44 protein-coding genes and 1 tRNA gene (2 of these 45 running past the window's edge) are annotated in these 57,671 nt (G+C 67.4%); 27 read left to right on the top strand and 18 right to left on the bottom strand.

The features are described from left to right. The 7 genes from GDJ08_RS14135 to cydB all read left to right on the top strand — a co-directional run. Positions 1 to 650, top strand: partial view of a T6SS effector BTH_I2691 family protein gene (locus tag GDJ08_RS14135; RefSeq protein ID WP_153165111.1) — the 3' end only. It extends 2,107 nt beyond the left edge of the window; only the last 650 of its 2,757 coding nucleotides appear in the window; the start codon falls outside the window, past its left edge; its stop codon occupies positions 648 to 650. 5 nt (positions 651 to 655) lie between these two features. After that, positions 656 to 1,738, top strand: a complete 1,083-nt coding sequence (locus tag GDJ08_RS14130) for a DUF6708 domain-containing protein (protein WP_153165110.1) — start codon at positions 656 to 658, stop codon at positions 1,736 to 1,738. After that, on the top strand, positions 1,731 to 2,465 hold the full coding sequence (locus GDJ08_RS14125; RefSeq protein WP_206147361.1) for a putative type VI secretion system effector: 735 nt from the start codon (positions 1,731 to 1,733) through the stop codon (positions 2,463 to 2,465). The genes GDJ08_RS14130 and GDJ08_RS14125 overlap by 8 nt, the downstream gene beginning before the upstream one ends. After that, positions 2,425 to 3,753 (top strand): hypothetical protein, encoded by a 1,329-nt coding sequence (locus tag GDJ08_RS14120; protein ID WP_153165109.1) that lies wholly within the window; start codon positions 2,425 to 2,427, stop codon positions 3,751 to 3,753. Before GDJ08_RS14125 ends, GDJ08_RS14120 begins: the two co-directional genes overlap by 41 nt. A 5-nt stretch (positions 3,754 to 3,758) precedes the next feature. Beyond that, entirely contained in the window at positions 3,759 to 4,820 is a 1,062-nt protein-coding gene (locus tag GDJ08_RS14115; protein ID WP_153165108.1) for a DUF6708 domain-containing protein, read from the top strand. Positions 4,821 to 4,949: 129 nt separating this feature from the next. Then, complete coding sequence (locus tag GDJ08_RS14110) at positions 4,950 to 6,347, top strand: cytochrome ubiquinol oxidase subunit I (RefSeq protein WP_153165107.1); 1,398 nt, start codon at positions 4,950 to 4,952, stop codon at positions 6,345 to 6,347. Between the two features lies 1 nt (position 6,348). Then, positions 6,349 to 7,362, top strand: coding sequence for a cytochrome d ubiquinol oxidase subunit II (gene cydB, locus GDJ08_RS14105; protein WP_017356965.1), 1,014 nt, complete (start codon positions 6,349 to 6,351; stop codon positions 7,360 to 7,362). A gap of 27 nt (positions 7,363 to 7,389) precedes the next feature. Here cydB and GDJ08_RS14100 read toward each other — a convergent pair whose 3' ends face one another. Then, positions 7,390 to 8,412, bottom strand: a complete 1,023-nt coding sequence (locus GDJ08_RS14100) for a chorismate transformation FkbO/Hyg5 family protein (RefSeq protein ID WP_017356964.1) — start codon at positions 8,410 to 8,412, stop codon at positions 7,390 to 7,392. 242 nt (positions 8,413 to 8,654) lie between these two features. Between GDJ08_RS14100 and GDJ08_RS14095 the strand changes: the two genes are divergently transcribed. Both GDJ08_RS14095 and GDJ08_RS14090 read left to right on the top strand, forming a co-directional pair. Further along, positions 8,655 to 8,927 (top strand): YcgL domain-containing protein, encoded by a 273-nt coding sequence (locus GDJ08_RS14095; protein ID WP_136006085.1) that lies wholly within the window; start codon positions 8,655 to 8,657, stop codon positions 8,925 to 8,927. Continuing rightward, positions 8,924 to 12,262: an ankyrin repeat domain-containing protein gene (locus GDJ08_RS14090; RefSeq protein WP_153165106.1), complete on the top strand. Its 3,339-nt coding sequence runs from the start codon at positions 8,924 to 8,926 to the stop codon at positions 12,260 to 12,262. The genes GDJ08_RS14095 and GDJ08_RS14090 overlap by 4 nt, the downstream gene beginning before the upstream one ends. A 15-nt stretch (positions 12,263 to 12,277) precedes the next feature. On the opposite strand, the gene GDJ08_RS14085 is transcribed toward GDJ08_RS14090, so the two are convergent. Continuing rightward, positions 12,278 to 14,080: a monovalent cation:proton antiporter-2 (CPA2) family protein gene (locus GDJ08_RS14085; RefSeq protein ID WP_136006081.1), complete on the bottom strand. Its 1,803-nt coding sequence runs from the start codon at positions 14,078 to 14,080 to the stop codon at positions 12,278 to 12,280. A 370-nt stretch (positions 14,081 to 14,450) separates the two neighbouring features. Here GDJ08_RS14085 and mgtE point away from each other — a divergent pair, with 370 nt between their 5' ends. Then, entirely contained in the window at positions 14,451 to 15,821 is a 1,371-nt protein-coding gene (mgtE, locus tag GDJ08_RS14080; protein WP_017354769.1) for a magnesium transporter, read from the top strand. Positions 15,822 to 15,938: 117 nt separating this feature from the next. Beyond that, the gene (locus GDJ08_RS14075) at positions 15,939 to 18,656 is read left to right on the top strand and encodes a bifunctional acetate--CoA ligase family protein/GNAT family N-acetyltransferase (protein ID WP_153165105.1); all 2,718 of its coding nucleotides are present in this window, start codon (positions 15,939 to 15,941) and stop codon (positions 18,654 to 18,656) included. 31 nt (positions 18,657 to 18,687) lie between these two features. Here the strand turns inward: GDJ08_RS14075 and GDJ08_RS14070 are convergent, their stop codons facing one another. The 3 genes from GDJ08_RS14070 to GDJ08_RS14060 are packed head-to-tail and all read right to left on the bottom strand — an operon-like array spanning position 18,688 to position 24,842. Then, positions 18,688 to 19,047, bottom strand: coding sequence for a hypothetical protein (locus GDJ08_RS14070; RefSeq protein WP_136006075.1), 360 nt, complete (start codon positions 19,045 to 19,047; stop codon positions 18,688 to 18,690). Then, positions 19,047 to 22,517: an RHS repeat domain-containing protein gene (locus GDJ08_RS14065; RefSeq protein ID WP_165699814.1), complete on the bottom strand. Its 3,471-nt coding sequence runs from the start codon at positions 22,515 to 22,517 to the stop codon at positions 19,047 to 19,049. The genes GDJ08_RS14070 and GDJ08_RS14065 overlap by 1 nt, the downstream gene beginning before the upstream one ends. Before the next feature lie 15 nt (positions 22,518 to 22,532). Then, complete coding sequence (locus GDJ08_RS14060) at positions 22,533 to 24,842, bottom strand: hypothetical protein (RefSeq protein WP_153165103.1); 2,310 nt, start codon at positions 24,840 to 24,842, stop codon at positions 22,533 to 22,535. Positions 24,843 to 25,068: 226 nt separating this feature from the next. Here GDJ08_RS14060 and GDJ08_RS14055 point away from each other — a divergent pair, with 226 nt between their 5' ends. After that, complete coding sequence (locus tag GDJ08_RS14055) at positions 25,069 to 25,767, top strand: alpha/beta fold hydrolase (RefSeq protein WP_153165102.1); 699 nt, start codon at positions 25,069 to 25,071, stop codon at positions 25,765 to 25,767. Between the two features lie 10 nt (positions 25,768 to 25,777). Here the strand turns inward: GDJ08_RS14055 and dkgB are convergent, their stop codons facing one another. Both dkgB and GDJ08_RS14045 read right to left on the bottom strand, forming a co-directional pair. Beyond that, entirely contained in the window at positions 25,778 to 26,581 is an 804-nt protein-coding gene (gene dkgB, locus GDJ08_RS14050; RefSeq protein ID WP_136006068.1) for a 2,5-didehydrogluconate reductase DkgB, read from the bottom strand. Positions 26,582 to 26,668: 87 nt separating this feature from the next. Further along, a complete protein-coding gene (locus tag GDJ08_RS14045; protein ID WP_017354764.1) occupies positions 26,669 to 27,883 on the bottom strand; it encodes an MFS transporter in 1,215 nt (404 codons plus the stop codon). A 128-nt stretch (positions 27,884 to 28,011) separates the two neighbouring features. Here GDJ08_RS14045 and GDJ08_RS14040 point away from each other — a divergent pair, with 128 nt between their 5' ends. Next, entirely contained in the window at positions 28,012 to 28,911 is a 900-nt protein-coding gene (locus GDJ08_RS14040; RefSeq protein WP_017354763.1) for a LysR substrate-binding domain-containing protein, read from the top strand. A gap of 30 nt (positions 28,912 to 28,941) precedes the next feature. Here GDJ08_RS14040 and GDJ08_RS14035 read toward each other — a convergent pair whose 3' ends face one another. Then, complete coding sequence (locus GDJ08_RS14035; protein WP_153165101.1) at positions 28,942 to 31,074, bottom strand: methyl-accepting chemotaxis protein; 2,133 nt, start codon at positions 31,072 to 31,074, stop codon at positions 28,942 to 28,944. A gap of 181 nt (positions 31,075 to 31,255) precedes the next feature. Between GDJ08_RS14035 and GDJ08_RS14030 the strand changes: the two genes are divergently transcribed. Continuing rightward, positions 31,256 to 31,708, top strand: coding sequence for an Rrf2 family transcriptional regulator (locus GDJ08_RS14030; protein WP_153165100.1), 453 nt, complete (start codon positions 31,256 to 31,258; stop codon positions 31,706 to 31,708). Beyond that, positions 31,698 to 32,606, top strand: coding sequence for an NAD(P)/FAD-dependent oxidoreductase (locus tag GDJ08_RS14025; protein ID WP_017354760.1), 909 nt, complete (start codon positions 31,698 to 31,700; stop codon positions 32,604 to 32,606). Before GDJ08_RS14030 ends, GDJ08_RS14025 begins: the two co-directional genes overlap by 11 nt. Here GDJ08_RS14025 and GDJ08_RS14020 read toward each other — a convergent pair. The 4 genes from GDJ08_RS14020 to GDJ08_RS14005 all read right to left on the bottom strand — a co-directional run bounded on the left by GDJ08_RS14020 (position 32,596) and on the right by GDJ08_RS14005 (position 37,022). After that, complete coding sequence (locus GDJ08_RS14020) at positions 32,596 to 33,819, bottom strand: RtcB family protein (RefSeq protein ID WP_017354759.1); 1,224 nt, start codon at positions 33,817 to 33,819, stop codon at positions 32,596 to 32,598. The two genes, GDJ08_RS14025 and GDJ08_RS14020, sit on opposite strands and share 11 nt — an antisense overlap. Before the next feature lie 3 nt (positions 33,820 to 33,822). Next, positions 33,823 to 34,953 carry a slipin family protein gene (locus tag GDJ08_RS14015; RefSeq protein WP_153165099.1) on the bottom strand — a complete coding sequence of 377 codons (1,131 nt, stop codon included), beginning with the start codon at positions 34,951 to 34,953 and terminating at the stop codon, positions 33,823 to 33,825. A 317-nt stretch (positions 34,954 to 35,270) separates the two neighbouring features. Further along, positions 35,271 to 35,342 (bottom strand) — tRNA-Arg (locus tag GDJ08_RS14010). A gap of 723 nt (positions 35,343 to 36,065) precedes the next feature. Further along, positions 36,066 to 37,022: an aldo/keto reductase gene (locus GDJ08_RS14005; RefSeq protein WP_136006060.1), complete on the bottom strand. Its 957-nt coding sequence runs from the start codon at positions 37,020 to 37,022 to the stop codon at positions 36,066 to 36,068. Positions 37,023 to 37,197: 175 nt separating this feature from the next. On the opposite strand from GDJ08_RS14005, the gene GDJ08_RS14000 reads away from it, so the two are divergent. Next, the gene (locus GDJ08_RS14000) at positions 37,198 to 38,058 is read left to right on the top strand and encodes a class I SAM-dependent methyltransferase (protein ID WP_017354755.1); all 861 of its coding nucleotides are present in this window, start codon (positions 37,198 to 37,200) and stop codon (positions 38,056 to 38,058) included. Between the two features lie 74 nt (positions 38,059 to 38,132). Beyond that, complete coding sequence (locus tag GDJ08_RS13995; RefSeq protein WP_153165098.1) at positions 38,133 to 38,672, top strand: pseudouridine synthase; 540 nt, start codon at positions 38,133 to 38,135, stop codon at positions 38,670 to 38,672. Between the two features lie 78 nt (positions 38,673 to 38,750). On the opposite strand, the gene GDJ08_RS13990 is transcribed toward GDJ08_RS13995, so the two are convergent. Together GDJ08_RS13990 and hrpB are read right to left on the bottom strand one after the other, a co-directional pair. After that, positions 38,751 to 39,140: a hypothetical protein gene (locus tag GDJ08_RS13990; RefSeq protein WP_017354753.1), complete on the bottom strand. Its 390-nt coding sequence runs from the start codon at positions 39,138 to 39,140 to the stop codon at positions 38,751 to 38,753. Positions 39,141 to 39,314: 174 nt separating this feature from the next. Next, positions 39,315 to 41,819, bottom strand: a complete 2,505-nt coding sequence (gene hrpB, locus GDJ08_RS13985) for an ATP-dependent helicase HrpB (protein ID WP_153165097.1) — start codon at positions 41,817 to 41,819, stop codon at positions 39,315 to 39,317. A 91-nt stretch (positions 41,820 to 41,910) separates the two neighbouring features. On the opposite strand from hrpB, the gene GDJ08_RS13980 reads away from it, so the two are divergent. Further along, positions 41,911 to 42,945, top strand: a complete 1,035-nt coding sequence (locus tag GDJ08_RS13980; RefSeq protein WP_153165096.1) for a hypothetical protein — start codon at positions 41,911 to 41,913, stop codon at positions 42,943 to 42,945. 160 nt (positions 42,946 to 43,105) lie between these two features. Beyond that, positions 43,106 to 43,921, top strand: coding sequence for a TatD family hydrolase (locus tag GDJ08_RS13975; RefSeq protein WP_153165095.1), 816 nt, complete (start codon positions 43,106 to 43,108; stop codon positions 43,919 to 43,921). A 17-nt stretch (positions 43,922 to 43,938) separates the two neighbouring features. Here GDJ08_RS13975 and GDJ08_RS13970 read toward each other — a convergent pair whose 3' ends face one another. From GDJ08_RS13970 to GDJ08_RS13955, 4 genes are read right to left on the bottom strand one after another with little or no spacing between them, the layout of a single operon-like run. Beyond that, positions 43,939 to 44,826 carry an NAD-dependent epimerase/dehydratase family protein gene (locus tag GDJ08_RS13970; RefSeq protein WP_153165094.1) on the bottom strand — a complete coding sequence of 296 codons (888 nt, stop codon included), beginning with the start codon at positions 44,824 to 44,826 and terminating at the stop codon, positions 43,939 to 43,941. A 2-nt stretch (positions 44,827 to 44,828) separates the two neighbouring features. Next, positions 44,829 to 45,767 (bottom strand): 2-dehydropantoate 2-reductase, encoded by a 939-nt coding sequence (panE, locus tag GDJ08_RS13965; protein WP_153165093.1) that lies wholly within the window; start codon positions 45,765 to 45,767, stop codon positions 44,829 to 44,831. Positions 45,768 to 45,816: 49 nt separating this feature from the next. Continuing rightward, positions 45,817 to 46,617 carry an ABC transporter permease gene (locus tag GDJ08_RS13960; RefSeq protein ID WP_017355682.1) on the bottom strand — a complete coding sequence of 267 codons (801 nt, stop codon included), beginning with the start codon at positions 46,615 to 46,617 and terminating at the stop codon, positions 45,817 to 45,819. Next, on the bottom strand, positions 46,614 to 47,573 hold the full coding sequence (locus tag GDJ08_RS13955) for an ABC transporter ATP-binding protein (RefSeq protein ID WP_017355683.1): 960 nt from the start codon (positions 47,571 to 47,573) through the stop codon (positions 46,614 to 46,616). Before GDJ08_RS13955 ends, GDJ08_RS13960 begins: the two co-directional genes overlap by 4 nt. Positions 47,574 to 47,674: 101 nt before the next feature. Here GDJ08_RS13955 and GDJ08_RS13950 point away from each other — a divergent pair, with 101 nt between their 5' ends. From GDJ08_RS13950 to GDJ08_RS13915, 8 genes are all read left to right on the top strand, one after another. Next, positions 47,675 to 48,424: a ferredoxin--NADP reductase gene (locus tag GDJ08_RS13950; protein ID WP_153165092.1), complete on the top strand. Its 750-nt coding sequence runs from the start codon at positions 47,675 to 47,677 to the stop codon at positions 48,422 to 48,424. Positions 48,425 to 48,483: 59 nt separating this feature from the next. Then, complete coding sequence (locus GDJ08_RS13945) at positions 48,484 to 49,689, top strand: GGDEF domain-containing protein (RefSeq protein WP_136006046.1); 1,206 nt, start codon at positions 48,484 to 48,486, stop codon at positions 49,687 to 49,689. 67 nt (positions 49,690 to 49,756) lie between these two features. Beyond that, a complete protein-coding gene (locus GDJ08_RS13940) occupies positions 49,757 to 51,277 on the top strand; it encodes an alpha/beta hydrolase (RefSeq protein ID WP_136006044.1) in 1,521 nt (506 codons plus the stop codon). Continuing rightward, on the top strand, positions 51,274 to 52,020 hold the full coding sequence (locus GDJ08_RS13935) for an ABC transporter ATP-binding protein (protein WP_136006043.1): 747 nt from the start codon (positions 51,274 to 51,276) through the stop codon (positions 52,018 to 52,020). Before GDJ08_RS13940 ends, GDJ08_RS13935 begins: the two co-directional genes overlap by 4 nt. Next, positions 52,017 to 53,201 (top strand): ABC transporter permease, encoded by a 1,185-nt coding sequence (locus GDJ08_RS13930; protein ID WP_017357116.1) that lies wholly within the window; start codon positions 52,017 to 52,019, stop codon positions 53,199 to 53,201. Before GDJ08_RS13935 ends, GDJ08_RS13930 begins: the two co-directional genes overlap by 4 nt. Positions 53,202 to 53,448: 247 nt before the next feature. Continuing rightward, positions 53,449 to 54,294 carry a DUF4123 domain-containing protein gene (locus tag GDJ08_RS13925; RefSeq protein ID WP_153165091.1) on the top strand — a complete coding sequence of 282 codons (846 nt, stop codon included), beginning with the start codon at positions 53,449 to 53,451 and terminating at the stop codon, positions 54,292 to 54,294. After that, positions 54,291 to 57,014: a T6SS effector BTH_I2691 family protein gene (locus tag GDJ08_RS13920; protein ID WP_153165090.1), complete on the top strand. Its 2,724-nt coding sequence runs from the start codon at positions 54,291 to 54,293 to the stop codon at positions 57,012 to 57,014. Before GDJ08_RS13925 ends, GDJ08_RS13920 begins: the two co-directional genes overlap by 4 nt. Before the next feature lie 76 nt (positions 57,015 to 57,090). Beyond that, positions 57,091 to 57,671, top strand: the 5' portion of a protein-coding gene (locus tag GDJ08_RS13915; RefSeq protein WP_153165089.1) for a DUF6708 domain-containing protein. 331 nt of this gene lie beyond the right edge of the window; only the first 581 of its 912 coding nucleotides appear in the window; it begins with the start codon at positions 57,091 to 57,093; the stop codon falls past the right edge of the window.

The raw sequence follows: 57,671 nt of genomic DNA, 5'->3' as shown, positions 1-57,671 counted from the left end.
ACGCCCCAACAGCACGCCAGGGCGCGGAGCTCATCGCCTCTGGATTGACCCTGAGTGGGGGCGTGCTGGCAATCCTTGAAGAAGGGTCTACCTGGATCAAAGGGAACTTCAAGGCGGGATCCCAAGTCGCTTCGTATAGCGGGGTATGGGGCGGGCGGTTGGGCCTTTATGGGGGTTTTCTGGTTGGTATCGCCGGTGTGATCAGCGCAGTGCTGGACGTGAGCGCGATGGCTGAGAGCTCTCGACGCAGAAGGCGGTGGCTGGCCACTGCGTACGGAGCCAGAGCCTTCGTTGCAGGGGCAGTTGTAGGGATTGGCGCAACCATCAGTTTCGCTGGCTCAGCTCCATTCATACGCACCCTCTACAAGCGAACAGGCAGCAACTTCATTCGAGGACTGATCAGGGGCACGGGTGGATTGGCGGCATCTCTGTTGGCAAACAAAGATCTAATGGTGATGCTCCGAGTTTGGGGTGCTCGGTTAGGTTGGGCTGGTGTAGCTGCCACGGTCATGATCACTCTCCTGAGTCCGGATGAGTTTGAACAATGGTGTGAGAAAAGCATCTTTCGGAAGGACGCTTCATCAAAGGGGTACCGAGATCGGGAAGAAGAGCTGGTCGCAATCGTGCAACTTCTGAATCGAGGTGACTGAGTCATATGTATCTGTTGGAGATGCTGTTCTGGAAAGCAAAAACAAGCGCCCCTCGGGCTACGGAAGAACTCGATAGCTCTCCCATCCAGCAGGCGTGCATTGGTGTGGAGAGCAGAATTCAACGTGAACCAGCTGACGAGTACGCGATATTCTCAGTATCTGATCGGCTCATGGATGTGCAGGGCGCTTGGCAGGAAGATAGAAGGGGGGTAGTTACCTGTCTTTTTCTAGGGGTCATGTACGTTCTACAGGCGCAGCTTCTTTTCGAAGTGGTCAAGCCTGGCATGGAAGTCATGGGGTTGGGCGTTGACGAGACTGGAGAACGGATTGCATGGCACGACCATGTGGCAATCCTGTTGCATGTCTTAATGTGGGCGGGCGCGAATTTTGCTCTATTCAAGTATTGTCTCCGTTGGATCAGACTTGAAGTTTTCACGCAACAGCGCATCATCGCTCGCTTCAACCGTGTCACCCGGCAAGTGCACATCAATAGGCCATCCTACGCAGGTGGGATTATCACTCTCCCGTGGGATGCTACGGTCATGGAGATGACAGGCGGCGATCCAGGCTCTCGTACAGGAGATGGAACGCTGGTCATGGGATGGCAAGGCGATCGCACCGGTGCCGGGTTCGATGAGGTGTGCATGCTCGGCGGCCTCCTTCAGGATAAAGGCAGCGCCGAAGCCCTCGGTGAATACATCCGCCGCTACATGGAAGAAGGCCCCGATGCCGTGCCGCAGCCCAAGCGCTTGCGTGCCACATTCCCCTGGCCCTGGGATTCCGTGCGCTCCACCTTGAGCTTCCTGCTCCCCTCTTGGCGTAACGGCGACAAGGGCCTTGTGCTGACCTTGGCCTTGCTCCTGTCCCCGTTGCTGCTGTTGCACAGCCTCTGCCATTGGATCTCGCTGCTGCTGTGCTGGCCCACCTGGTGGCCGCGCATCATTCGCCGCGCGGGCCTGCCCGGAGCGCCGGTCCCAGCCCTTACGGTGGCCGAAGACTACGGCCCGGAGATTGCGCAGAAGTTGCGGGCGTCGGTAATGAAGCTGGTCAAGCCATCCGCGGCAGCCGAGTCCGTGTCTGATGCATAAGGCAAATCTCGGCTCATTGGAGGTTATCCATGGAGAGGCAGGTAACGCAACGGTTGAAGTCGTACTGGTAAATACGCTCGGCCGCACAGGCGACCGCGAAGGCATGGCCGCTACGGGCGTCATTGCCGCCGCTATGGGATTGAGCGGCGCGGCTGCCCACATGGCGGCGTCCTCAATGGAAGAGATGGAAGAGCCTGTGGCCAAGGTGAGTTTCGAGCTTTCAGGTCAGCCAGTTGAGGGGTTGCTATGGAGATGGCCGTTCAAGGAAGGCGATCAGCTCACGGTCGTTGGCAATCATGTTGCTGGGGGCGGCTTCGTCGCACTTGCGGTAATGAACGAGGCGGATCGAATCATCACTCTTTATCCCCATGTGAGTGCAGGGCGTCATGCGCACTGGTGGCGGGTGTTTCGATACTCGTTTTCTGTCAGCGTACTGGCGATCTTCGTCGCCCTTGCCTTCATCTGCATCACGTTATTGCCCATGGGTGATAGCGAGGCAAAGCAACTCCGCGTTATTGCGCTGGGATCGCTGACGGGCTTCGGATTTTTCGGTTGGATTGGCTACAGTCTGGGGCGGAGATTCACGCCCTACACCAGAATGGCGGAGGCCGTGTTCACGGCGATTGGCTGGAGCGATGTCAAATGGGTCAATCTCAGGGCAGACGTCAAGAAGCTAAGAAAGCCTGGTGACCCTCCTGCGCTTGGCGACAGCTATTTCAGGTACTGATCATCCCCGAGCAGTGTCACTGGAGATCGCAGTGGTCAACCCTGCAACCCAGGGAATCGAAGAAGGGAACCTGGCGTGGCGCGTCTACGCGCTGAACTACCTGCCCTTGGCCCAGGAACTGGTTGGTGCGCTGGAGGAAGCCAACACCTACTCGCCAGCTACGGACGTATGGGGCATCGCGGCGACGGGGAATGAGGCGGTCATCCGGGTGCTGGACATGTTCGACAAGGCGAACGCTGCCCTGCGTGCCTGTGAGAACGCCGGACAGGTCGCGTGGTTCAAGCGCAGCCTGCTCGGCACGGTGATGAGCTGGTACGCCCAATGGGGACGCGTGCTCTACAAGACATCACTGCCTGCAGCAGCGGACAAGGTCCAGATGAATCTCATGATCCGGGCCCTGCAGCTGCGGTTGGGAGACTACGCCCGGAACTACCCGGTTGCGGAGTTCCACGCGTGCTCGGTGGACTCCGTCACCACGTCCTACTGGCTGGGGCAGTTCAGCCGCTATGTCCGTATGGGTCTTGATCGTGAGATGGCCAAGGGGCGGGAAGGTGGCGTGTATCAAGGGCGGGCGCTGATGCTCGCCACACTCTTCGAGTCTCTCAATCTCATGATCAAAGGGCGCAACCTGCTCGGCGACGCCCCGACCGCACGCCAGGGCGCAGAGCTCATCGCCTCGGGATTGACCTTGAGTGGAGGTGTGCTGGTGATCCTGGAAGAAGGATCCACCTGGATCAAAGGAAACTTCAAGCCGGCATCCCAAGTCGCTTCGTACAGCGAAGTGTGGGGTGGCAGGTTGGGGCTTTATGGGGGGTTCTTGGTTGCGACTGCTGGCGTGGTTGGGGCAGTGCTGGATGCAGACTCAGCATTTCAGAACCAAAAGGCAGAACGTGGCCCCCTGTCAATTGCGTACAGCGCTCGAGCATTCATAGGGGGAACGGCATCTGTAGTAGGGGCAACGATCAGTTTCGCAGGGTCGGCGCCATTCCTTCGTGTCACTTTCAAGCGCGCACGAATCGCACTATTTCGCAGCCTACTAGATGTATCGAGCCGCATTGCCACCCGCCTACTGGCCAACGAGGTGGTGATGCTCATGCTCCGCTTGTGGGGGGCTCGACTGGGCTGGGCAGCTGCAGCCGTGAGCCTCTTGATCATCGCGATGAGTCCAGATGATTTTGAGACTTGGTGCGACCGAAGCGTATTTAGGTCAGGTCGGTTATCGAAAGGCTATCGAGATAAAACTGATGAACTCATTGCTCTTGTGCAGCTTGCGAAACGGGGAGGCTGATTCCGATGTATCTCATTGAAATGATCTTTTGGAAAGCAAAGCTGGGCGGAGGAGACAGCGATCGAGAGGGTGCGCAGTCGGGCGCATCCATTGATGATGGTGCTGGGATACGCCAACGAATCAACAGAGAGCCGGACGACGAGTCCGCGGTGTTCGCCGTGAACAAACGCTTCATGGATGTTCAGGGCGCATGGCAGGAAGACAGGAGAGGCGTCGTGACTTTCGTATTCCTGGGCCTCATGTACGTGCTGCAGGGCCAGTTTCTTCTGGGAATGATAGTTCCCGGCGCAGAAAAAATGATATCCGGAATCGGCTATCTGGGCAGACCGCTGGCCCCCGAAAACTACGTAACAACGCCCATCATCATGTTGATGTGGGCGGCGGCGAACATTGTCTTCTTCAGGTTCTGCTGGCGCTGGGTGCGATTGGAGCTGTTTGTACAGCGACGGATCATCGTTCGCTTCAACCGCGTCACGCGTCAGGTACACATCAACAGACCTGCCTGCGCGGGTGGAACGGTCACTCTCCCATGGGATGACGCCATCATGGAGATGACGGGCGGCGATCCAGGCTCCCGCACCGGCGATGGAACGCTGATCATGGGGTGGTCAGGGGATCGCACCGGCGCCGGGTTCGACGAGATCTGCATGCTCGGTGGCCTGCTTGACGATCAAGGCAGCGCCGAGGCGCTCGGTGAATACATCCGTCGCTATATGGAAGAAGGCCCAGACGCCGTGCCGCAGCCCAAGCGCTTGCGTGCCACATTCCCCTGGCCCTGGGATTCCGTGCGCTCCACCTTGAGCTTCCTCCTCCCCTCTTGGCGTACCGGTGACAAGGGCCTTGTGCTGACCTTGGCCTTGCTCCTGTCCCCGTTGCTGCTGTTGCACAGCCTCTGCCATTGGATCTCGCTGCTGCTGTGCTGGCCCACCTGGTGGCCGCGCATCATTCGCCGCGCGGGCCTGCCCGGCGCGCCGGTCCCAGCCCTTACGGTGGCCGAAGACTACGGACCGGAGATTGCCAGGAAGCTACGGGCATCGGTCATCAAGCTTGCCGACCCCTCACCCTGAACGGGTCACCCATCCTGAACCCGCCTCCACCTGCGACAAAGTGAAGCAGCGCGTCACCGGGTCGCATGTGCCTTTAACGAATACCGGCCCAGAATGGTGCGGATTCCAGAGTGCAGGCGGAGGCGTCAGGTGGACGCGTTGTTGTTGTCGCGGATCCAGTTCGGGTTCGTCATCAGTTTCCATGTGCTGTTCCCGGCCTTCACCATCGGTACGGCCAGTTGGCTGGCGTTCGTGGAATGGCGTTGGCTGCGCACCCGCAACCCGGTGTGGCGCGAGCTGTACTTTTTCTGGCAGAAGATCTTCGCCGTGTCCTTCGGCATGGGCGTGGTCAGCGGCATCGTGATGGCCTTCCAGTTCGGCACGAACTGGCCGCGGCTGAGCGAGGTGGCCGGCAGCGTGATCGGCCCGCTGCTTACCTATGAGGTGCTCACCGCCTTCTTCCTGGAAGCCAGCTTCCTGGGCGTGATGATGTTCGGCTGGGGCCGGGTGTCGCCGCGCCTGCACTTTTTCTCAACCTGCATGGTGGCGCTGGGCACGCTGTTCTCCACGTTCTGGATCCTGTCGTCCAACAGCTGGCTGCAGACGCCGGCCGGGTATGCGCTGATCGACGGGATCGTGCACCCGCAGGACTGGTGGCAGGTGGTGTTCAACCCCTCCTTCCCGTACCGCCTGGCACACATGGCGCTGGGGTCGTTCATCACCACCTGCTTCGTGATTGGCGGGGTGGGGGCGTGGTATTTGCGCAAGGGCACCCACGTGGAGGCCGGCCGCACCATGCTGCTGGCAGCGGTGGCGTTTGCCGCGCTGACCGTGCCGGTGCAGATATTCGTTGGCGACATGCATGGCCTGAATACGCTCAAGCACCAGCCGATGAAGATCGCGGCGATGGAAGCGCACTGGCACGCCGAAGGCGAGGGCAAGGGCGTGCCGCTGGTGGTGTTCGCCCTGCCCAATGAAAAGGCGGAGCGCAACGATTACGAGATCGCCATTCCGCGCCTGGGCAGCCTGATTCTCACCCACTCGATGGACGGCACCTTTGACCCGCTCACCTCGGTGCCGGCCAGCGAGCGTCCGCCGGTGGTGCCGGTGTTCTTCGCGTTCCGGATCATGGTCGGGCTGGGCACGTTGATGCTGGTGCTGGCCTGGGTGTCGGCGTTCCAGTGGTGGCGAGGGCGGTTGCTGCAGTCGCGCTGGTTGATCCGTGGCTGGAACTGGATGCTGCCGAGCGGCTTCATCGCGCTGCTCTCGGGATGGTTTGTGACCGAGATGGGCCGCCAACCCTGGGTGGTGTATGGCGTGCTGCGTACCGCCGACGCGGTCGGGCCGCAGAGCCTGTGGATGACGGCGCTGTCGTTGGGGGTTTATGTGGTGGGCTACGCCTTCGTGTTCGGCTGGGGCATCTGGTATCTGGTCAAGATCATCCGCACCGGGCCCAAGCCGCATGATCCGGCACCTGCGCTGGACGCCGGCAGCCATACCCCGGCACGGCCGCTGTCGGCCGCCGACGAACCGCTGGAGGAGCGCTGACATGGAGATGACAACGTGGCTGCCGGTCGCGTGGTTCGCGGTGATTGGCTTTGGCGTGCTGATGTATGTGGTGCTGGACGGCTTTGTGTTGGGCATCGGCATCCTGGCGCCGATGGCCGAGGACGAGGAACAGCTCGATGTGATGATGAATACTGCCGCACCGATCTGGGACGGCAACGAGACCTGGCTGGTGCTGGGTGGGGCGGGGCTGATGGCCGCCTTCCCCAAGGCCTACGCGGCGATGCTGTCGGCACTGTACCTGCCGGTGCTGCTGCTGGTGGTGGCGCTGGTGTTCCGCGGGGTGGCGTTCGAGTTCCGGTTCAAGGCGCATCGTTCGCGCCGCCTGTGGAGCGTGGCCTTCGGGCTGGGCTCGTTGTTGGCGGCCTTCGCCCAAGGGGTGATCCTTGGCGCCCTGGTGCAGGGCCTGCAGGTGGTGGACGGGCGCTATGTCGGCGGCGCGTTCGGCTGGTTCAGCCCGTTCTCGATGCTGACCGGGGCGGCGGTGGTGTTCGGGTACGCGCTGCTGGGCAGCACCTGGCTGATCCTCAAGACCGAGGGCCGCGAGCAGGCCTTCGCGCGCACGCTGACCCGGCCGCTGGTCGTGGCGGTGATCGTGTTCATGGGGCTGGTCAGTGCGTGGCTGCCGTTCCTGGATTCGCGACTGATGGCGCGCTGGTTCAGCGATGGCAACTTCTGGTGGCTGTCGCCCGTGCCGCTGCTCACGCTGGCCGTGGCGGTGGCGCTGTGGCGCAGCGCGATGCACCCGCGCCGCGACCTGCCGCCGTTCCTGCTGACGCTGGGGCTGTTCGTGCTGGGCTTCATCGGACTGGTGCTGGGCATGTGGCCGTACCTGCTGCCGCCTAGCATGACCTTGTGGCAGGCGGCCGCGCCGGCGTCCTCGCTGGGCTTCAGTCTGGTCGGGCTGGTGGTGCTGCTGCCGGTGATCCTGGGCTACACCGCGTGGTCGTACCGGGTGTTCCGCGGCAAGGTGACCGCAGACGCTGGCTATCACTGACCGGGTGGCCGCGCCGCGCGCGTGGCGCTACCGGTGCAGGCCTTCGATCTCGACCAGCAGTTCGGCCCGGCACACCTCGGCGTGGAGCACCACGAACGCAGGCGCTGCCGGCAGGGCGGCCAGTTGCGCAGCCACCGCGTCCAGGTCGCCGGCATTGCGCACGTAGACCTTCAGCAGCGAGGCGCTGCCCAGCGTCGGCGACAATGCCGGCCGCTGGCCACGTGCGGCATCCACCAGGCTTTGCAGGTTGGTCAGCGTCTCAGCCAGCTGTTCCGCCAGCGCGCCGGTGTGCTGCGAGGCATGCCCGATGATCGCCGCCGTGCCGGACTGCAGCAGCGGCAGGCCGGTCGCCAGCGGCGGCAGCAGGGCCCGCGCGAAGCTCGGCGCCTGTGGCCCGTACTGGCGCGGGTAGCGGAACGCACTGACCTGGCGGGGATTCTCGAGCGGCACACCGGGTTCGCGGGCGGACAGCCAGTACACCTGCAGCCGGCGCACGCCGTCGACGCGGCCGATGCAGGTGGCGGCGGGCAGAGCGGCTTCGTCCAGCGTCTGCAGACCCCGAACGCGGCCCACGCAGAAGCGGCGGTAGCGCTCCTGATCGCCGTCGCCTTCCGTTACGGCGTCGAGGTAGTTCCACGTGCGCAGCAGGTGCGGGTACTCCCCCTGCGCCAGAAAGCCGCTCATCCGCGCGTAGGCCTGCTCGGCAGCAGCAGCGATATCGCCGTCCACTTCGTCGATCTCCAGCACGCCGAACTGCACCGTCCCGTTGCGCGACCAGCGTATCGTACCGGCGCAGCCGTACTGGACCGGGTCGGCGCTGCGCCAGATCTCGATGCGGGCAGGGCCATGCGCGGCCAGCGGTACCTGCAGCCAGCGGGGGTCGTCCGCCGGCATCGGCGAGGTACCGAAGCCGAACACGACCAGGGTGTGCGGATCGGACAGAGCATCGTCGCGGGCGGCAGCCGGCGCATAGCGTGCATCGAACAGCGCGGGGCCGGGCGGAATGAGCGCGTGCGCCGGCGGGGATGCGTTGTCGAGAGCGCTGCTCATTCCAGAGTGTCAAAGCTGCCAGTGCCAAGACGGGCATGATAGCGTGCGCTCCTTTCACGGCACCGCCGCCCGGCCCAGGCATGGTACGGGGTGCGATCCGGAACTGAACGGGTCCGCGACATTGATGAACCTGAATCTGCCGCGCGCCGGAAAACCGCCGTCGGCGCATCGCCGCAGCTTTCGCCCTTGCGCGGTTTCATCCACAATCATCCCACTCACTCCCAGGGCAAAGCCCCGCGGGCATGCAAGCCTACGTATATAAAAGCCAACGCAAGCAGGACACCTACGTCTACCTCGCCGTCCGCGATGACTTCAGCGCCGTTCCTGACGCACTGAAGGCCACGCTGGCGCCGTTCGCGTTCGTCCTGGAAGTTGCCCTTACTCCCGACCGTCGTCTTGCCCTGGCCGACGCCGCGCAGGTGCGCGCGAATCTGGCCGAGCGCGGCTTCCATCTGCAGATGCCGCCCCCGCCGGTCGCGCCGGTGCGGGTACCGCGCCGCGATGACCCGCGATGACTGACCTTCGGCCCTCCCGCGCCGCTGCCATCGCGATCGCCGTCGGCGGCCTGCTGGCGCTGGCGGCGGTGCTTGGGGGCGTGCCTGGCGCGCTGGCGGCCGCCCTGGCACAGCCGGCGTTCGCCCTCGGCGTGTCCTGGTGGCGCCGCACGCGCGCCGTGCCTGCACTGCCGATACTGGTGCGCCGCGATCTTCCCGCGCTCCTCGCCCTGTGGCTGCCGGGTCCGCTGCTGCTCGCCGCGCTGGTCGCCTGGCCGCTCGCCGCACTGCATGACAGCGGCAGCCTCGGCGCGGTGCTGGGGCTGAGCGTAGCGGTCAGTGCCGCCCTGCTCGGTGTCTGGCGCACCTGGCCGGTGTGGAACGATATCGAACGCTGCGATGGCAGCCTGGCGCGCCACTGGCAGACTTTGGCCAACCGCGACCTCACGGCATGGCGCGGCTTGGGCGTGGCGGCCGTGGTCGTGGCGGTGTGCGCCCTGGTCGTCCTGCCCGCCTGGCCGGGCCTGGTGCCTGACGGCCTGCGCTGGCCGCTGGCCGTGGCCACGCTGCTGCTGTCGCCGCTGGCCCATCTCCTGCTGCAGACCGTGCAGCCCGCCGACGCCCTGTCCGACGCGGTATCGCGCTCGCCGGATGCCCGCACCGATGCCGACCTGCTGGCCGACAGCGCGCAGCCGCCACGTCCGCTGGAACCGCTCGGACAACATGAACGCCTGCCGGCACTGTATGAGGCCGCGCGCAGCGGTCGGGTGGATCGCGCCCTGCAACTGCTGCAGGCCGGCGCGGACCCCCACGGCCTGCCCGATCCGCAATGGCGCGACCAGCGCAGCCTGGCCGTGCTGGCGGCGGTGCTGCCCGACCTGCGCCTGCTGCGCGAACTGATCGCCCGCGGCGTGGACATCAACGCCTCGCCGCGCGGCATGACGCCGCTGCTGGCCGCCACCCGCGACAGCTGGCACGGGCGGCCGGAAGCTGTGATGACCCTGCTGGCCAACGGCGCCGATTCGCGCGCGGCCGACAGCGACGGCAATACCCCCCTTCACCACGCTGCACGCAGTTCCGATCCGGGCGTGGCCGCGCTGCTGCGCGACGCGGCCGCCGAGGTGGATGCGCTCAATCTGGATGGCTGGTCCCCGCTCGCGGTGGCCTGCCAGGTCGGCAACTGGCGGCTGGCGCGCTTCCTGCTGGAGCGTGGTGCCAAGACCGAACCGGCCGACGGCACCCCCGTTCTGCTGGCGGCAGCCGGCACCGAGGAAGACGATCCGGCCGGTGTGCAGCTGCTGCTCAAGCACAAGGCCCGGGCCGACGCGCGTGACCGCCAGCGGCGCAGCGCGCTGCACGAAGCGGCACTGGCCGGCCACGTGGACATCATCGATGTGCTGCTCGCCGCCGGCGCGAACCTGGAAGCGCGCGACGCCCTTGCGCGGACGCCGTGGCTGGAGGCCGCCCGTGGCGGCCGTGCCGCCGTGGTCGAACACCTGCTGCCGCACCATCCCGACCTCAACGCCGTGGACGGCGAAGGCCGCAATGCGGTGCTGCTGGCCTGCATGGCCGACACCGTGTCGCCGCTGCTGGTCCGCCGCCTGCTGGACCTCGGCATTCCGGCCGACGCGGCCGATCCGCAGGGCCGGCGCGCGGTCGACATCGCTGCGGGTGCCGGCCGCTGGGCGATCGTGTCGTTGCTGGATCCGTCCTATCCCCTCCCGGCTGCGGTCAGCGATGGCCTGACCAGCGGCGGCGATGCCGATCCCACCGCGAACGCACTGCCGGACCGCCCCCCGCTGGATCTGCTGCGCGAAGCGCTCGGTTTCGGCAACGTCGAGGGCATGCCGGCGCTGGCGCGCCTGTGCGGTGCCGACGAACTGGGCGCCCTGCTGCACGATGGCGAGCTGGCACTGGACCCGCATGCCGTGGATTGGCTGCTCCAGCACGGCGCCGCCCCGGAGGTGCTCGACGCCTGCGGCGACACCCCCATGTTCGCGCTGCTCGCACGCGGCATCGATGCCGTGCCGGCGTTGCAGGTGCTGCTGCGCCACGGCCTGTCGCCGGCCGGTCGTGGCGGCCTGGCGCGCCTGCTCAGCGCCTGCGCACAGCATGACCATGCGTCGCGCGGGCTGGAGCAGCTCGCGCTGGAACTGCTGGAACGCGGTGCCGATCCCTTCGCCGCGTCACCGGCCGGTGACCCGCCGCTGTCGCTCGCGGTGCGGCTGGGCTGGTTGCGGCTGCAGCAGGCGCTGCTGGCACTGGGCGTGGACCGCGAAGCCCGTGACAGCCACGGCATGACCGCCCTGCACCTGGCGACCGCGCTGGCCCGCGAAGGGTCGATCAAGCTGCTGGTGCAGCAGGGCGCCTCGCCGGAAGCGCGGGCCGCCGACGGCCAGACGCCGCTCGGTGTGGCCTTGTCCATCGGTCGCCGCGATCTGGCCGACTGGCTGGACTGGCGCGTGTGGCCGCTGCCGCGCCGCGCGCTGCGCGATGGTGATCTGCCCGCAGCGGCGATGGCCGGCGATGCCGATGCCGTTCGCCGCCTGATCGACCTGGGCTTCGCCGTGGACGCGGTTGACGCGCAGGGCTGCACCGCGCTGCTGCGCGCGTCCGGCGGTGGCCACCTGGCGGTGGTCGACCTGCTGCTGGCCCGTGGCGCCAATCCGCAGCACGCAGCCGCGAGCGGTGCGACGCCGTTGTCGGCGGCGGTCAGCATGCGTCAGATCGAAATCGTCTCGGCGCTGCTCGATGCCGGGGCCGAACTGGAATACCGCCTGCCGGGCGGAGTGACCGTGCTGATGCTGGCCTCGGCGCTGGGCCTGCCGGATATCGTTGCGCGGCTGCTCACGGCCGGTGCCAACGTGCATGCCGGTGATGCCCAGCAACTCGGGCCGCTGCATTGCGCGGCCCTGTACGGCTTCGGTGCGCGCGACCGTTCGCGCCTGCTGGCGCTGCTGGATACGCTGCTGCTGGCCGGTGCCGAACCGGACCAGGCCGCGGCCGGCTCGGTGACGCCGCTGCTGCTGTTGCTCGGCGCCCGCGCCGAACCGGGTACTGCCTGCGACGAGCAGGTGGTACTGGCTGCCGTCGAGCGCCTGCTCGATGAGGACGTCTCGCTGGACGTGCGCGATCCGCGTGGATTTGGCCCGCTGCACCTGGCCGCGCTGCATGGCCTGCCATTGCTCGTGCAGCGGTTGCTGCGTGCAGGTGCCGATCCGGACGTGCGCGACGCGCTCAACCGCAGCCCGCGCGAAATCGCGGTGATGCGTGGCTTCATCGATGTGGCCGGCGAGTTCGAACCGCTGGTGCCGGGCGTGTCGTCGATGGCCCGCTTCCTGCGCGACAACGGCTGACCCCGACGCGGGCGTTTACCCGCGTCGGTCGTTGTCGGGCGTGCGGTCGCGTCCGGCATCCGCTTCGAACAGGTGCATCAGGTCCGCGCGCGCATCGCGCGAGGTCTGGATGACCGCCGCTTCGTCGTCGTAGACCAGGTACTGGTCGCGCAGCAGTTTCTCGTCGTGCTCGCGGAACCGCTGCACGTGGCTGCGCGCGGTATCGGCCGGAATGCCCAGTGCAATCAGCATGCGCTCGCTCAGCTCCAGGCTGGTGCCGAACACCTCGCGGAACGGTTCGGCGGACATGTCCATCAACCGCCACGCATGCTGGCGGTTGCGTGCGCGCACCAGCACCACGGCATTGGGATACATGCGCCGGATCAGGCGCGTGGCGCGCATGTTCGCGTCCGGATCGTCCAGGGTCACCACGTAGACGCGGATGAACTCGCCGCCGGCCGCGCGCAGCATCTCCGGCCGGGTCGGATCGCCGTAGTAGAGCTTGTTGCCGAACCGGCGCAGGTCCGAGACCGTGTCGGGGTTGGATTCCAGTGCCACGAACGGGATCTTCTGCGCGGTCAGCAGGCGCGCCACCACCTGGCCGAAGCGGCCCATGCCGGCGATCATCACCTGCGGCTGGCTGCCTTCGGTATCCACCGTATCGGCCGGACGCGCGCTCGCCTTGGGGGCATCGTCGCGCCCGAGCAGGCGCAGCAGGGCGATCATCAGCAGCGGCGTGATTGCCATCGACAGGCCCACGATCGCGACCAGCCGATCATGGTTGGCGCTGCCCAGCAGGTGCGCGCGCTGCGCTTCGTTGAACACCACGAAGGCGAACTCGCCGCCCAGCCACAGCACACTGCCCAGCAGTACCGCGTGCCGCGTACGCAGCTTGGCAAGCTTGCCGATGATGAGCAGCAGGCCGAACTTCACCACCAGCAGGATGGCCACGCCGGCAGCGATCATCGCCGGTTCGGCGACGATGCGGTCCAGGTCGATACCCATGCCCACGGCGATGAAGAACAGGCCCAGCAGCAGTCCCTTGAACGGTTCGATCTGCGATTCCAGTTCATGCCGGAACTCCGAGTCGGACAGCAGCACGCCGGCCAGGAAGGCACCCAGGCTGGGGCTCAGCCCGGCTTCCTGCATGAACCACGCCGTGCCCAGCACGACCAGCAGCGCCATCGCGGTGAACACTTCCGGGCTGCGCGTGCGCGCGATGATGTTGAACAGCCGGCGCAGCACCGGACGCCCGCACAGGATCACCACCGCCAGCGCACCGAGCGCCACGGCCACGTCGTTCCACTGCAGGGTGTCGTTGCGCGCGCCGCCGAGCAGCGGAATGGCGGCCAGCAGCGGAATGGCGATGAGGTCCTGGAACAGCAGGATCGCAAAGCCCAGGCGGCCGTAGTCGCTGTTGATCGCTTTGTGCTCGGACAGCAGCTGCAGGCCCACCGCGGTGGACGACAGCGCCAGCGCAATCCCCACGATCAACGCGCTCTTCCAGTGGAAGTGGTCGAGCAGCAGCAGGCCGCCGAGCACCAGCGCGCTCAGCGCAACCTGCAGGGCACCGGCCCCGAACACCGAGCGCCGCATCACCTTCAGCCGCGCCGGGGACAGCTCCAGGCCGATCACGAACAGCAGCATCACCACGCCGATCTCGGCCGCGCCCAGGATGCGGTCGGCGTCCTGCACGAAGCCCAGCCCGTCCGGGCCGAGCACGACACCGGCGGCGAGGTAGCCGAGCACGGCACCCAGCCCCAGCTTTTTGAACACCGGCACGGCAATCACCGCAGCCAGCAGCAGGACCAGGGCCAGCTCGAGCGCGCCGCTATGCATGGGAGGACCTGCTCATGACATTGATGACCCGCGTGGTTCAGGGGAACTTGCCCCGGTGGATCGAGGCCCCGGTGGATCGAGCCCCGCGGCCGCCGGCCGTGCGGCCATTATGCGACGCGCGCGCGACGGCAACGACAATCCCGCCGCAACGGCCCGCCGGCGCCGGGTTGACCTCGCCGCCGGGGAGGTCCAGACTGCCCGCCGCTGCTGGCGCGTCCGCGCCGTCGGCAGTACACCCATCCGGAGTCCCCAACCCATGTCCAGCGACAGTAGAAGTCGACCTTGCTCGACGCCAGCGATGGCTACCGCCTGACACGGGTCGGTTCGCCAGCGTTGGCGTTGCGCAATGCGACCCCGACAGGCGAATACGATGAACCAGAAAGACCTGCTGCGCCCGGTGGCTGATGCCGCCTCCCTGAGCGCGCCCCTCGATGCCTTCAACACCGCCGATGCGGTGGAATTCCTCAACACTCTGGAGCTGTCGCGCGCCGCCGACACGCTGGCGGCGTTGCCGTTGCCGCGTGCGGTGAAGATGCTTGAACAGCCCGAGCTCAACCGCGGCGGCGATCTGGTCGCCGCGATGCCGGTGGCCCGTGCCGCCGCGCTGCTCGGGCTGATGGCCGACGACCGCGCGACTGACATCGTCCATGAGCTGGACGCCGATGACCGCGCCCGGCTGATCCCGCTGCTGGCACCGGAGGCGCGCCAGTCGATCCAGCAGCTGCTGAGCTACCCCGCGCACACCGCCGGCGCATTGATGACCACCGAGTTCGTCAGCGTGCCCTCGGACTGGACCGTGGGCCGCACCCTGCAGCACATCCGCCAAGTCGAGCGCACCCGCGAGACCGTCTACGCCATCTACGTGCTGGACCCGCAGACCCGCGTCCTGGTGCAGGTGGTGACCATGCGCCGGCTGATCACCGGCCTCCCCGATGAACCCATTCTCGACGTGGCGCAGGTCAATCCCCCAGTGAGCGTGGACGCCATGCTCGACCAGGAGGAAGTGGCACAGCTGATCCGCCGTCACGACCTGCTCGCCATCCCCGTGGTGGATGCGCAGCGCCACGTGCTGGGCATCGTCACCGTGGATGACATTCTGGACGCGCTGATCGAGGAGTCCACCGAAGACGCGCACAAGTTCGGCGGCATGGAAGCGCTGGAAAAGCCGTACATGCAGATCGGCTTCTTCGAAATGCTGCGCAAGCGTGCCGGCTGGCTCAGCGTGCTGTTCCTCGGCGAAATGCTCACCGCCAGCGCGATGCAGCACTACGAAGACGAGCTGGCCCGCGCCGTGGTGCTGACCCTGTTCATTCCACTGATCATGAGCTCCGGCGGCAACTCCGGCTCGCAGGCCACCTCGCTGCTGATCCGCAGCCTGGCCCTGCGCGAACTGCGCCTGCGCGACTGGTGGCGGGTTGCGCTGCGCGAGATCCCCACGGGTGTCACCCTGGGTGCCATCCTTGGCGTGCTGGCCATCATCCGCATTGTGAGCTGGCAGCTGCTGGGCCTGCACGACTACGGCGAGCACTGGGCGCTGCTGGCGCTGACCATCGGTGCGGCGCTGGTCGGCATCGTCACCTTCGGCTCGCTGTCCGGCTCGATGCTGCCCTTCATCCTCAAGCGGCTCGGTTTCGACCCGGCCAGCGCATCGGCGCCATTTGTGGCCACGCTGGTCGATGTGACCGGCCTGGTGATCTATTTCAGCATCGCCGCGATGATCCTGAGCGGAACGCTGCTGTAACCGCAGCGACAGGCAGGCGCCGGGCCACGCCCGGCGCCTGTCATTGCGCCAGATCATCCCCACATCGCCGGCACGCGTGTACCGTGTAGCCACGTGTCCCGGTGACAGTTCGACCCCATGAGCACCTACCACCTGCAATCCGTGTTCCGCCCGCAGTCGGTCGCCGTGATCGGCGGCAGCCCGCGCGAGCGGTCCGCCGGCCGTGCCGTCATGCGCAACCTGCGCGCCACCGGGTTTCCCGGCAAGGTCGCCTGGATCAATCCGCGCTACGGCGAGATCGACGGCATCCGCACCGTCAAGCGGCTCAAGGACCTCGACTGGGTACCGGAACTGGTCGTCATCACCGCGCCGGCCAGCATCGTGCCGCAGGTGGTGGCCACGGCCGCCGCACGCGGCGTGGCCGCCGCCATCATTCTTACCGCCAACCTCGGCCAGGGCCCCGGCTCGCTCGCCGCGCAGGTCGAAGCGGCTGCGCGCGCCAAGGGCCTGCGTATCCTCGGGCCCCACTGCCTGGGCGTGATCGCGCCGCATGCGCGCCTCAATGCCAGCATCGCCGCCCACTTTCCGCAGGCCGGCGATCTGGCGCTGATCTCCGAGTCCAGTGCCATCGCCGCGGCACTGGTGGAGTGGGGCGTGGCACGCTCGGTCGGTTTCTCGGCCGTGGTCTCGCTCGGCGATACCCTGGATGTCGACTTCGGCGATCTGCTTGATTACTTCGCCACCGACTACCGCACCCGCGCCATCCTGCTCTACGTCGAACACATCCGCGACGCCCGCAAGTTCATGTCGGCCGCGCGCGCGGCCGCGCGTGCCAAACCGGTGGTGGTGGTGAAGTCCGGCCGCCACATCCGCATCGACCCCGATGCCGACACCCATGTGCAGGCACTGGCCAGCACCGATGCCGTGTACGGGGCCGCTTTCAGTCGCGCCGGGCTGCTTCGGGTGAGCGCGTTGGACGAACTGTTCACCGCCGCCGAAACCCTCGGCCGGCTCGGCACCTTCCCCGGCCGTCGGCTGGCCATCCTCAGCAACGGCGGCGGGGTAGGGCGGCTGGCGGTGGACCAGCTGCTGGCGCTGCGCGGCAGCCTGGCCGAGCTGTCCCCGGCCACCGTCGCCCAGCTCGATGCCGTGCTGCCCGAAGGCTGGTCGCGCGGCAATCCGGTGGACATCGTGGTCGACGCCGATGGCGAGCGTTACGCGGCCGCCATCGAGGCGCTGATGTCCGACACCGGCAACGACGCGCTGCTGGTGGTCAACGTGCCCACCGCCTTCACCTCCTCGGCCGATGCCGCGCAGGCGCTCACCCGTACCCTGGGGCTGCGCCCCCGCCACCACCGCGACAAGCCCGTGTTCGCGGTCTGGCTGGGCAACGACGACCGTGCGACCGCCACGCTCAATGCCGCGCGGGTGCCCACCTATCCCACCGAAGCAGACGCCGTGCGAGGCTTCCAGCACCTGGTGCGCTACCGCGACGCGCAGGCCGCGCTGATGGAAACCCCGCCCAGCCTGCCCGAGGATTTCGTGGTGGACACGGCGGCGGCGCGGGCGCTGGTCGACACCGCGCTCGCCGCCGGGCAGCAGTGGCTCGATCCGATCGCCACCCACCAGCTGCTCACCGCCTACGGCATCCCCTCCGCACCGGTGATGCAGGCGCGCGACGCGCACGAGGCGATGGACCTGGCCCAACCGCTGCTGGAGCAGGGCGCCACCGTGGCCGTGAAGGTGTTCTCGGCCGACATCCCGCACAAATCCGATGTGGACGGCGTGCGCCTGAACCTGGGCACCCTGCAGTCGGTGCATGCTGCCGCCACCTCGATCCTGGAGCGCGCCCATCGCCTGCGCCCCGAGGCGCGCATCGACGGCGTGCTGGTACAGCCCACCATCGTGCGCCCGAAGGCGCGCGAGCTGATCGCCGGCATCGCCGACGACCCCACCTTCGGTCCGGTGGTGGTGTTCGGCCGCGGCGGTACCGCCGTCGAGGTGATCGACGACAAGGCGCTGGCGCTGCCGCCGCTGGATCTGCGCCTGTCGCACGAACTGATCGGCCGCACCCGGGTGTCGCGCATCCTCAAGGCGTACCGCGACGTACCCGCCGCCGATGAACGCGCCGTGGCACTGGTGCTGGTCAAGCTGGCGCAGCTGGCCGCCGACATCCCCGAGATCCGCACGCTGGACATCAATCCGCTGCTGGCCGACCGCGATGGCGTGATCGCGCTGGACGCGCGCGTGGCGATTGCCCCCTCGCGCAAACTGCACAAGGGCCGCGGCCACCCGCGCTTTGCCGTGTTCCCGTATCCCAAGGAGTGGGAACGCACGATCACCCTGTCCGATGGGGCACCCGCGTTCGTGCGTCCGGTGCGTCCCGAAGACGACGCGCTGTTCCGCGCGTTCTTCGCCCGCGTCACCGACGACGACCTGCGCCTGCGCTTCTTCCAGTCGGTCAAGCACTTCAGCCATGAGTTCATCGCGCGCCTGACCCAGCTCGACTACGCGCGCTCGATTGCCCTGGTCGCCATCGACCCGCGCAGCGGCGACATGCTCGGCGCAGTGCGCCTGCACGCCGATGCCGATTACGACCGCGGCGAGTACGGCATCCTGATCCGTTCCGATCTCAAGGGCCACGGCATCGGCTGGCGGCTGATGACGATCATGATCGAGTACGCCCAGTGGCTGGGCCTGAACGTCGTCGAAGGCCAGGTGCTGCGCGAGAACAGCACCATGTTGGCGATGTGCCAGAGCCTGGGCTTCAAGACCCGGCTGGACCCGGACGACTCGACGGTGATGGTGGTGACGCTGCCGGTGCAGGATGTACAGGTGCCCCAGGTACCGGTGTGAGCACCGCCCGGCAGCGTTGAAACGGCCGCCTCTACTGGAACTGGAACTCCTCGATCACCTTGCTGCACGTGGTGTCCAGCTCCACACTGAACGACTTGCGTTCATTCCTGCCCAGTGGATCTGCAAGATCGTCCTGATGCAGGACGGCAAAGCCGCGGCCACCGGCCAACGGCGGTGAGACGGACACCAGATAATCCGCCGGTGTCCACGACCGCGTACGCCGGACGTACGCGTTCACGACGCGTACGCACTCCGGGTATTTCTGTGCCTCCAGCACATTGGCCTTCACCATATCAGGCAGTGTCTGCAGCGCATCCTTGTCCGAGGCGTTGCACGCAGGGGATATGACAGCAAGACAAAGGCACAGCGCGAACGTCGGTACTCTGGACATCACTCGCCCCTCCGAACAGGTATGAATTCATAGCCCTCGTGGCTTCGGATCAGACCCGGTACGCCCATCTGCTGCATGAACGTGGCGTCGCCCGGGTTGCCGAACGGATCATACCCCTCCGCGCGCGTATTGGGATGCGTGTGGAAGAAGCCAAGCACCGTACAGCCGCAGAGGAACGGGTCCGGCTTGATCGTGGATTCCTGACTCATCCTGTCACGGCTGCCGGCAGGCAGTCGATAGAGCCAGGGCTGACGCTCGCCAATGGTCAGGACCACCCAGCCGCCGTTCTCGCGTTTGGTGGAGCCCGGCCTTCCCGAGCGCACTTCGGGCGCATTCGGCCTGGAATCCTCCCAGGCGCGCTCGGTCTCTTCCCGCAGCTTCGGATCCCGCGTCCATTCCGGGTCATTGCGTCCCACCGGCCACCCGACCCGCGCCCTGCCGCCGGTCTGCGTTGCGCCCCGCGCCGCGTTGCCGCCGCCATTCACTGTGGTGGCCATCGTGGTGAACTCGCCGGTGCTCATGCAGGTCCCATCCTTGTTGGCCAGGTGAGACCCGGTGCAGCGTCCATCCGGATCATGGTAGCGGTAGGGGTTGCTGTCGGCGTAGCGGTACCTGTTGAGCATGGCGACCGGGTTCATGAAGGTCGGCACGGGGTCCGGCGACAGGAACAGTGCGATCTGCGGATCGTAATAGCGCTGTTGCATGTACACCGTGCCTGAATCTGCGTCCTCCACATGACCGGTGAAGCCGGGCTTGCCATCGCTTACCCCGGCCGACATGCCGAAGGTGGTGTACTGGAGACGCTGGAGCACGGTTCCCTGGGCAGAGCTGTAGGCAATGGGACTTCCGAGGATGTCGTTGTGGACGTATTTGATCGAGGCAGTGCCGTCCTGGGCGGTCTCGATCGCGGCAACCGCAATGCCATCCAGGTAGACATGCGAAGTGTGGCGAAGCGCCTTCGACTCGAACTGGACGGCAAGCTTTCCGGAACGGGTATAGAAGTACCGGTTCGTGTCCTGGCCATCCGCTGCCCGGCGCTGGACTCGCCTGCCCGCGGCGTCGTAGGCATAGGTGGTCGAACCGGCCGACGCGATGAGCCGGTTGTTCGCATCGAACGTGAAGGTCCGCCCGTTCTTGTTGATCATGTTGCCCTGCGCATCGTACGCAAGGCCAATGATGGTCGCGCCCTCGTCGGTCCGGATGTTGGTCAGACGATTCGAGGCATCGTAGTAGTAGTTGAACGGCGTGGCTCCTGCGGTCGTCAGGCGCGTGAGGTTGTCGAAGTCATCGTAGGAGAATGACTGGTTGACCCCGGCCTCAGGCGACACGACGTTCAGTATCCGATCCACACCGTCATAGCTCATCTGGCGATTGAGGCCGCTCTGTCCGTCCAGATCCATCATGGAGCTGACATTGCCGCCCTTGTCGTACGCATAGGCGAGCCGCATGACGCCGGCGTCGCTCACCTGGCTGGGCAACAATCGCTCATTCAAGGTTCGCTGATGGCGAATGCCGTTTCCGTAGATGAACTCTGCGACGGTTCCGGTCGCACCACGCTTGACCCCCGAGACAAGTGTCCGTCCGGCGCTGTCGGTAATGGCCCGCGACCTGCCGAGCGCATCGGGATGGTGGTCGATGTGGAGACCGGACGGAAGGGTATAACCGGCCAGGGAGCCATTGGCATCGTAGGTATACGACATGGTCCAATCCGACTCGTTGCTGATGCTCGACGTCTCCGATGCCAGCGACCGGCGGCTGTTGTAGGTAAAGGTCGATACCGCCGAGATACCACCGCCGTTACTGGAGGAAATAGTGTTGATCAGCCCGTCAGGGGTGTACGCGATGTTCTGGTTGCCCAGTCCATCCGGCGACACGATCGCCGACAGCCGACCGTTCGCATCATAAGAGCGGGTGATCGCGCGCGGGGAGCCTGCGGCAGCCTGTTGATCACAGCTGCTTGTTGAAGGAAGCGCCAGCCCGCTGGCGGTCCACAGGATGCGCCCGGCTGCATCCAGGCCGACAGCGGTCGCCCCGGTCTCGGGTTCAATGCTTTTGCAGAGGCGATAGTGGGCGTCGTACACGTAATGGCGCTGAAGCGGAGCGCCGTTTCTTGAATCCCGCGCGATGCGGGTAATGACGCCGTAGGGGGTGCGATCAATCCGGGTAATGCGGGACTCGGGTTCTTCGATCAGCGTTTCCCGATCTGTCGCCGGATCCGAATAGGCCTGGTAGGTCGTCGTTGTCACGTTGTTGCGTGCATCGGAACGCTGGACCCGGTTTCCCGCCAGATAGATCTGGGCGGTGACCAGCGGGCCCTGTTCACTGTCCGCAGAGGTACCGGTCAACCTGCCCAGCGCATCGTAGGTGTAGGTGGTTCCCCGCAGCGGCGGAGGCGGAGGCGGGGGCGGTTCGCTCACCGTGATGGCGACGTTTGGCGTGAGCACGCCGAACCATTCCACGCCATCGCGCACCATGCGCCACTGGAAGTTGTAGACGCCCGGCTGCGCCGGTGCGACCACGGTCGCCTTGAACTCTCCGATCGCGCCCAAGGGCACGTCTGCCGTCTGTATCCGGTGGGTACCCCACAGGGTGTTGTCATGCGGGTTCTGCGCGCCGAGCGAATACGCCTGGCTGGCGCTCCACACATAGTCGCCGGTGTTCCGCATCCGGATGGTGACGGGATAGGACTTGCCCACCTCCATCGTTGTGGGTACCTCCTGCGAATCAAACTGTGAGGCGTTGATCGGATTGATGATGTATACGGAGAACACCTGCGTTGGCAGGCCGAAGGCGACCGTGTTCCGGCGCATCTGGAACTGGAAGTAGTAGTTGAATCCGTGCGTATTGAAAATCTTTGCGGTGATGTTGAACTGGAAGGTATACGACTGGCCGGGGGCCACGTCGTGGGAAATGCCCTGCGGGGTGAAGTCCCAGACGTAGCTGTCACCTCCGTTCACGAAATCGAGGAAGTAGCTTCCGGCGCGCCAGGTTGTTTCGCCGGTGTTTATCATCTGGATGGACATTGTCATGGGCCGCCCGGTTACCGGAGGTCCGACCGAAGAAATCGTGCCCGGCGCGGCGGCATCGATCGGCTCCGGTGGATTGTTGACTGTGATGACGACGGGGCCGCTGGACATCGGACGGTGGGTCATGTCGCCATCGGGCAGAATCCGGGTGGCGATCACGCGGTACATGTACTCATAGCGACCGGGCGGAAGCCCACGTACAGGGATGGTCCCCTGCGGGATGACACTGATGGTCACCCCGTTCTGGGTGATCACGGTGTTCTCGATGAACTCCGCCTTGGGCCCGGAGGACACCGAATAGCTCACCTGGAGATCGAAGTTTGCAGGCGCGACGTACGTCGTCGTGGCCGGCCCGGTCAGGTTGATGGTTGCCTGCGCGGCGGCGTTGGAGGCGGTGAGTGCCGTCAGCAGCAGGAGGAAACGGAGGAGGGCATGTGCGCGCATTGGGGTCTCCATACCTCAGCGATAGCGACCGGGATACGATTCGTAGATCAGCCGATTGGCATGGTCGTACCGCCGTAGGATCTGGGACAGGGTTCCCGCCCTGTCTGCAGCGTCGTATTCCTCTTCCAGGACCGGCCTCAGCAACGCGTCGTAGTAGGTCACCTTGCGCCGGTTGCCTGTCGCTTCGGTTTCCTTCCAATGGCCGGCCGGTATGCCCAGCTCGGCTGTTGGCAGGCGCGAGAAGGTCATGGAGGTGGCATTCCAGGCCGTGCCGACATCGGCCGGGAGGGTGATCATGGAGAGCCTGCCCATCGAGTCGTAGGCGTAGCTGGTCTGGAGATTGTTCTCGTCCCGCGCGGCGCCCACCCAGCCGTTGTCGTCGACGGTGGCGCCGCGTGTGGTCCCGTCGGGGTTGATCACGTGCTGCGGAATGCCACGCTTCCACTGCTGAAGCCGGGTCATGCGGCCGGTGGGATCGGTGGCGGTTGCCACCGTGCCATCGCCGTTGTAGGTGAAGCTCACCTGCAGCAGTCCAAAGCTGAACTTCTCCAGCGGACGCAGCAGATCGTCATACGTCGCCGCAGACACGACCTGCCCGGAATCCTCGTTGTGTGTCGATGCCACCGCACCGAGGATCCAACGGGCCGGGTTGTCCAGGTATTGCCGTCGCTCGCGCATCACGCCCGAGGGGCCGCTTTGGGTGGTCAGCGTCGGCCTCGCAAACGCGTCCCACCCGTCGCTGGCGCGCCGGTACTGCGTGCTCTCCCGCACAGTGAGGCGCTCGGCAAGCGGCTGGACCAGACCGTCTGCGTACTGCATGAAATGCAGGCTGTTTCCAACACGCGCCGGGTAGTGCGCTCCGGCCGGCGGCGAGCTCAGATACCGCGAGCTGGTGCTTTCCAGTACAACGCCATCGCTCCCGGCGGTCTGGCGTTCAATGATCTTGCCTTCATCGACGAGGAACGTGTGGCCGAACCCGTAGCGGGTGGTCGAGCCATCGGGGTGGGTCACCGTCGACCAGCGGAGCGGTGTGGAGGGGTATCCGCCGGTGATCGACAGCTGTGTGCGCATTTCACCGAGCCCGGCGCCGGTGACCACTCGATCGGTCAGCGACCAGACGGAGTAGTAGTTGGGCTGCACCGGCGAGTAGCAGGCATCCAGCGTGGAGCGGAAGATGGTTTTGTATGCGAACGAGAACGTGGCGCGGGCGCCGCCGGGATGCGTGACGGTGTAGGCGTAGGGCCCGGTAACCTCGCCGATGATGGTATCGCAGGGCGTGGTTCCCTCCTGTGGCGGTGCCATCCAGGCCGGTCGAACGCTGCCCACCCAGTCGTAGCTCCAACGGGTGGCATCGGGAAGGATCACTGCCGCCAGGCCGCCATCGGTCGTGCTGGTCGGTTCGCGATACTGGTACTGCCACGTGCGCCCTGCGGTCGTGGCGCTGACCATGCGTCCATTCTGGTAGGCCAGGTCGATCCTGCGGCCGTCGTTGGACTGTATGGAGGCAAGGTTGTCGTTGACGTAGGTGTACGTGACCCAGTTGCCCTGCTGGTCCTCGACACGCGATGCGGCCAGGTACACCTTGTACTGGGGGACGGTGTGATATGTGCGCAGGCGGAAATTCGGCATCTGCCGGGTGATCATCGTGTCGAAGTAGTAACGCGTTCCATCCGGCATGACGGCAAGGAACCCTTCACCGGGCGCACCATTCTTGAGCTGGGGCAGGCAGCGGATGCGGATGTCCCCATCGGCGGCCCACGGATAGGTCTGACCATCTGCCGGCATCGGAATGGCTGCGGCCGCCTTCAGCATCAGCCGTGCGGGTTGTCCGGGCAGATGCAGGTTGTAGCCCGACCACATCTTCTCGATGTAGAAGTCACCCAGAATGGCGCTGTAGGGCGCCTGTTGCAGGCTGCACCGGGCATTGCGCGAGGGGTTGCCCTCGGCCGCCATCGTCCAGCCGTGACTGGTGAAGGTGCCCTCCAGGAACGGGGCCTCCAGCTGCCAGTCGTAGAGCGACCCGAAATCGAACAGGCGCGAGCCGGAAATGAAGTAGCGCTCATCGATCTGCCGGCTGCGGGTGAGCTCCACCTTCAAGGCGTTGTTGCCGGGAATGGAGATATCGGTGGCCGAGAACCGCGTTCCGCCATCCAGGTAGGAGATCTGCTCCCCAAATGCCTCACTGGCGTCCAGCGCGGCGGTGCGTCGTGCCTGCACCTTCTGCGCGTAGTCGGACACTTCTTCCAGATAGTTCTGGGCGTGGCTTGCGGTACACAGCCCAATACCGAGCAGCCCGCTGGCGAGCGTGAAAGTGAGACGGTTCATGCAGGTCCCCTGTGGCGGCGATCCGGCGCGATGAGCAGGCACCCCTGCTGCCCACGCGATGTTGGGGGCCATGTTCGCAATAGCGCGCGGTGCGCCGGACGTCGGGGATCTCTGATAATGATGTAGGGAGACACCTCCATCGGCTGTAAGAAAAATGGCCGGTGAAGTGCTGGCTCACTGCCACGCCACCCTTGGTCTGCCAACAGGCAGCAGCGACAATGTCCGGATGACGGACCGCATCCCCCTGCTGCTGCTCCCAGGCCTGCTCAACGACGCTGAACTCTGGCGCGGGCAGATCGCCGCGCTGTCCGACATCGCCGACTGCACGGTGGGCGACCAGACCCGCGGCGAGACGATGCAGGCGGTCGTGGACGACGTCCTGGCGCAGGCGCCGGACCGCTTCGCCCTGGCCGGGTTCTCGCTGGGCGGCTTCGTGGCCCAGCAGATCCTGCGGACTGCGCCGGAGCGTGTGCTGCGGCTGGCGTTGATCGATGCCTCGATCCATGCCGATTCGCCGGAACGCGCTGCCCAGCGCCGGTCGCAGCGCGCCAGCGTGCGCCTGCCCGGCACTTTCCACGGCTTCGGCGACACACTGATGCGCAGCTACATCGATGCCTCGCGGCTGGACGACTATGTACTGGTGCAGCGCGTGCGCGACATGACCGCCCGGCTGGGGGCGGCGGTGTTCCTGCGTCAAAGCGCGCTGGATCGCGTCGATGGTCACGACGTGCTGGCCCGCTACCGCGATCCGCTGCTGATCGTGTGCGGTGCCAACGACCGCATCACGCCGCTGGCCATCAGTGAGGAGATGCACGCCCTGGTGCCAGGCTCCACCCTGGTGGTGGTACCCGCCTGCGGGCACCTGGCGCCAATGGAGCAGCCGGATGAGGTGAGCGACGCGCTGCGCGGCTGGTTGCTCCGCTAGGCGCTGCCGGTCAATCCCAGTCCGGCGCGATCCCGTCGGGGTTGGCCAGGCGCTGGCCACGGTCCAGCGTCGCGATCTGCGCCATGTCCGCCTCGCCCAGGTGCAGGTCCGCCGCCAGCAGGTTGCTGGCCAGGTTCTCACGCCTGGTGGAGGAGGGGATCACCGCGTAGCCCTGCTGCAGTGCCCAGGCCAGCGCGACCTGGGCCGGGGTGGCCTGGTGGCGGTCGGCGATGGCCTGGATCACCGGGTCCTTCAGCACCTCGCCGTAGGCCAGGCTCATGTAGGCGGTGACATGGATCCCCTGATCCTTCAGGAACGCGATCAACGCGCGGTTCTGCAGGTAGGGATGCACTTCGATCTGGTTGGTGGCGATGGCGTCGGCACCGAGAATCCCGATCGCCTGGCGGGTCTGCGCGATGGTGAAGTTGGAGATGCCGATCTGCCGGGTCAGGCCCAGCGCCTTCGCCTCGGCCAGCGCGCCCAGGTACTCGGCCATCGGCACGGCGTCCTTGGGCGAGGGCCAATGGATCAGCGTCAGCTCGACGTGGTCGGTGCGCAGCTTGCGCAGGCTTTCGCGCAGGCTTTCCAGCAAGGTGTCGTGGGCGACGTTGGCGATCCAGATCTTGGTGGTGAGGAACAGCTCGTCGCGGGCCAGGCCGGCGTCGGCGATGGCCTGGCCCACCTCGGCTTCGTTGTCGTAGATCTGCGCGGTATCGATGGCGCGGTAGCCCACGTCGAGCGCGTTGCGGACCGAGTCGATGACGGTCTGGCCCTTCAGGCGGAACGTGCCGAGGCCGAATGCGGGAATGCTCATGGAAACTCCTTCGTGCGGATGCGATGCAGGCTACGCCGTGCACCGTTGAATGATGCGCAGCAGACGGCAGGTCCGCTGCGCGAGCGATCAATGTGCGGTGACGGCGATGCCGTCGGCACGGTCGGCGACACCGTCGCGGCGGTCCAGCCGGCCGCTCAGCGCGGTCAGCCCGAAGGCACCCATCACCACCAACGCACCCAGCCACGGGGTGTGCATGAGGCCGATGTGATCGACCACCAGGCCGCCCAGCGAGGCACCGAGCGCGATACCGACGTTGAAGGCGGCGATGTTCAGGCCCGAGGCGACGTCAGCCGCCTGGGGGGCGAAGCGCTGCGCCTGCTTGACCACGTACACCTGCAGCCCCGGCACGTTGCCGAAAGCCACCGCACCCAGCGCCAGCACGGTCAGCAGCACCAGCCAGGTGTTGTAGGCGGTGAAGGTCAGCATGAACAGCACGGCGGCCAGCAGAGCGAAGATCAGCTTCAGCGCCGGAATCGGCCCGCGGCGGTCGGCCAGGCGGCCGCCCCACAGGTTGCCGATCGCCACCGACACGCCGTACACCAGCAGCACGCCGCTGACCGCATTGGCCGAGAAGCCGGTGACGTCCTGCAGGATCGAGGCCAGGTACGTGAACGACAGGAAGGTGCCGCCGTAGCCCAGCGCGGTGATCGCATACACCAGCAGCAGGCGCGGCTGGGCCAGCACCGACAGCTGCTGGCCGAACGTGGCCGGTGCGCTGCGCTGCAGGTTGCGCGGCACGAACAGCAGGCTGCCGATCAGGGCGATCACGCCCAGCGCCGCCACGGCCAGGAAGGTGGCGCGCCAACCCAGATGCTGGCCGATGAAGGTGCCCAGCGGCACGCCGGTGACCAGGGCGACGGTGAGGCCGGTGAACATGATCGCGATCGCACTGGCGGCCTTTTCCTTGGGCACCACCGACGTGGCGATGATCGAGCCGATCGAGAAGAACACGCCGTGGGCCAGGCCGGTGAGCACGCGCGCCACGATCAGCGACCCATAGCCGGGCGCCATCCAGGCGATCACATTGCCCAGGGTGAACAGCACCATCAGCGCCACCAGCAGGGTTTTGCGCGGCACCCGGCCGGTGAGTGCGGTCAGCACCGGGGCGCCAATCGCCACGCCCAGGGCGTACAGGGAGACCAGCAGGCCGGCCGAGGGCAGGGAGACGCCGAGGTCGGCGGCGATGGTCGGGATCAGCCCGACGATGACGAATTCGGTGGTGCCGATGGCATACGCGCCAAGCGTAAGCGCCAGCAGGGCGAGGGGGATGCCACGGGACATGGTCGATTACCGGTGGGAAGAGAGGCTGCGCAGTCTGCGCGCCGCACTCGTGCCGAAAAAGCGGTCTTCACGCCAATGACTATTGCCTCATGGTCAATAATGGGCCTCGTCCGTTGAGTGCCCGTCCGATGAAAACCACCCTCGACGAAATGCAGGCCTTCATCGCGGTGATCGACAGCGGTTCGATCACCGCCGCGGCCGAACAGCTGGCGCAGACGCCCTCCGGGGTCAGCCGCGCGCTGGGACGGTTGGAAGAGAAGCTCGGTACCACCCTGCTGACCCGGACCACCCGCCGCCTGCAGCTCACCGAGGAAGGCGAGGCGTTCCTGGCCCAGGCCCGCGCCATCGTCGCCTCGGTGGAGGCGGCCGAAGAGCAGATCGCCGCGCGCCGCGAGCGGCCGGCCGGGCGGTTGCGGGTGGATGCGGCGATGCCCTTCGTGCTGCACGTGATCGCCCCGCTGGTTGCCAGCTATCGCGCGCGCTACCCGGAGGTGGCACTGGAACTCAACAGCAGCGAACGCTACATCGACCTGCTGGAACGCCGCACCGATGTCGCCCTACGGATCGGACCGCTGGCCGATTCCACGCTGCATGCGCGTCCGCTGGCGCACAGCCGGTTGCGGGTGCTGGCCAGCCCGGCGTACCTGCAGCAGCACGGCACACCGGCCCGCGTGGCCGACCTGCAGGCGCACACGCTGCTGGGCTTCAACGAACCGGATTCGCTCAACCATTGGCCGTTGCCGGGCGATACCGACGCGCTGCTGCATGTAAGGCCGGCAGTGGCGGTATCCAGTGGCGAAACCCTGCGCCGGCTGGCGCTGGAAGGCGTGGGCATCGTCTGCCTGTCCGACTTCATGACCCATCGCGACCGTGCGGACGGGACGCTGGTGCAGGTGCTGCCCACGCTCACGGTGGAGGTGCGCCAGCCCATCCACGCGGTGTACTACCGCAACACCGCCGTGTCGGCGCGGATCAGCTCCTTCCTCGACCACCTCGCCGCCGCGATGGTCGGCCCCCCCTACGTGTAGTGCCGGCCGCGGGCCGGCACGCGCCACCCGTTACGCCGCCTGCGGCACGCCCGGGCCGGCCGCCCGTCGGGTGTCCAGCACGAACACGTCCACCGCCGCGTTCAGCACGATTGCTTGCTCTTCCATGCTGCGTGCGGCCGCCGACGCTTCCTCCACCAGGGCTGCGTTCTGCTGCGTCGCTTCGTCCATGTGCACCACGGTCTGGTTGACCTGCTCGATGCCGGCCGACTGCTCCTGCGAGGCCGCGGAAATCTCGGCCATGATGTCGGTCACCCGTTGCACGCCGCCCACGATCTCCTGCATGGTCTGGCCCGCCTGGCGCACCAGGGCGGCTCCGGTCGCCACGTCCCCGACGGAGGCATCGATCAGACCCTTGATCTCCTTGGCGGCGGCGGCCGACCGTTGCGCCAGCGTGCGCACTTCGCTGGCCACCACCGCAAAGCCGCGGCCCTGGTCGCCGGCGCGCGCGGCTTCGACGGCGGCATTGAGCGCCAGGATGTTGGTCTGGAAGGCGATCCCGTCAATGACGCTGATGATGTCGGCGATGCGGCGCGACGAGGCTTCGATGGCCCCCATCGTGAGTACCACCTGCCCGACCACCTCACCGCCCTGCGTGGCCACTGCGTGTGCACCGATGGCGAGCTGGTTGGCCTGGCGGGCGTGCTCGGCGTTCTGGCGCACGGTCGAGGTCAGCTCTTCCATCGACGCGGCGGTTTCCTCCAGGTTCGCGGCCTGCTGTTCGGTGCGCTGCGACAGATCGCTGTTGCCGGCGGCGATCTCACTGGCTGCGGTCTGGATCGCCTGTGCGGCCTGCTTGATGTCGCCGACGATGCCGGTGAGCTGGCCACTGGTGCGCGCCACGTCGTCGCGCATGCGTGCGAACACCCCGTGGAAGTCGCCCTGCATGCGGGCGCCAAGATCGCCGCGCGCGATCGCCTGCAGCACCGCCGACACCTGGCCCAGATCCTGTTCGGTGGTCTGCATCAGCTGGTTGAGGCCGGCCACCATCTCGCGGAAATCGTGCGCATAGCGCGCTTCATCACCGCGTTGGCTGAAGTCGCCCGCCGCCGCCGCGCGGGCCAGGCGCTTGATCTCGGCGTTGATCGCGCCGAGATTGGCCTTGGCCGTGTCCAGCGCCTGGGTGATCACCGCCTTTTCGCCGGGCAGCCGTTCCATGTCCAGCGCCAGGTCGCCCACGGCATAGCGCCCCATGATCTCGATCGCACGCAGCTTGACCCGGATATGCGCATCGACCAGCGCGTTGACGTCGCGCACCATCTGCCCATAGCCGCCGGGGAAGGCGGCATCGTCCATGCGATAGCTGATCTGGCCGGCGTCATGGCGCGCGGCCATCGTGGCCTGGGCGGCCAGCACGTCTTTCAGGGTGCGGGTGACCGCGCTCATGGCCTGGCCAAGACGGCCGATCTCATCGCCGCTGCGGACCTGCACGGTGTGCTCCAGATCGCCACGTGCCACCGCACGCGCGGCCGCTTCCACCGCCAGCACCGGTGCGATCACCGCACGACGCAGCCAGATCGCCAGTATCCCCATCAACACCAGTGCCGCCAGCGCGGTCAGCGCCGCGCATACCACGAGCGTGCGCCGGGCCTGTTCCGAGCGCGCCTGCACCGCGCGCTCGGCCACCACGGCGGTGCGCTCACCCAGCGCATCCAGGGTGGCCCCGGGCGCGCGGTCCTTGCCGCGCACCAGCGCATCGCCGTCCAGCGGGCTGTAGCCGCTGGCGGCAAACGCCTCCAGAGCGCCGTGGTAGGCCTGCTGCAGGGCGGTGTGCTGGGCCAGGAACGTGCCGGCCAGGCGTGCGGTGTCCGCATCGTCGGCGCCGGCCAGCGCCTGCGCCAGGGCCTGTGCCTTGCGGCCTTGGGCATCGAAGGCGGCCAGATGGCGTTCGCGCAGGGCCGCGTCGCTGCCGCGGATCAGCACGTTCTTCCATTCCTGCACCTGCAGGCGGAACTCGCGTTGCAGCGTGTCGGCGCGTGCATTGCGGGCGACCTCGGCGGGTACCTCGGTGGACAGGTTCAACCAGGCCGAGCCGAGTCCGGCCAGGGCGCACACCACAACGATGAACAGGCCAAGCGACAGTGCGCCCAGCAACTTGAACTGCAGGCTCAGGGCACGCGCGGGTGCGGCGGACAACATGGACATGGACGTCAGGAAGTAGGGAAGGGCGATGCGGTATCGGAGCGTGTCGGGACCTTCTGAAGTGGGAGGTCCGTCACGCTTACCGTTCCATTCAAGGATGTGAATTCTTTGTGACGTCTCTGTCGAAGTGATGAATGGAACAGCGCCACTGGACAGCCCGCAAATATGTAACTATCGTAGTTACATGAAATCCAGCAACCAGTTCTCCGACGCCCTGCACGTGATGGCCCACCTGGTCGGTCAGGACGGCCCACGTACCTCCGAACAACTCGCCACCTGCCTGCCGACCCACCCCGTGGTGATCCGGCGTCTGCTGGCGGCGCTGCAGAAGGGGGGGCTGGTCAGCAACGTGCGCGGTCACGGCGGCGGCAGCCAACTGGCGTGCGACCCGGCCAGCATCACCCTGCACGACGTCTATGTCGCCGTCGGCGCGCCCCCGCTGCTGCACACCGGTGCGCGTGAAGGCGGCCGCGGCTGCCCGGTCCAGCAGGTGGTGAACGCGGCGCTGGACGACAGTTACCGGCAAGCCCAGGCGCTGCTCGAAACGCGCCTGCGCGCCACCACCCTGGACACCCTCGGCGCGGCCTTCGCCCGCCACCTGGCCCACCATGCTGCTGGAGGTTCCCATGACGTTTGATGCCGTGATCATCGGTGGCAGTTTTGCCGGTCTGTCCGCCGCGCTGATGCTCGCGCGTGCCCGCCGCGAGGTGCTGGTGATCGACGGCGGCCTGCCGCGCAACCGCTTCGCCGCCCACTCGCACGGTGTGCTTGGCCTGGATGGCATCGCCGGCAGCGAGCTGCTGCGCCGGGCCAAGGTGCAACTGCTGGACTACCCGACCGTGCGCTGGCTCAGCGACACGGTGGACAGCGCCTCGCGCACCGCCGATGGCTTCGCCGTCCATACCACCGGTGGCGAGACCTGGGCTGCGCGCAAGCTGCTGCTGGCCACCGGTATCCGCGACGAACTGCCCGCACTGCCCGGGCTGGCCGAGCGCTGGGGCCACAGCGTTCTGCATTGCCCGTACTGCCACGGCTACGAGATCGGCGGCGGGGCGATCGGCCTGCTGGGCGGGCATCCGATGTCCAGCACGATGGCCGGGCTGCTCGCCGAGTGGGGCCAGGTGACCTTGTTCGCGCACGGCATGACGCTGGACGAGGACGACGCGGCCCGGTTGCAGCGACGTGGCGTTACTGTCGAGCATACGCAGGTCGTGGGGCTGGACGGCGAGGCCCCGCAGCTCAGCGCAGCCGTGCTCGCCGACGGCCGCCGCATCGATCTGCGCGCGCTGTTCGTGACCGCCCGTCAGCACATGGGCTCACCGCTGGTCGAGCAGCTCGGCTGCGCGCTGGATGAGAGCCCCGTCGGCGTGCTGGTACGGGTGGATGCGCAGAAGCAGACCACGGTGCCCGGCGTGTACGCGGCGGGTGATGCCACCGTGGTCGGCAACATCACCCTGGCCAATGCCGAAGGGGTGCGCGCGGGTATCAGCCTTCATCACGCACTGGTGGCCGAGGACAGCGCGGTCATCCCTTGATGCACACCACCTGGCGCAGGGTGTGCACCACCTCCACCAGGTCGCGCTGCGCTGCCATCACCGCCTCGATCGACTTGTAGGCGGCCGGCGATTCGTCGATGACCGCCGCGTCCTTGCGGCATTCCACATGGGCGGTCGCCTCGCGGTGCTGCGCCAGCGTGATCTGCTGCCGCGCGGCCGTCCGGCTCAGTACGCGTCCGGCACCGTGGCTGCAGCTGTGGAAGCTCTCCGCGTTGCCCTTGCCGCGCACGATGTAGCTGCAGTCGCCCATGCTGCCGGGAATGATTCCCAGCTCACCTGCACGTGCACTTACTGCGCCCTTGCGGGTGATCAGCAGGGGTTCGCCGCCGTGGGTCTCGCGCTGCACGTAGTTGTGGTGACAGTTCACCGCCAACGCCTCCAGCTGGAACGTCGGCAACCGGTGGCGCATCTCGGCCAGCACCCGCGCCATCATCGCCTCGCGGTTCTCGCGGGCGTAGTCCTGCGCCCACGATACCGCCTCGACGTAGTCGTCGAACAGCGCTTCGCCCTCCATGAAGAACGCCAGGTCCCGGTCCGGCAGGTGGAAGCCAAGCACCCGCCGGGCCAGCTGCTCACGCGCCTGTTCGATGAAGTACGTGCCGATCAGGTTGCCGGTGCCACGTGAGCCACTATGCAGCATCACCCACACCGCGCCGGTTTCATCCAGGCAGATCTCGATGAAGTGGTTGCCGCCGCCCAGCGTGCCGATCTGGTTCTCCAGCTTGTCGGTGCGGATGCGCCGATGACGCTGCTTGATCGCGTCCAGCCGCGTCACCAGACCGGAGCGTTCGATCCGGGTGCGGATACTGTCGGGCAACCGGCGGTGTTCACCGCCACGGCCGTTGCCGACCGGCACGCTGCGCTCGATGCTGCTGCGCAGCTGGGCCAGGTTGTCGGGCAGGTCCTTGGCGCGCAGGGTGGTGCGCACCGCCGCCATGCCGCAGCCGATGTCCACGCCGACAGCAGCGGGGATGATCGCGCCGCGCGTCGGGATCACCGACCCCACCGTGGCGCCCTTGCCCACGTGCACGTCGGGCATCACCGCCACCCACGGGCCAACGAACGGTAGTGCGGCAATGTTGGCCAGTTGTTCGCGGGCCAATGCGTCCACCGGTACGCCGCGTACCCAGCCCTTGATCGGGGTGGTGCCGCCTTCGGCGTGCAGATACTCGAATGTGTGTTGCATGTTCATGGATCATTCCTTTGGCTTCATCGTCACCAGCTGCTTCAGCACGCCATCCAGGCCGCCGAACACGGTGAGCTTGTCGATCTTGGCGGTGACCTTTTCCAGCGCCTCCAGCTCCTTGAGCCGCATCAGTACCGGGCTGTCCTCGATCAGCCTGGCGGTGTTGAGCAGCGAACGGGTGGCGTTGGCCTCCTCGCGTCGGCGTACCACATTGGCCTGCGCTTCCTTCTCGGCCTGCACCACGGCATTGAAGATCTCGCGCATGTCGCCGGGCAGGATCACGTCCTTGACGCCGACGCCGAGCACGTCGGTGCCCAGGCCCGCCACCTGCGCACGCACGCGCACCAGGATGTCGGCGTCCAGTGCGGCCTTGTCGGCCAGCAGCTCGTCCAGCGAACGCGCCGATACAGCCTGGCGCAATGCGAACTGCAGTTCGCGATAGACCTGCTCGCCTACCTTGGCTACCCCGGTCCGTGCGGCCACCGGGTCGACCACACGCGTGCTGGCCGACAGGTTCACGCGCAGCGAGACCTTGTCGCGCGTCAGCAGCTCCTGGCCGCCCACCTCGACGGCCTGCAGGCGCAGATCCACTACATCCACCACCACGCTGCTCTGCAGGTTCCAGAACGACACGGGGCCGGGGCCCAGCGTACGCGCCAGCTGGCCATCGATGAACACCAGCGCGGCGTGCTGTTCCGGCACATGGGTAGTCACCGTGTAACGCGACAGCAGGCCGATCTGGCGCAGCCGCAGCACGATGTCCGCCGGCACCACCGGTACCGTCTCCAGCGCCACGGTCTCCACCCGTACCGGGACCAGCCCACGCCAGTAAAGCTGGCGTGTGTCCGGCGGCAACACGTCGCACAGGCGCTCCTGGGCGTACACCAGGCCGATTTCGCGCGGGCCGACGTCGGCCAGCACGAACGACTGCTGCAGATCCGCGTCGTGACGGGCCATCAGCAGGTCGGCATCGGTGCCGGCGTAGCGCGGTGTGCGGATGTCGTGCAGCACGACCTCACGCTCGCCGCGCGGATCGAACCAGCGGTGGGTACCGGGGCCGAGCACGGCCTCGAACTGACGGTTGCGATACACCAGGCCGCGCTCGCTTTCGCCGATCACGACCTTCCTGGTCCAGAACATGGGCATTCTCCTGTGGGCTCTGGTGGTGGCATCCGGTGCGGTGACCGCCCGCCACCCGGATACCGGCCACGACGCGCGGGGTGCCCCGTGGGGCGGAAGAAGGTGGGAGCCCCGCGACGCCGGCGACGCGGCGCCAGGGCGCTGTCGGCGTCGTGCCGCGACGCACGCCACCACGGTTGGCATGGCGGAGCGTCGGGTCGTTGCGCGTCCAGGGCGCTGGCCCGGCGGCGGAAGCGTTGCCCGGCCGCGGCACCGCGATGCAATGCGGTGCCGCGACAGGGCGGGGGATCCCGAGTGGGCCTGCGCCCGATTGCAAGGGTCTGGAGCGGGATTCGAACCCGCAACACGCAGGGCGAACCTGCGGCTCTACCGATGAGCCATCCAATGACATGCCGGAATCGAACCGACCTGCGCGGCCTTCGCCGCTGCCCGCACCAGCAGGCCGATGTCGCACCGGTGTCGATCATCCCGGCATACGCCACGACACGGTCGCGCGCACCAGGCAGGCGAAAGCCTGCACCGTTGAGATAATCGAACAAACCGATGCATCAATATCGGACAAGCCGATATCAATATGTCATGCACATAATCACCCGTCGCCCGTGCCCCACACCAGGGCACAGCGCTCTCGCGCCTCTCGGCAACACGTCCGTGTGGTCAGGCAGTCCTTGCCCGGGTGTGGACGATGGGGGAATACGGCATGGTGATCCTGTGTTGAAGCGATGCCAACGCAAACGAAAACGCCCCCGGATGCAGCATCCGAGGGCGTTGGCATGCCTCGGAGATCGGGGACCGATCTCCGTGCAGGAAGATCAGTCGATGGCCAGCGTCAGTGCCTTGCCCGCGGCATCGCACGGACGCAGCGCGTGGGTCGCGCTTGGCAGTCGGTCGGCGATGGCGGGGAAACAACGGTGCATGACGGGCTCGGTTGAAGGGATGGGATGCCGCACGCTGCGGCGATGGGCGCGAACATTACCCGGGTTTGAATCTGCGCGCAAGCGGTTATTGAACCTGTTTTATTAACCCGGAGATTCACGGGTACTGCGGGCGCGTGTCGGAAAAAGAAACAGCCGCCTCGCGGCGGCTGTCTGGTCACGGCACCACGGCGCGCTTCAGTCCTCGGCGCTGGCCGCGTCGAGCTGCGCGATATCCTGCGCGGATAGCGTCACCTGTGCGGCTGCCAGCACGTCCTTGAGTTGTTCGACGCTGGTGGCACTGACGATCGGCGCGGTGATGCCCGGCCGTGCGATCAGCCATGCAAGCGCCACCTGCGATGGGCTGGCACCGTGCGTGCCGGCGATGTCGTCCAGCGCGGTGAGAATGCGCAGGCCACGCGGATTGAGGTACCTGTCGACCACGCTGCGGCCGCGTGCGCTGCTCTTTGCCGCATCGTCGGCACGCCGGTACTTGCCGCTGAGAAAGCCACTGGCCAGCGAGTAATAGCTGATCACGCCGATCTGCTGCTCGCGGACCAGCGGTTCCAGCTCGGCTTCATAGCCGCCCCGGTCATACAGGTTGTACTCGGGCTGCAGCGTTTCATAGCGCGGCAGCGCGTAGTCGGCCGACACGGCCAGCGCATCGCGCAGCCGCGACGCGCTGTAGTTGGAGGCGCCGATGGCGCGCACCTTGCCCTGGTCGATCAGCCGGCCGAACGCGGCCAGGGTGGTCTCCAGCGGCGTGGATTGGTCGTCTTCGTGTGCCTGGTAGAGATCGATCACATCGGTCTGCAGCCGACGGAGCGAATCCTCCACCGCCGCGGCGATGTTGTCCGCGGACAGGCCCGGCCGCTCGGCCCACTTGGCCACCTTGGTGGCCAGCACCACCTGATCGCGCTTGCCGCTGCGCTTGAACCAACGGCCGAGGATGGATTCCGATTCGCCGCCGGCATTGCCCGGCACCCACGCCGAGTAAGCGTCGGCGGTATCAACCAGATTGAAGCCGGCATCGACGAAAGCGTCCAGCAGATCGAATGAGGTCTTCTCGTCGGCGCTCCAGCCGAACACGTTGCCGCCGAAGGCGATGGGGTGGACGGAGAGGCCGGAGCGGCCGAGGTCCCGCAGTGCAGTCATGGGCGATGTCATCCTTCTGAAAGCCAGAGCGACAGGATAAGTCGATGCCGATGACCGCGTTGCGGCAGCAGGCACAAAACAGTGTTCCGTCGTGCTGCATCGCACTAACGTTTTGTGAACACCTGGGGCGCCGTGGCTGCTAGTCTCGCCGCAACCCGCCGCCAGGAAACCGCCGATGAAAACCCGTTCGCTGACCACTGCCTGCCTGTTCACCCTGTCCGCGCTGCTGCTGTCCGCACCGGCGCTGGCAACCAAGCCAGCCGGCCCCAATGCGCAGATCGCGATCACCCCCGCCGTGCAGACCGCCGTGCAGGGAAGCTGGCGCGACCCGGCCAACGTCAAGCGCGATCCGTGGCGCCATCCGGCGCAGACGCTGTCGTTCTTCGGCGTGGCACCGGGCAAGACCGTCATCGAGATCACCCCGGGGGGCGGCTGGTACTCGGAGATCCTGGCCCCGCTGCTGCGCGACAACGGCACTTACGTGGCGGCGGTGGTCGATCCGATGGCGGTCGCCGAAGGCCGTGGCCGCGATTACCAGCAGCGCAGCCGTGATGGCCTGGAAAAGAAGTTTGCCGCCAACGCCGCGCTGTACGGCAAGACCCGCGTGGTGGCCTACGATCCGACCGCGCCGCAGTTCGGCGCGCCCGATTCGGCCGATGTGGTGCTCACCTTCCGCAATGTGCACAACTGGCGCAGTGCGAACCAGGCCGAAGGCATGTTCAAGGGCTTCTACAGCGTGCTCAAGCCCGGTGGCGTGCTGGGCGTGGTTGAACACCGCGCCACGGCCGATGTGCCGGCCGATGACAAGAGCGGCTACGTCGGGCAGAAGCAGGTGATCGCGATGGCCGAGGCCGCCGGCTTCACGCTGGCCGGCAGCAGCGAGATCAATGCCAACCCGCGCGACACCAAGGACCATCCCAACGGGGTGTGGACGCTGCCCCCGTCCAACAACCATGAGGCCGCCGACGATGCGAAGTATCAGGCCATCGGCGAGAGCGACCGCATGACCCTTCGCTTCGTCAAACCCGCCAGGTAACGGGCCGGGGCGGCCGCGCGTCGCACGGCCCCGGGGGATGGGACAATGTTCCGTCCCCCGTTGTCGTCTCCGCCATGCTGATCGCCTTCAACAAACCGTTCAACGTCCTGTGCCAGTTCACCGACCGCAGCCAGCCGCCGCGCGCGACGCTGGCCGGATTCGGGCTGCCGCCGGACGTGTATGCCGCCGGTCGCCTGGACTACGACAGCGAAGGCCTCCTGCTGCTCACCGACGATGGCGGTCTGGCGCATGCCCTCACCGATCCGCGCCACAAGGCGGACAAAACCTACTGGGTGCAGGTCGAAGGCACCGCCACCGATGCGCAGCTGCAGGCGCTGCGCGCGGGCGTGCAGCTCAACGACGGGCCCACCTTGCCGGCCGGCGTGGAACGCCTGGAACCACCGCCGTCGCTGTGGCCCCGCACACCGCCGGTACGGTTCCGCAAAACGGTGCCCGATGCGTGGCTGGCGATCACCCTGCGCGAAGGGCGGAACCGCCAGGTGCGGCGGATGACTGCTGCGGTGGGTCTGCCCACGCTGCGGCTGGTACGGGTGGCGATGGGCGCACACGCGCTGGACGGCCTGCAACCCGGGCAGTGGCGGCGGATCGATTGACATCCGCTGGGCGAGGATCCAGAAAAAAACCGCCGGCAATGCCGGCGGTTTCCATGTCACGCAGATGCCGCAGCGCGATCAGGCATCGCTGCCGATATCGCTGTGCTCGTCGACCACGGTGTCGTTGCGGCGGTTGCGTGCGCTGATGCGCTGCGCCTGGCCGTCGACCACGCCGCCGTTGGCGAGCTTCTTCTTCTGCTGCTTGCGGTACAGCGCGTAGCCCAGCAGGCCGACACCGACGGCGGCGGCGGCGATGGTTACGGCCGGATTGCGGCGCACCACCTTCGCGGCCACCCTGCTACCGGTCTTGACCGCGCCCAGTGCGGCGCCGGTCTTGATCCAGTCGGTGGCCTGCGGACCGAAGTGGCGCAGGTTGGTACCGGCATGTTTGAGGCCGTCGCCGGCACTGCTTGCCAGGTCCAGGGCGCGCTCGAGGGCGCGGTCGGTAATCACGGTCAATCTGCTCATGGGGGGTCCTTTGCCTCGGTTCCTGTCCAGTGTCGCGCGTGGGCCGTGTAGGGCGTGTTATCCGCTCCGCACAACCGGATCACGACTGTAGCGGCTTGCGTGCGGCGATGTCGCCGCACCCGGAGCGCCGGTCAGCCGGCAGCCATGAATGCGCACGGCGCGTTACGCCCGGCGTCACGTGCCGCGCGGTTTGGCCCGATGCGTCGCGGTGGCCGTCCACGGGTCGTCCGGCCACGGATGCCTGGGGTAGCGCCCTTTCATCTCCTTCTTCACCTCTGCGTAGGTAGTGGCCCAGAAGTTGCGCAGGTCCTGGGTCACCTGCAGCGGCCGGCCACCGGGCGACAGCAGGTGCAGGGTCAGTGCGACGCGGTTGTCGGCAATCCGCGGCGTGTCGGCCAGGCCGAACAGCTCCTGCAGTTTCACCGCCAGCACCGGTGCCTGTGGGGTGCTGCCGTCGGCGTCGACGGCGTAGTGGATCGCGCGCTCCATGCCCGATGGCACGGACATGCGCACCGGCGCGTGGCGATCAACCAGCTGGCGCTGGGCCCACGGCAGTGCCGACTTCAGGGCTTCGCCGAGGGTGGCTTCGTCCAGCGCGTCCAGCCGGGTCCGGCCCGCGAAGGCGGGCGTCAGCCAGCGCGGCAACGTAGCCATCAGGGCGGCGTCGGACACGTCGGGCAGCTCCAGCGCCGGCATCCAGCTGCGCAGGCCCAGCACGCGTGCCTGCCACTGGCGCAGGCCGTCGGTCCACGGCAACGCCGCCAGGCCGAGTTCGGCCACCGCCTCGGTCAGGGCCTGCGCGGCCAGCGCCGGATCCACGCGGCCGGCTGAACGGCTGTCGAGCACGATGCGGTCGAAGCGGGTTTCGCGGCGGGCCACCAGTGCCCGCTTCTCGGCGTCCCAGCGCACCACGTCTTCCTGCCTGAACCGCTCGGGGAAGTCCCGGCGCAGGCGGTTCTCATCGACCGGCGCAGCACGCAGCAGCAGCGCGTCGCGCGCTTCGTAGCGCAGTTCCACCGCTACCAGCCACGGTTCGCCGCGCAGGTCGCTGGGATCGAACAGGCGGGCACTGCGGCCGTTGGCGAGCAGGTAGCGCAGCGGATCGGTCGGGTGACGCGCCGCGATGCGGTCGGGGAATGCATGCGCCAGCAGATCGCCGAGGCGGTGTGCCTCGACCGAGGTGGGGGGCGATGTGTCGCAGCGCAGCCGCCGCCGCCATTGCTTGCCGGCCGCGTCGATGGCGGCCAGCGCGCCGCGGTTGGCGTCGTGCGGTGCGCGCCCCTGGCGGAAGGCAGCCAGCGCACGCCAGCGTGCGGCCAGTGCATCGCCGCCCTGGCGCAGCGGGTCGCGCGCTTCCACCAGCGCGGCCAGGTCGCAGGCCAGTGCCTGCTCCTCGCCGTTGCCGGCGGCCAACAGCATGGCTGCCAGGCGCGGATGCGTGCCCAGCGCCAGCATGCGCCGGCCGGGCGCGGTGAGTGCGCCGCTGTCGCTGATCGCGCCCAGCCGCTGCAGCAGCTCGCGCGCGGCGGCCAGCGCGCCGACCGGTGGTGTATCGACGAAGCGAAGGTCGTCGCTGCCCCAGGCCGCCAGCTCCAGCGCCAGTGAAGCCAGCTCGACCTGGGCGATCTCCGGTCGCCGCTGCGCGTCCAATCGCTGTGACTGCGGCCACAGCCGCCAGGCCCATCCCTCCGCCACACGTCCGGCGCGGCCGGCGCGCTGATCGGCCGAAGCCTGCGCGATGCTGACCACGTCCAGCCGCGCGAAGCCGCTGTTGGGGTCGTAGCGCGGTTCGCGCGCCAGACCGGCGTCGATCACCACGCGCACGCCGGGGAGGGTCACCGACGATTCGGCCACATTGGTCGCCAGCACCACGCGGCGTTGACCGTGCGGATCGGGCTGCAGCACGCGGCTCTGCTGTTCCACCGGCAGCTCGCCGTGCAAGGGCAGCACCTGGATATCGGCGGGCAGCACCTGTTCGAGCGCGGCCTGGGTGCGTGTGATTTCGCGTTGGCCGGGCAGGAACACCAGCACGTCGCCCGGGTGGGTGGCCAGCGCCTGTTCCACCGCGCGCCGGGCCTGCGCCTCCAGGGCCTCGTCGCGGCGGGCGGGGAAATGGCTGATCGCCACCGGGTAGCTGCGTCCCTCGCTGCTCAGGCGCGGCGCGTCGAGGAACTGTGCCAGCCGCTCGCCATCCAGCGTGGCCGACATCACGACGATGCGCAGGTCCTCACGCAGCTGCGCCTGCACATCCAGCGCCAGGGCCAGACCGAGGTCGGCGGCGAGGTGGCGCTCATGAAACTCGTCGAACAGCACCGCGCCGACCCCCTCCAGCATCGGATCGTCCTGCAGCATGCGGGTCAGGATGCCTTCGGTGACCACCTCCACCCGGGTGCGTGCGGACACCTTGTTCTCGAACCGGATGCGGTAGCCCACCGTTCCACCGACCTCTTCGCCGCGCTGGCGCGCCATGAACTGCGCGGCACTGCGCGCGGCCACCCGGCGCGGCTCGAGCATGATGATCTTCCGGCCCTGCAGCCACGGCGCGTCCAGCAGCGCCAGCGGCACCTGGGTGGTCTTGCCCGCGCCGGGCGGCGCTTCCAGCACCAGGCGCGTGCGCGCCTCCAGTTCGTTCAGGACCTGCGGCAGCAGTGCGGTAATCGGGAAAATCGGGGTGCTCATCGGCGTAGGATACGGCGTCCGCAACGCTGCGCATTGCCAGCGCGCGGCCGGCGTGGTTCCCTGTGCCGCCCTGGAACCACGGTAGATCTGGATGTCTGGTGCTGCGCGCGTGCTGTGGGTGCTGGTCTGGTGTGCAGCCGCATCGTTCACGACGATGGCCTCGGAACCGGTGGATGCCGGCGCTCCGCTGGACGCGCCGTATGATGGCAATCACTGGGCCATGCTGGTGCGTGCCCAGATCCAGGCGCGCTATTTGCCGGCGGGGTTGAGCGATGACGCCGCGATCCGGCGCGCGGTGGCCGACGGCACGCTGCGCGAGGCGGTGTATCCCAGCGTGCAGCTGGGCGACGACGTCGCCTACATCATGACCAACGCGCTGACAGGCAGCACCCTGGACCGCCGCAGGAATCTCCTGGACTTGTGCCGGCAGGCCGATGGATTCCAGTTGCTGCTCGATGACGCCGACCGCTGCGGAAACGACAGCGCTCGCCACCTGCGTTTCGTGCAGGACGCAACTGGTGGGATGGTGTGCATGGCCTGCGCCTCGCTTGGCCTGCCAACGCACTGGGAGCGCCATGACCGGCCCGCGCGCTGTCCGCTGCCGGAATGGGACCGGACCGCCGCGCAGCGCCAGTTCGACGTCTGGCAGCAGCGCTTCGCGCAGGACATGCAGCCCTACCTGAGCGCAGCCAGTGACGCCCTCTGGCAGGCGCAGGTGGATGCGGGCCGGTCCGTGGACGCCACGGTAGTGCCGGCATCGCGCGCCAGTGCCGCGCTGATGGCGATGAGCACCGCGCCCGAGGCATTTGCCGACGCCCTGGACGTGCCCGGTGAGCGGCGCCGCGATCTTCTGGCCCATCTGCTGACCCTGCTGCGCACGGCGAAGGTCAGCGGGCGCGGTGGCCTCTATCCCGAACCGGAGCCCGTGCTGGAAGCCATCTGCGCGCAGGTGTGGTATCTGCAGCTGCCGGGTACGGCTGGCCCGACGTCGACGCCTGGCAACGACCGCTTCGTTCGCGGTGCCGCGCCCTTCATCACGGTGCAGCCGCATGGCGGCCAGGTGCGGCTGGCGGGGCTGTCGCGCGAATTGGCGGAGATTCTGCTGGCACCCGCGCCGGCCGACTGAGCGCGCACCGCCGAGCCACTCTGTGCCGCCATGCGCTGCTGTGCCTGCCGTGCCTATCGTCTAGCCTTCCCGCCCACGGGGAGCGCCACGACCTGGTGCAGACGTGAGCGCGCCGGGCAAGCCGCTACAATGACGGGGTTTCCCGTCCCGCAGCAGCCCCATGCACCTGATCGATATCGGCGCCAACCTCACCCACGACTCCTTCGACCGCGACCGCGACGCCGTGCTGGCGCGCGCCCGCGAGGCCGGGGTGGTGCAGATGGTGATCACCGGTGCCAGCCGCGAGCACTCGCCGATGGCGCTGGAACTGGCACGTCAGCATCCCGGCGTCCTGTATGCCACCGCGGGCGTACACCCGCACCACGCGGTGGAGTACACCGACGAATGCGATGCGGAGATGCGCGCGCTGCATGCGCATGCCGAGGTGGTGGCGGTGGGCGAGTGCGGCCTGGATTACTTCCGTGACTTCGCCCCGCGCCCGGCCCAGCACCGTGCCTTCGAGCGCCAGTTGCAGTTGGCTGCCGACGTGGTCGCTGCCGATGGGGCGCGCAAGCCGCTGTTTCTGCACCAGCGCGATGCGCACACCGATTTCATGGCGCAGATGAAGAACTTCGACGGCCGACTGGGCGCGGCGGTGGTGCACTGCTTCACCGGCGAGCGCCAGGAACTGTTCGACTACCTGGACCAGGACTGGTACATCGGCATCACCGGCTGGTTGTGCGATGAACGTCGTGGCGGCCACCTGCGCGAGCTGGTGAAGCACATCCCGGCCAACCGCCTGATGATCGAAACCGACGCGCCGTACCTGCTGCCGCGCTCGCTCAAGCCGATGCCCAAGGACCGCCGCAACGAGCCGATGTTCCTGTCGCACATTGTCGAAGAGCTGGCGCGTGATCGGGGCGAAGCGGCGGAGACCACGGCCGCCCATGCGACGGCGGCCACGCGCGCGTTCTTCCGGTTGCCTGACGTGGCCTGAGGCGCAATGGCCGTGAGCTACCGGTGGCCGTCGCCGTTTGCCCAGGCGTCGGCCAGACCCTCGCGGTAGGTCGCGAAGCGGGGGCGCCACTGAAGGGCCGCGCGTGTGCCGCGGCTGTCGATGCGTTTATTGCTGGCATAGAAGCGTCGCAGCGAGGCGGGGATGGCCGGGTCATCCCAGGCCTGCGCGGCGGGCAGCGCCAGGCCACTCAGCAGCGCGGCATGCGCGAGCACGTCCTGCGGCGGGGCCGGTGCATCGTCGGCGGGCAGATACAGCGCGTGGCCATGCGGCCGCTGCATCGCCGCCAGCACCGCACCGGCCAGATCCTCCACATGCAGCCGGTTGAATACCAGCCCGGGCCGTACCACGTGCCGCGCCTTGCCCTGTGCCAGCTGCACCAGTGCGTTGCGCCCACGGCCGTACAGGGCGGGCAGGCGGAACACCGCCGAGGTGATGCCGCGTGCCTGTGCGAACGCGCGCCACTGCTGCTCGGCGCGCAATCGCCGGACGGCGGTGTCGTTGTCCGCATCGGCACAGGTGTGTTCGTCAACCCAGTCCCCGTCGCGGTCGGCGTAGACCGCCGTCGAGGACAGGTAGCCCACCCAGCGCAGCGCGGGACTGTCGTGCAGTGCATCGGCGAGCACGCGCAGCGCCGGGTCGCCCGCATCCGCCGGCGGCACACTGCATACGATCGCGTCCGCGCGCCGGATTGCCGCGTGCAGCGCCTCATCGACCGGGACACCGTCGGCCAGCCGATACCGCGTCAGCCCGTCATCGGGGGCCGTGCCGGGGTCGCGCACGGTGCCGCTGCAGGCGATGCCCTTGGACTGCAGCAGGGCGGCCAGGTGCCGCCCGCTGTAGCCCATGCCCAGCACCAGCACGCGCGCCGGCCCGGCGGTGTACATGCTCAGGCGTCGCGCAGGCGCTGGTAGGCCTGCAGGTGCGCGTACGCCACCGCCAGCAGCGGTGCCGACTGCCCGGCGGCGCGCGCGCGGGCGAGCATGTCGCCCACGATCTGCCCGGCCTCCACCTGCTGGCCGGCCTCCAGATCACGCAGCATCGAGGCCTTCAGCGTCGACCCGGCCTGGGTGATGGCCCCCAGCGCTGCGTCGCGGGCCTTGTCCGGGATCGGCTCTCCGGCCGCGTCGGCCACGGCCAGGCACTCGTCGTACATGCCGCGCACGATCGCGGCGCCATCATCGGTGGCTACGATCGTGCCGACATCGGCGCGCATCAGGCAGGTGGACGCCGCCAACGTGGTCAGGAACGTGTACTTGATCCACTGCTCCTGACCGATGGCATCACTGGCCACGTGATCCACGTTGGCCTGCACGCAGGCGGCCGCGAGGGCGAGCACGCGCGCGCTGCTGCCGGTGCCGTCGCGCTCGCCGAACGTGAGCTTGGCCGGGGGTGCCAGGTGCAGGACCGCCCCATCGGCGGCCTTGGTCGCGCTGATGAAGCACAGCCCGCCCAGCACCGCATCGCGCCCGAAGCGGGCATCCAGCGCGGCGTAGTGGCGCAGTCCGTTGAGGATCGGCAGCACCGTGGTACGCGAGGACATCGCCGGTGCAATCGCCTCGATCGAACTGTCCAGGTCGTAGGCCTTGCAGCTGAGCAGCACCAGATCGAACGGCTGCGCCGCAGCCAGCGCGGGCAGCGCCTCGGCAGTGACGTGCCGCACCGGGAACGCCGCATCGCCGAGCGGGCTGCGGATCACCAGGCCGTCGCGGTCCAACTGCGCCGCGCGCGCCGGGCGCACCAGGAAGGTCACGTCCACCCCGGCCTGGGCCAGCCGGCCCCCGAAGTAACCGCCGGTACCACCGGCGCCCAACACCAGAATGCGCATCGTCACTGTTCCTTGTTCTTTTGGGGAGCCGGCCAGCGGCCGGCGCTACTCAACTGCGCATGCCGACGCCACGACGCAGCAGCCACAGCGCCAGGGCGGTCAGGACCACCACGAAGCCGATCATCAGCGCGTAGGCCACCCACAGCGGTACGTCGCTGGTGCCCAGCAGGCCATAGCGGAAGGCGTTGACCATGTAGAAGATCGGGTTGGCATGGGTGGCCGCCTCGGCCCACGTCGGCAGCAGCTTCACCGAGTAGAACACGCCGCCCAGGTAGGTCAGCGGGGTCAGGATGAAGGTCGGCACGATCGCCACGTCGTCGAACTTCTTGGCGTACACGGCATTGATGAAGCCGGCCAGCGAGAAGATCGTCGCACCCAGCAGCACGGTGGTCAGCGTCACCAGCGGATGCGGGATGCGCACCGGGGTGAAGAACATGGCGATGATCAGCACGATGATGCCGACCATCAGGCCGCGCAGGACCGCACCGGACACGTAGCCCCACAGGATCACCCAGTTCGGCATCGGGCTGACCAGCAGTTCTTCCACGTGGCGGCCGAACTTGGCACCGAAGAATGAGGAGCTGATGTTGCCGTAGCTGTTCTGGATCACGCTCATCATCACCAGGCCCGGCACGATGAACTGCATGTAGCTGTAGCCGCCCATCTCGCCCACGCGCGAGCCGATCAGGCCGCCGAAGATCAGGAAGTACAGGGTCATGGTGATCGCCGGCGGCACCAGGGTCTGGCCCCAGATGCGCAGGATGCGCGCCACTTCGCGGCGCACGATGGTCATCAGCGCGATGCGGTTGCGCTGGCCGTCGGTCAGGACGGGCGTGGGGGTGCTGCTCATGCTGCGTTCTCCTGGTTGCCGGTGAGGCGCACGAACAGCTCCTCCAGGCGGTTGCTCTTGGTCCGCATCGAGCGCACCCGGATACCGGCGGCGTTCAACGCTTCAAACACCCGGTTCAGGTCCATCGCGCGCGGCATGTCCACGTCCAGCGTGTGGCCGTCGGTGGCGATCAGGGTGGCGCCCTCGATCACCGGAAGCTGCGCGGGCAGCGTGCCGTCGATATCGAACAGGAAGCCCTCCACGTCCAGCTTGGCGAGCAGCTCGCGCATCGGGCCCTGGGTGACGATCCGGCCGTGGTTGATGATGGCCAGGTTGCGGCACAGGTGCTCGGCTTCTTCCAGGTAGTGCGTGGTGAGGATGATGGTGGTGCCGGCGGCATTGATCTCCTTGAGCACACGCCACATGTCGCGGCGGATCTCGATGTCCACGCCGGCGGTCGGCTCATCCAGGATCAGCAGGCGCGGGCGCGTCATCATCGCGCGGGCGATCATCAGCCGGCGCTTCATGCCGCCGGACAGCGTACGGCTCATTACCTGCGCCTTCTCCCACAGGTGGGCACGCTTGAGCTCTTCCTCGGCCATCTTCTCGGCCTCGGCACGGGCCACGCCGTAGAAACCGGCGTAGTTCACCAGGATGTCGAAGGGCTTCTCGAACAGGTTGAAGTTGATCTCCTGGGGAACCAGGCCGATCAGCCGCATGGTGGCGCTGCGCGCGCGCACCAGATCGCTGCCGAACACCTCGACCTGGCCTTCGCTGAGGTTCACCAGCGAGCTGATGATGCCGATCAGGGTCGATTTGCCGGCGCCGTTGGGGCCCAGCAGCGCGAAGAAGTCGCCCGGGGCGACGTCCAGCGAAACGCCTTTCAGCGCCTGGGTGCCGTTGTCGTACGTTTTGCGGAGGTCGCGCACCCGCAGGGCGGGGGCGGTCGGGGACGCGGGAGTGTTCTGGGAAGCCAAGCTCTTGCCTTCGCGCCCAGGGGCGGCGCTGGATAGGGGCGGGGAGCGGCTATTATAGAAGGCCCCGAGGGCTTGCCCCGGCTACACACTGTCCCGAACACGTGCCTGTTCAATTTCCTCTCAAATTGGTCGACCGGCGGATGCTGGCGCCCACCGTCGGCCACTACCAGTTCCTGCGTGATGACGGCCAGCCGCTGGATTTCCAGCCCGGCCAGTTCATCCAGGTCCACTTCGAGTACGCCGATGGCACCGCCACCAAGCGCAGCTATTCGCTGGCGACCATCCACGACCATGCCCTGGGCGCCGGCGATGCGGTCGACATCGCCGTCAGTTTCGTCCCCGGCGGGGCCGCCACGGCCCTCTTCGAGGGCCTGGACATCGGCGGCCATGTCACCGCCAGCGGTCCGTTCGGGCGGTTCTGCCTGATGCCGGGTGACCACAACGCCCGCTACCTGCTGATCGCCACCGGCACCGGGGTCACCCCGTACCGCTCGATGCTGCCCCTGCTGGCCACCGCCATGCGCGAGCGCAGCGTGGAGGTGGTGCTGCTGCAGGGCGCGCGGACCCCGACCGAGCTGCTCTACAGCGACGACTTCTACGCGTTTGCCGCCGCGCACCCCGGCTTCCGCTACGTGCCGTGCCTGTCGCGCGAGCTGCCGGAGCATCCGCACCCGGACGTCCGCCACGGCTATGTCCAGCAGCACCTGGCCGAGTTCGCGCCCAACCCGGCCACCGACATCGCCTACCTGTGCGGCAACCCGGACATGGTTGATGCCACTTTCGAGGCATTGAAGGAAGCCGGCCTGCCGACCCCGCAGGTACGCCGCGAGAAGTACGTCAGCAGCAAGTAACACCGGGTCCGAGCGGGTTCACGCTAAGATGCGCGCGCCGCTCTGGCGCGCGAGGCTGCATGTCCCTGGATTTCCCTACCGTCGCCATCATCGGGTACCTGCTGTGCGTGGGCATCGCGATCGGGTTTTCGCTGATGCTGGTGGTGCTGCGCGGCCAGCCGGTGCTGCGTCTGTGGACGCTGAGCCTGTGGCTGCTGGCCGTGAGCGTTACCTTGTTGGGGCTGCGCGCCCAACTGCCACAGGTGCCGGCGATCCTGCTCGGCAACGCGACCATCGCCGCTTCCGGCGTGCTGATGCTGTGCGGCGTGGCCCGCCATCTCGACTACCGGTTGCCGCTCTGGCAGCCGCTGGCCCTGGCCGCCCTGTTCATGGCCGGCATCGCCGTTTTCCTCATCCCGTTCCCCAGCCTGGCCATCCGGCTGGACGTGTTCAGCCTGTTCGCCGTGCTCCTCAACGGCTGGATGGCCTGGCTGCTGCTGCGCCGCGCGCCCGACGCCCAGCGCACCAGTTGCCGCCTGGCTGCGGCCGTGTTCGCCACCGAAGGAGCGGTGTATCTGGTCCGGCTGTTCCTGCCGGTGGCGCCCGACGCGGGCGAGGACATCCTGCGCACCGGCTCGCCGATGTTCCTGACCTACATCGCGGGCGTGATGCTGGAGTTGGCCCGCTGTTTCGCGCTGGTCCTGCTGCTGGTCGAGCGGATGCTGGTCGATCTGCGCCGGCTGGCGCGCACCGACGGGCTGACCGGTCTGCTCAACCGCAGCGCGGTGCTGGCCGATGGCAGCGCGCTGCAGGCGGCATGCCGGCAGCAGCAGCGGCCGCTGGCGTTGCTGCTGCTGGATGTGGACCACTTCAAACAGGTCAATGACCGCTGGGGCCATCTGGCCGGCGACCGGGTCCTGCGCAACGTCGCCGGTGTGCTGGCCACCGCCGTGGCAGACCGACCGCATCTGCTGGGACGTTACGGCGGCGAGGAGTTCGTGCTGCTGCTGCCCGATGCCACCCCCCAGCAGGCGCTGGCGTGGGCCAATCGCCTGCGCGACCGGCTGCAGGCGGCGCCCGCCTCGGTGGGCAGCACGGCAGTGCCGGTCACCGCCAGCATCGGGGTGGCGGCCGACCCCGGCCAGGGCGATCTGGCCGGGCTGCTGGCTGCCGCCGACGCCGCGCTCTACCAGGCCAAGGCCGAGGGCCGCGACCGGGCCGTTGGCGCCCGGGCCGACGGGGAGGCATGCCCTGTGGCCGTCGCCGCCGGCGCGGCGTCCGTGTAAGTTGGGTCACATCCGCCGCGCGGGTTCGTCGTGGTGGCATGACTTTCAACAAGGGGAAGCAAGGAAGATGTCCAGGAAACAGTTGAGGCTGGCCGGGGCGCTGGCCGTGGCCTTGTGCGCCGGCTGCAATGCGCCCGCACCGGAAAGCGCGTCGGGCGGCACCGGCGCCAGCCGTACTTACGGCACGCTGGCGTTCAAGCCCTGCACGCTGACCAGCGCGCAGGCCAGTGCCAATGTCGAAGCCCAGTGCGCGACGTTGCAGGTGCCGGAGAATCCGGCGGCACCGGACGGCCGCAGGATCGGCGTGCACATCGCCTGGCTGGAAGTGGCCAACCAGGGCGCCGGCAAGACCGATCCGGTGTTCTTCCTCGCCGGTGGCCCCGGCCAGGCCGCCACCGAAGTGGCCGCACCGATCAACCAGGCCCTGCGCGAGGTACGCAAGCAGCGTGACATCTTCCTGATCGACCAGCGCGGCACGGGCAAGTCCAACCCGCTGACGTGCCTGGGCGCGGACGGCAAGGAGCTGCCGCTGGACGAAACGGCAGCGCCCACGCCGGCCCTGATCGCCGACTACGCGCAGCGCTGTGCCGCATCACTGAAGGACCGTGCCGACACGCGCTTCTACACCACCACCGAGGCCATCGGCGATCTCGACGCCGTGCGCGCCGCGCTGGGCGTGGACAAGGTCAACCTGGTCGGTGGTTCCTACGGCACCCGCGTCGCGCAGCATTACGCCGCGCGCTACCCGCAGCACACCCGCACCGTGGTGATCGACGGCGTGGCGCCCAACGACCTGGTGGTCGGCGGGGACTTCGCCAATACCTTCGAAGATGCCATCGCGCTGCAGTCGGCCCAGTGCCGCAAGGACGCTGCCTGCGCCAGGCGTTTCCCGGTGGATACCCGGACCCAGCTGCGCAACGTGATGACCACCCTCGCCAAGGCGCCGGTCGAGGTGGAGTACCGCGATCCGGGCACTGCCGAGGTCAAGACCGACGTGCTGACCGCCGACACCGTCACCGGCCTGGCTTTCGCCTTCTCGTACATGCCCGAGCTGTCATCGCTGCTGCCGGTGGTGCTGGACGAGGCGGGGCATGGCCGCTACGCGCCGCTGATGTCGCTCAGCCGGCTGGCCGGGCGCAGCCTCGGCGTGCAGATGAACCGCGGCATGCAGTGGTCGGTGATCTGTGCCGAAGACGCCGACCGCTACCAGGAACCGGCGGCTGCCGATCGCCTGCTGGGCCCGGAGGTGTCGCGGATGTTCTTCGCGGCCTGCCCGGTGTGGAACGTGGGCACCCGCCCGAAGGACTTCACAGCGCCGTTCGCCTCGTCGCTGCCGGTGCTGCTGCTGTCGGGCCAGTTCGATCCGGTCACGCCGCCGCGCTACGCCGAGCAGGTGCTCAAGCAACTGCCCAACGGCCGTCACCTGCTCGCCAAGGGCCAGGGCCACGGCACCATCAACGCCGGCTGCATGCCACGCCTGCTCGGCCAGTTCGTGGACAGCGCTGATGCCAAGGCACTCGACGCCAGCTGCCTGGACACCCTGAGCCCGGTGCCGGCCTTCACCTCGTTCAACGGATGGGAACCATGATCGTCGCCGACAACCTGCACAAAGCCTTCAAGACCAAGACCGGGCTGATCAAGGCCGTCGAGAACGTCGGTTTCCACGCCGCGGATGGCCGCATTACCGGCCTGCTCGGCCCCAACGGCGCCGGCAAGACCACCACCATGCGCATGCTGTACACGCTGATGACGCCGGACCAGGGCCGGGTGATGGTCGATGGCATCGATGCGGCCAAGGACCCGGTGGCCGTGCGCCGCCAGCTGGGCGTGCTGCCCGATGCGCGCGGTGTCTACAAGCGTCTGACCGCCCGCGAGAACATCGCCTACTTCGGCCAGCTGCACGGCATGAGTGCCGCGCAGATCCGCGACCGCACCAGGGTGCTGTCGCAGGCGCTGGACATGGAAGACATTCTGGACCGTCAGACCGACGGTTTCTCGCAGGGCCAGCGCACCAAGACCGCCATCGCACGCGCGCTGGTACACGACCCCCGCAACGTCATCCTCGACGAACCCACCAACGGGCTGGATGTGATGACCACCCGGGCACTGCGCGGATTCCTGCGCGGCCTGCGCGAAGAGGGCCGCTGCGTGATCTTCTCCAGCCACATCATGCAGGAGGTGGCCGCGCTCTGCGATCACATTGTGATCATCGCCAAGGGGACGGTCATGGCGGCCGGCAGCGCCGATGAGCTGCGCGCACAGACCGGGGAAACCAACCTGGAAGATGCCTTCGTCAAGGCGATCGGTTCGGAAGAGGGGTTGCACGCATGAGTTCGTTTGCTACGTTGTGGATCGTGATGCGCAAGGAACTGCGCGACCTCTCGCGCGACCGTCGCACGCTTGCGCTGACCCTGCTGCTGGGACCGCTGCTGTACCCGCTGCTGTTCCTGGGCATGGGCAAACTGGCCGAAAGCCGGGTCAAATCGCAGATCGACAAACCGCTGGAGATCGCCACGATCGGTGCCGAACATGCCCCGAATCTGGTGCGATTCCTGGCGTCCCAGGGACTCAACACGGTGGCCGCACCGGACGACCTCACCACCGCCATCCGCGACCAGAAGATCGACGTCGCCCTGCGCATCTCGCCCGGATTCGCCAAGGACTGGCAGGAAGGCCGCCCGGCGCTGGTGGAGATCGTCAAGGACAGCACGCGTCGCAGTGCCGACATTCCCAGCTCGCGGCTGGAAGCCGCATTGGGCGGGTACAGCCAGCAGGTGGGCGCGTTGCGTCTGCTTGCCCGTGGTATCGATGCCCAAGTCGCACGACCGCTGGACATCGCCACCCAGGACATGGCTACAGCCGAAGCCAAGCGTGGTCTCCTGCTGTCGGTGCTGCTGCCGCTGCTGCTGATCATCACGTCATTCCTGGGCGGTGCCTACCTGGTGATGGACACCACCGCTGGTGAGCGCGAGCGGCAGTCGCTGGAGCCGTTGCTGGCCACGCCGGCATCGCGCAGCGCCATCGTCAGCGGCAAGATCACCGCCGCCTGCGCGGTGGGCATGGCCTCGCTGCTGCTCACGCTGCTCGCGTTCAAGCTCAGCGCGCAACTGTCCACCACCGGGCCCGGGCGCCAGCTCAACATGGGCTTTCTGCCGATGGTGCAGATGCTGCTGATCATGACGCCGATGCTGTTCATCGGCACCTCGCTGCTGACCTTCCTCTCGGCAGCGGCCAAGAGCATGAAGGAAGCGCAGAGCCACATGACCTGGCTGATGCTGCTGCCGATGCTGCCCAGCTATGCGTTGATGGTGTACCCGCTGAAGAGCGAGCTGTGGCAGTTCGCCGTGCCGTTCCTGGCGCAGAACCAGATGCTGCTCAAGATCATCCGCCAGGAAAGCATCAGTGCGCAGATGTGGGGCGTGTACCTGGCGGCCGGATTTGGCCTGGCGGCTGTGCTCTGGTTTGCGGCCGTGCGCCGCTACCACCAGGAGCGGTTGGCGATTTCGGGCTGACCGTGAAGGGCGCGGTGCGATGGCGGCAACGCCATCGCACCGCCCGCAATCATGTTCTGTACGTGCCGGTCGGCCCACAGCGGTGGTCCGGTTACGCTTGCAATAGGCGGCGTCGATCTGAGTCGCGCACTTGTCTCAATATCGCAATGATTGAAGTGTGACGTCCTCGAGCGGATGTCGGTTCTGGCTCTATTCTCCCGGACGTGCCGTTCCTAGCCTTGGAGGACGCCATCGACATCGCTCTTTCATGGACCTGGATTCTCCCGCCGCAGCTCCCATCGCGCTGTGGCACCGCGTGTTCCTCGCGCAGACCCACGCGCTGATCGATCCACGCCACGTCGCACCGTCCGAGTTCGCCGACCTTCCCACCCACGTACTTCAGCCGGAACGGCTGGCAGGTCGTGTGCGCCATCCGCCGCTGCTGGTCACGCTGGAGGCGCTCGCGCGGGACCGTCGGCTGCAACTGCTCGATCAGGCTGACGCGCATCTGCGCGAGTACGGCCGCCCGCTGTTCTGCGCGCTGCTGACCTGCGACGACGCTCCCGCCGTGCGTAGTCACCTGCAGCGCGTGATGCGGCTCGTGCAACCCGGCGTCGGGCCGGGATGGCTGCGCCTGCACGATCCCGGCGTGTTCCGCCACCTGCGCTGGTTGCTGACGCCGGCACAGATGGCCTGCGTCATGGGGCCGGTGGCAACGTGGCTCTGGCACGAGCCGGTGAGCGTCACTTGGCGCGCACATGCGCGACCGGCGGTGCCGCCCACGCCACGCGTGCTGCTGCAACCGGGCCAGTGGCAGGATCTGGCCGAGGTGGGCGTGCTCAACCGCTGCCTGCGTGATCTGGCCGACGCTGGCGAAGGCGCGGGGGAGGGCGCGCTGCGTGCGCTCCTGGATGGCATCCAGGAGGCGCGCGCGGCGGGCCTGGGCGACCCGGCCGACCTGCGGCGGTATGCCTGCCAGCGTCTGCGCCACGGCAGCGGCTTCCAGCAGCGTCCGGAGGTGAGCAGGCGTCTGGCCCACGTCCGGGGGCGGGGCATGTCCTATGTCATGGCGTGCCAGTACGAACGTCGCGCCACCCTCGGGACGGCCGCATGACAGACCCGGTGAACGACCCCGCCTACTGCCCGAACTGCATCACTTTCGGCTTTCCCATCCTGCTGGCGCGCTACGCGGTGGCACGCGCCGATCAGGAGGTCCGCCGGCCCGCACCAGCCCTGGTGGCGCCGTTCGGGGCCGGTGTGCAGGAGATCGCGTTGCCGGCCGGTGACGCGCACTACACGCTGCGTCTGCTGCGCAGCGGCTACGTCTATGCCTACAACGAAGCACGCGACGAATGGCTGGCGTGGCAGGTCAACGAGCACGGTGACCTGTCCGCGTTCGACATCCGCGACGCTCACCCGCCGCCGCAGAGCGATGACGCCCCGGCGCGCTGCTCGCGGCATGGCAGCACGTTGTTCGCCAAGTGCATCGTTGTCCCGGATGCCGCCTTCGGCGCCGCGCTGTGGCTGGCGTTCAGCACCGCACCGTGGACGCCACGGGTGTGGCGGCGGCACCGGGATGCGACCTATCGGGCCCGCACCATGCGACGTATCGATGTCGGCCAGTGGGCGGCGTCGACCGCGGCCCAGCCGCACGTGGCTGCCCTGTACCAGACACTGGACCAGGTGGCCGAGTTCCACGCCGCGGTGGCCGACCGGCCGGTCCCGCACACGCCGGACCTGACCAACCTGCCGACCGTCACCGTGCTGCCCGGCGTCCAGGCATTTGAGCACAGCCTGTGCGAGCCCATTCACTACGGGCGCGCGCAGATCGATCTGCTGAGCGCGCAGGCTCGTCTGGCGGCGCGCCAGGTGACCCCCGGGCATCCGCTGGCCGTGGCCCCCGCGCTGGTGGCGCTGGACGACCCGGTCGGCATCATCGCCGACCTCAATCAGCTCGCCATCGCCCGGATACTGGAATGGGAGAACGAGCCCGAGCGGCAGGAAAAGCGCCAGTCGGCCGCCGCGATCTCCGCGCTGCAGGCGGCGATCCGCCAGGGCGCGCTCGAAGATGAAGCGCACCGGCGCGGTCGCAACGCGCGGCTGGGCAGGGGCGTGGTAACCGTACTGGGCGGCAGCACCGCGTCGGATCAGCTGGCCCGACCCCTGCCTGCCTGGACCGACGACGTGTTCGCGGTCCAGGACGAGGCGGAGGTTGTCGCGCTTGGCCAGGCATCGTGGAAGAAGTACGGCAGGCACCTTCGCGACGACGACGGACACGCGCGGTGGCTCACGCAGACCTACGCCGTGGAGCAGCAGAGGTTCTACGAACAGAACATCGCGGCACTCGATGACGCCTACATCGCCTGGCTGTCCGCCACGCCCTTCAGACTCCATATGACGGGCCATTTCGACAGCGCCAACACCACCAGTGGCGTCCTCTACCAGGAAGTGGTGACCACGCTGCTGCGGGATGCGACTGCGCGCGGCAAGGTCTTCCGGTACGTGCTGGACTGCCTCACCCACGGCGATCCGCTCGACCCCGACGCGATCGTGCTGCGCGCCCAGATGTGGAATCAGGACACCTTGATCGCGGTGTGGAAGGACACCTTGGCCAGTACCTCCACCGCACCGGGCGCGCGCGACTGGCTGGTGGCCGCCAATGGAGTGTCCAACGCCCTCAAGAGCCTGCTGGACGCCGAAACGGCCGCCAAGCTCGGCGGCATGTTCCAAGGCATGGCCCGGCTGGTGGAGCAGATCTCCGGCCCGATATCGCGCATCATCGGCAACGAGATCGGCAGCATGATCGCCCATGATGTCGGCAAGCTACCCGCCCGCTGGCAGGTGGGGCTGCTCACGGCGCTGGCACAGGCGGCTTCGCCCGGGACCGAGCTGGTCGATCTGGTCGGGCACACCACGCCCAAACGGGCCCGCAAGGCGCTGGCGATGCAACTGGCGGCGCGCGCCGGTCTGAACAGTGCGCAGCAGGCCGCGGCGGCAGCGGCCGAAGTGATTGAGACCACCGACGTCGATATCCGCGATGGCAGGTTCCGGTTTGGCATGGTCGCGCTGGTGGACGCCGATCAGCTGACGCTGTTCAAGGCGCTCAACGCCAAGGCCGTCATCACCGGCCCGGGGCGCCAAGCCGAGCTGATGCGCACCCTGACCGTGCTGGACCTGCACGACGCGATGCGCGCCAGCCTGTCCAACCTGGGCAGCACCTCGCTCGGTTACGGCATGGCCGGCCTGGTGCTGGCGTCGGCCAGCCTGGGGCAGCTCCACAAACAGTTGGCCACCGCCTCGGCCGGCACGCGCGGGCTGCTCGCGGCCAACTTCAGCGCGGGTGTGGCGGCGCTGCTGGGTGATGCAGCGATGGTCATGGGCGAGGTCGGCACCAAGCTGCCGTGGTTCTCGCAGAAGCTGGCCGAGCCAATGGGCCGGTGGATGTTCAGGGCCGACACGAAGGCGGCAGTGGTGAAGGCCAGCGGGCGTTGGTTGAGTGGGGTGGCGGGTGTGGTGTTGGGTGCACTCACGTTCGCAGATGGCTACAGGGACGCGGAACTCAATAGGGCGTATGGAATCAGCATGATGGGGTTAGGATTCTTGGGCGCGTTGACTTCTGCACTGATGATGTCCGGTTATGGAGTACCGGTCGCAATCATTCTGCTGATTGTGGTTGCCATCACCACCGTGGTGGTTGCGTGGTTCAAACCTGACGGAGTACAGCGCTGGTTGGATAAGACCATGCATTTCGGAGGTAACGAGTCAGGGCGATTTGCTGATCTGGAATCGCAGAATGCCGCGCTTGGAGCATTGAGGGGAGATCAAGGTGCTTAGTGGATGGCAGCCTCCGTTCAAATGCGGTCGGAGCATCTCCAACGATGAAGCTCTGGCGGAGCTCAATCCTTCAGGAATGGAGCGAGCCACACCTGACGATGCTTTCGGCTTGGTCAAATTCAACTCCGTATTCATCGAATTTGTTGATCGCACGTTCAAAATAAAAGGAATGGCCCCGACGCTTATTCAGCTGGTCGTGTCGCTGGGTATTTTCGTGGGTTTGGTGGCCGTTGCCGACCTTGTGGTCACCATGCATGAAGAGATGACGGAGAGCCTTCTCTCGTTGCTGTTCCCTTTCGCTGCTGGCATGGGTGGGTGGTGGCTGTTCTGGACATTGCACCTGAGAAAGGACCTCTTCCAGTACACCCACTACCCGGTCCGCTTCAACCGCATCACCCGCAAGATCTATTTCTTCTGCCACAACGGTCCCGGTGGCGTGGTCGTCGTACCCTGGGGCTCGCCGTATGCGTTCTTCCACATCGGTCGTGGCGGCCAGGACCCCAGCCTGCGGGATCTGCGCTGCCATCTGCTCGACCGTCACCGCCAGGTGCAGCAGACCTTCACCATTGGCCACTTCTGGAACCATGACGACGATATCCGCGAGCAGTGGGCGCTGATCTGCCGCTACATGAAGGACGGCCCGGAACACTGTTTCGA

Source organism: Stenotrophomonas nematodicola (genome assembly GCF_009467805.1).
GTDB classification, from domain to species: Bacteria; Pseudomonadota; Gammaproteobacteria; order Xanthomonadales; family Xanthomonadaceae; genus Stenotrophomonas; species Stenotrophomonas nematodicola.
Note: the sequence above shows the minus strand (reverse complement) of the source record. Positions and strands in the feature narration are given on the sequence as shown.

Bases quoted from the DNA above. Each gene is read 5' to 3' on its own strand.
- GDJ08_RS14130 (WP_153165110.1), top strand. From the start codon at position 656: ATGTATCTGTTGGAGATGCTGTTCTGGAAAGCAAAAACAAGCGCCCCT.
- GDJ08_RS14125 (WP_206147361.1), top strand. From the start codon at position 1,731: ATGCATAAGGCAAATCTCGGCTCATTGGAGGTTATCCATGGAGAGGCA.
- GDJ08_RS14115 (WP_153165108.1), top strand. From the start codon at position 3,759: ATGTATCTCATTGAAATGATCTTTTGGAAAGCAAAGCTGGGCGGAGGA.
- cydB (WP_017356965.1), top strand. From the start codon at position 6,349: ATGGAGATGACAACGTGGCTGCCGGTCGCGTGGTTCGCGGTGATTGGC.
- GDJ08_RS14100 (WP_017356964.1), bottom strand. From the start codon at position 8,412: ATGAGCAGCGCTCTCGACAACGCATCCCCGCCGGCGCACGCGCTCATT.
- GDJ08_RS14095 (WP_136006085.1), top strand. From the start codon at position 8,655: ATGCAAGCCTACGTATATAAAAGCCAACGCAAGCAGGACACCTACGTC.
- GDJ08_RS14090 (WP_153165106.1), top strand. From the start codon at position 8,924: ATGACTGACCTTCGGCCCTCCCGCGCCGCTGCCATCGCGATCGCCGTC.
- GDJ08_RS14085 (WP_136006081.1), bottom strand. From the start codon at position 14,080: ATGCATAGCGGCGCGCTCGAGCTGGCCCTGGTCCTGCTGCTGGCTGCG.
- mgtE (WP_017354769.1), top strand. From the start codon at position 14,451: ATGAACCAGAAAGACCTGCTGCGCCCGGTGGCTGATGCCGCCTCCCTG.
- GDJ08_RS14075 (WP_153165105.1), top strand. From the start codon at position 15,939: ATGAGCACCTACCACCTGCAATCCGTGTTCCGCCCGCAGTCGGTCGCC.
- GDJ08_RS14070 (WP_136006075.1), bottom strand. From the start codon at position 19,047: ATGTCCAGAGTACCGACGTTCGCGCTGTGCCTTTGTCTTGCTGTCATA.
- GDJ08_RS14065 (WP_165699814.1), bottom strand. From the start codon at position 22,517: ATGCGCGCACATGCCCTCCTCCGTTTCCTCCTGCTGCTGACGGCACTC.
- GDJ08_RS14060 (WP_153165103.1), bottom strand. From the start codon at position 24,842: ATGAACCGTCTCACTTTCACGCTCGCCAGCGGGCTGCTCGGTATTGGG.
- GDJ08_RS14055 (WP_153165102.1), top strand. From the start codon at position 25,069: ATGACGGACCGCATCCCCCTGCTGCTGCTCCCAGGCCTGCTCAACGAC.
- dkgB (WP_136006068.1), bottom strand. From the start codon at position 26,581: ATGAGCATTCCCGCATTCGGCCTCGGCACGTTCCGCCTGAAGGGCCAG.
- GDJ08_RS14045 (WP_017354764.1), bottom strand. From the start codon at position 27,883: ATGTCCCGTGGCATCCCCCTCGCCCTGCTGGCGCTTACGCTTGGCGCG.
- GDJ08_RS14040 (WP_017354763.1), top strand. From the start codon at position 28,012: ATGAAAACCACCCTCGACGAAATGCAGGCCTTCATCGCGGTGATCGAC.
- GDJ08_RS14035 (WP_153165101.1), bottom strand. From the start codon at position 31,074: ATGTCCATGTTGTCCGCCGCACCCGCGCGTGCCCTGAGCCTGCAGTTC.
- GDJ08_RS14030 (WP_153165100.1), top strand. From the start codon at position 31,256: ATGAAATCCAGCAACCAGTTCTCCGACGCCCTGCACGTGATGGCCCAC.
- GDJ08_RS14025 (WP_017354760.1), top strand. From the start codon at position 31,698: ATGACGTTTGATGCCGTGATCATCGGTGGCAGTTTTGCCGGTCTGTCC.
- GDJ08_RS14020 (WP_017354759.1), bottom strand. From the start codon at position 33,819: ATGAACATGCAACACACATTCGAGTATCTGCACGCCGAAGGCGGCACC.
- GDJ08_RS14015 (WP_153165099.1), bottom strand. From the start codon at position 34,953: ATGTTCTGGACCAGGAAGGTCGTGATCGGCGAAAGCGAGCGCGGCCTG.
- GDJ08_RS14005 (WP_136006060.1), bottom strand. From the start codon at position 37,022: ATGACTGCACTGCGGGACCTCGGCCGCTCCGGCCTCTCCGTCCACCCC.
- GDJ08_RS14000 (WP_017354755.1), top strand. From the start codon at position 37,198: ATGAAAACCCGTTCGCTGACCACTGCCTGCCTGTTCACCCTGTCCGCG.
- GDJ08_RS13995 (WP_153165098.1), top strand. From the start codon at position 38,133: ATGCTGATCGCCTTCAACAAACCGTTCAACGTCCTGTGCCAGTTCACC.
- GDJ08_RS13990 (WP_017354753.1), bottom strand. From the start codon at position 39,140: ATGAGCAGATTGACCGTGATTACCGACCGCGCCCTCGAGCGCGCCCTG.
- hrpB (WP_153165097.1), bottom strand. From the start codon at position 41,819: ATGAGCACCCCGATTTTCCCGATTACCGCACTGCTGCCGCAGGTCCTG.
- GDJ08_RS13980 (WP_153165096.1), top strand. From the start codon at position 41,911: ATGTCTGGTGCTGCGCGCGTGCTGTGGGTGCTGGTCTGGTGTGCAGCC.
- GDJ08_RS13975 (WP_153165095.1), top strand. From the start codon at position 43,106: ATGCACCTGATCGATATCGGCGCCAACCTCACCCACGACTCCTTCGAC.
- GDJ08_RS13970 (WP_153165094.1), bottom strand. From the start codon at position 44,826: ATGTACACCGCCGGGCCGGCGCGCGTGCTGGTGCTGGGCATGGGCTAC.
- panE (WP_153165093.1), bottom strand. From the start codon at position 45,767: ATGCGCATTCTGGTGTTGGGCGCCGGTGGTACCGGCGGTTACTTCGGG.
- GDJ08_RS13960 (WP_017355682.1), bottom strand. From the start codon at position 46,617: ATGAGCAGCACCCCCACGCCCGTCCTGACCGACGGCCAGCGCAACCGC.
- GDJ08_RS13945 (WP_136006046.1), top strand. From the start codon at position 48,484: ATGTCCCTGGATTTCCCTACCGTCGCCATCATCGGGTACCTGCTGTGC.
- GDJ08_RS13940 (WP_136006044.1), top strand. From the start codon at position 49,757: ATGTCCAGGAAACAGTTGAGGCTGGCCGGGGCGCTGGCCGTGGCCTTG.
- GDJ08_RS13935 (WP_136006043.1), top strand. From the start codon at position 51,274: ATGATCGTCGCCGACAACCTGCACAAAGCCTTCAAGACCAAGACCGGG.
- GDJ08_RS13930 (WP_017357116.1), top strand. From the start codon at position 52,017: ATGAGTTCGTTTGCTACGTTGTGGATCGTGATGCGCAAGGAACTGCGC.
- GDJ08_RS13925 (WP_153165091.1), top strand. From the start codon at position 53,449: ATGGACCTGGATTCTCCCGCCGCAGCTCCCATCGCGCTGTGGCACCGC.
- GDJ08_RS13920 (WP_153165090.1), top strand. From the start codon at position 54,291: ATGACAGACCCGGTGAACGACCCCGCCTACTGCCCGAACTGCATCACT.